This window comes from Streptomyces amakusaensis (assembly GCF_039532665.1).
In the GTDB taxonomy this organism is placed as follows: domain Bacteria; phylum Actinomycetota; class Actinomycetes; order Streptomycetales; family Streptomycetaceae; genus Streptomyces; species Streptomyces amakusaensis.
Window position 1 is genome coordinate 57672 of the sequence record NZ_BAAASB010000012.1, and the last position, 56621, is coordinate 114292.

Annotated in this window: 49 protein-coding genes and 1 pseudogene (1 of these 50 only partly in view); 30 read left to right on the forward strand and 20 right to left on the reverse strand. The window is 71.8% G+C overall.

Features of this window, described 5'->3' with window-relative positions:
• Positions 1-45: 45 nt before the first annotated feature.
• The gene (locus ABD371_RS21655) at positions 46-1413 is read right to left on the reverse strand and encodes an FG-GAP and VCBS repeat-containing protein (protein WP_344479311.1); all 1368 of its coding nucleotides are present in this window, start codon (positions 1411-1413) and stop codon (positions 46-48) included.
• A 355-nt stretch (positions 1414-1768) separates the two neighbouring features.
• Here ABD371_RS21655 and ABD371_RS21660 point away from each other — a divergent pair, with 355 nt between their 5' ends.
• Complete coding sequence (locus ABD371_RS21660; RefSeq protein WP_344479312.1) at positions 1769-2752, forward strand: DMT family transporter; 984 nt, start codon at positions 1769-1771, stop codon at positions 2750-2752.
• 16 nt (positions 2753-2768) lie between these two features.
• On the opposite strand, the gene ABD371_RS21665 is transcribed toward ABD371_RS21660, so the two are convergent.
• From ABD371_RS21665 to ABD371_RS21680, 4 genes are all read right to left on the reverse strand, one after another.
• Positions 2769-3638 (reverse strand): hypothetical protein, encoded by an 870-nt coding sequence (locus ABD371_RS21665; protein ID WP_344479313.1) that lies wholly within the window; start codon positions 3636-3638, stop codon positions 2769-2771.
• On the reverse strand, positions 3635-4612 hold the full coding sequence (locus tag ABD371_RS21670) for a fatty acid desaturase family protein (protein ID WP_344479315.1): 978 nt from the start codon (positions 4610-4612) through the stop codon (positions 3635-3637). The genes ABD371_RS21665 and ABD371_RS21670 overlap by 4 nt, the downstream gene beginning before the upstream one ends.
• Positions 4612-5730: an amidinotransferase gene (locus ABD371_RS21675; RefSeq protein ID WP_268247189.1), complete on the reverse strand. Its 1119-nt coding sequence runs from the start codon at positions 5728-5730 to the stop codon at positions 4612-4614. The genes ABD371_RS21670 and ABD371_RS21675 overlap by 1 nt, the downstream gene beginning before the upstream one ends.
• 243 nt (positions 5731-5973) lie before the next feature.
• Positions 5974-7863, reverse strand: coding sequence for an ABC transporter ATP-binding protein (locus tag ABD371_RS21680; protein WP_344479318.1), 1890 nt, complete (start codon positions 7861-7863; stop codon positions 5974-5976).
• 210 nt (positions 7864-8073) lie between these two features.
• Here ABD371_RS21680 and ABD371_RS21685 point away from each other — a divergent pair, with 210 nt between their 5' ends.
• Both ABD371_RS21685 and ABD371_RS21690 read left to right on the forward strand, forming a co-directional pair.
• On the forward strand, positions 8074-8595 hold the full coding sequence (locus ABD371_RS21685) for an RICIN domain-containing protein (RefSeq protein ID WP_344479319.1): 522 nt from the start codon (positions 8074-8076) through the stop codon (positions 8593-8595).
• 394 nt (positions 8596-8989) lie between these two features.
• Positions 8990-10183: a N(5)-(carboxyethyl)ornithine synthase gene (locus ABD371_RS21690; protein ID WP_344479321.1), complete on the forward strand. Its 1194-nt coding sequence runs from the start codon at positions 8990-8992 to the stop codon at positions 10181-10183.
• Positions 10184-10433: 250 nt separating this feature from the next.
• On the opposite strand, the pseudogene ABD371_RS21695 reads toward ABD371_RS21690, so the two are convergent.
• Positions 10434-10751: pseudogene (locus ABD371_RS21695) on the reverse strand (transposase); the annotation flags it as partial.
• 176 nt (positions 10752-10927) lie between these two features.
• Here ABD371_RS21695 and ABD371_RS21700 point away from each other — a divergent pair.
• The 7 genes from ABD371_RS21700 to ABD371_RS21730 all read left to right on the forward strand — a co-directional run bounded on the left by ABD371_RS21700 (position 10928) and on the right by ABD371_RS21730 (position 19409).
• Positions 10928-11884 (forward strand): D-2-hydroxyacid dehydrogenase family protein, encoded by a 957-nt coding sequence (locus ABD371_RS21700; RefSeq protein ID WP_344479638.1) that lies wholly within the window; start codon positions 10928-10930, stop codon positions 11882-11884.
• Between the two features lie 362 nt (positions 11885-12246).
• Positions 12247-13938 carry an FAD-binding oxidoreductase gene (locus ABD371_RS21705; protein WP_344479322.1) on the forward strand — a complete coding sequence of 564 codons (1692 nt, stop codon included), beginning with the start codon at positions 12247-12249 and terminating at the stop codon, positions 13936-13938.
• Positions 13939-14227: 289 nt separating this feature from the next.
• Positions 14228-15136, forward strand: a complete 909-nt coding sequence (locus ABD371_RS21710) for a peptidoglycan-binding protein (RefSeq protein WP_344479325.1) — start codon at positions 14228-14230, stop codon at positions 15134-15136.
• 88 nt (positions 15137-15224) lie between these two features.
• A complete protein-coding gene (locus ABD371_RS21715; protein WP_344479326.1) occupies positions 15225-15731 on the forward strand; it encodes an FBP domain-containing protein in 507 nt (168 codons plus the stop codon).
• Between the two features lie 141 nt (positions 15732-15872).
• Positions 15873-16787 (forward strand): zinc metalloprotease HtpX, encoded by a 915-nt coding sequence (gene htpX, locus ABD371_RS21720; protein WP_344479328.1) that lies wholly within the window; start codon positions 15873-15875, stop codon positions 16785-16787.
• A gap of 10 nt (positions 16788-16797) precedes the next feature.
• Positions 16798-17394, forward strand: coding sequence for a PspA-associated protein PspAB (pspAB, locus tag ABD371_RS21725; protein ID WP_344479329.1), 597 nt, complete (start codon positions 16798-16800; stop codon positions 17392-17394).
• A 278-nt stretch (positions 17395-17672) separates the two neighbouring features.
• A complete protein-coding gene (locus ABD371_RS21730) occupies positions 17673-19409 on the forward strand; it encodes a lysyl oxidase family protein (RefSeq protein ID WP_344479331.1) in 1737 nt (578 codons plus the stop codon).
• A gap of 78 nt (positions 19410-19487) precedes the next feature.
• Here the strand turns inward: ABD371_RS21730 and ABD371_RS21735 are convergent, their stop codons facing one another.
• A complete protein-coding gene (locus ABD371_RS21735) occupies positions 19488-20813 on the reverse strand; it encodes a lysine N(6)-hydroxylase/L-ornithine N(5)-oxygenase family protein (protein WP_344479333.1) in 1326 nt (441 codons plus the stop codon).
• Between the two features lie 76 nt (positions 20814-20889).
• Between ABD371_RS21735 and ABD371_RS21740 the strand changes: the two genes are divergently transcribed.
• Complete coding sequence (locus ABD371_RS21740) at positions 20890-21837, forward strand: methionyl-tRNA formyltransferase (protein ID WP_344479335.1); 948 nt, start codon at positions 20890-20892, stop codon at positions 21835-21837.
• On the opposite strand, the gene ABD371_RS21745 is transcribed toward ABD371_RS21740, so the two are convergent.
• A complete protein-coding gene (locus ABD371_RS21745) occupies positions 21821-22462 on the reverse strand; it encodes a hypothetical protein (RefSeq protein ID WP_344479337.1) in 642 nt (213 codons plus the stop codon). The two genes, ABD371_RS21740 and ABD371_RS21745, sit on opposite strands and share 17 nt — an antisense overlap.
• A 209-nt stretch (positions 22463-22671) precedes the next feature.
• On the opposite strand from ABD371_RS21745, the gene ABD371_RS21750 reads away from it, so the two are divergent.
• Positions 22672-24231 carry an amidohydrolase gene (locus ABD371_RS21750; RefSeq protein ID WP_344479339.1) on the forward strand — a complete coding sequence of 520 codons (1560 nt, stop codon included), beginning with the start codon at positions 22672-22674 and terminating at the stop codon, positions 24229-24231.
• A gap of 37 nt (positions 24232-24268) precedes the next feature.
• Here the strand turns inward: ABD371_RS21750 and ABD371_RS21755 are convergent, their stop codons facing one another.
• On the reverse strand, positions 24269-24703 hold the full coding sequence (locus ABD371_RS21755) for an ATP-binding protein (protein WP_344479341.1): 435 nt from the start codon (positions 24701-24703) through the stop codon (positions 24269-24271).
• A gap of 253 nt (positions 24704-24956) precedes the next feature.
• On the opposite strand from ABD371_RS21755, the gene ABD371_RS21760 reads away from it, so the two are divergent.
• Both ABD371_RS21760 and ABD371_RS21765 read left to right on the forward strand, forming a co-directional pair.
• Complete coding sequence (locus ABD371_RS21760; RefSeq protein WP_190122925.1) at positions 24957-25235, forward strand: DUF397 domain-containing protein; 279 nt, start codon at positions 24957-24959, stop codon at positions 25233-25235.
• Between the two features lie 74 nt (positions 25236-25309).
• Positions 25310-26212, forward strand: a complete 903-nt coding sequence (locus tag ABD371_RS21765; RefSeq protein ID WP_344479343.1) for a helix-turn-helix domain-containing protein — start codon at positions 25310-25312, stop codon at positions 26210-26212.
• Between the two features lie 70 nt (positions 26213-26282).
• Here the strand turns inward: ABD371_RS21765 and ABD371_RS21770 are convergent, their stop codons facing one another.
• Entirely contained in the window at positions 26283-27095 is an 813-nt protein-coding gene (locus ABD371_RS21770; protein ID WP_344479345.1) for an SAM-dependent methyltransferase, read from the reverse strand.
• 348 nt (positions 27096-27443) lie between these two features.
• Here ABD371_RS21770 and ABD371_RS21775 point away from each other — a divergent pair, with 348 nt between their 5' ends.
• From ABD371_RS21775 to ABD371_RS21795, 5 genes are all read left to right on the forward strand, one after another.
• Positions 27444-28493 (forward strand): iron-siderophore ABC transporter substrate-binding protein, encoded by a 1050-nt coding sequence (locus ABD371_RS21775; RefSeq protein ID WP_344479346.1) that lies wholly within the window; start codon positions 27444-27446, stop codon positions 28491-28493.
• A gap of 25 nt (positions 28494-28518) precedes the next feature.
• The gene (locus tag ABD371_RS21780; protein WP_344479348.1) at positions 28519-29550 is read left to right on the forward strand and encodes a FecCD family ABC transporter permease; all 1032 of its coding nucleotides are present in this window, start codon (positions 28519-28521) and stop codon (positions 29548-29550) included.
• Positions 29547-30608, forward strand: coding sequence for a FecCD family ABC transporter permease (locus ABD371_RS21785; protein WP_344479350.1), 1062 nt, complete (start codon positions 29547-29549; stop codon positions 30606-30608). The genes ABD371_RS21780 and ABD371_RS21785 overlap by 4 nt, the downstream gene beginning before the upstream one ends.
• 340 nt (positions 30609-30948) lie before the next feature.
• Positions 30949-32121, forward strand: coding sequence for a Cmx/CmrA family chloramphenicol efflux MFS transporter (locus ABD371_RS21790; RefSeq protein ID WP_344479353.1), 1173 nt, complete (start codon positions 30949-30951; stop codon positions 32119-32121).
• A gap of 92 nt (positions 32122-32213) precedes the next feature.
• Complete coding sequence (locus ABD371_RS21795; protein ID WP_344479354.1) at positions 32214-33080, forward strand: alpha/beta hydrolase family protein; 867 nt, start codon at positions 32214-32216, stop codon at positions 33078-33080.
• Between the two features lie 25 nt (positions 33081-33105).
• Here ABD371_RS21795 and ABD371_RS21800 read toward each other — a convergent pair whose 3' ends face one another.
• Complete coding sequence (locus tag ABD371_RS21800) at positions 33106-33945, reverse strand: nitroreductase/quinone reductase family protein (RefSeq protein ID WP_344479357.1); 840 nt, start codon at positions 33943-33945, stop codon at positions 33106-33108.
• A gap of 599 nt (positions 33946-34544) precedes the next feature.
• Positions 34545-35738, reverse strand: coding sequence for a thiolase family protein (locus ABD371_RS21805; RefSeq protein WP_344479359.1), 1194 nt, complete (start codon positions 35736-35738; stop codon positions 34545-34547).
• A gap of 362 nt (positions 35739-36100) precedes the next feature.
• On the opposite strand from ABD371_RS21805, the gene ABD371_RS21810 reads away from it, so the two are divergent.
• From ABD371_RS21810 to ABD371_RS21840, 7 genes are all read left to right on the forward strand, one after another.
• Complete coding sequence (locus tag ABD371_RS21810; RefSeq protein WP_344479361.1) at positions 36101-36712, forward strand: helix-turn-helix transcriptional regulator; 612 nt, start codon at positions 36101-36103, stop codon at positions 36710-36712.
• A gap of 116 nt (positions 36713-36828) precedes the next feature.
• Positions 36829-38475, forward strand: a complete 1647-nt coding sequence (locus ABD371_RS21815) for an ABC transporter substrate-binding protein (RefSeq protein WP_344479363.1) — start codon at positions 36829-36831, stop codon at positions 38473-38475.
• Positions 38472-39419 (forward strand): ABC transporter permease, encoded by a 948-nt coding sequence (locus ABD371_RS21820; protein ID WP_344479365.1) that lies wholly within the window; start codon positions 38472-38474, stop codon positions 39417-39419. The genes ABD371_RS21815 and ABD371_RS21820 overlap by 4 nt, the downstream gene beginning before the upstream one ends.
• The gene (locus ABD371_RS21825; protein ID WP_344479367.1) at positions 39416-40276 is read left to right on the forward strand and encodes an ABC transporter permease; all 861 of its coding nucleotides are present in this window, start codon (positions 39416-39418) and stop codon (positions 40274-40276) included. Before ABD371_RS21820 ends, ABD371_RS21825 begins: the two co-directional genes overlap by 4 nt.
• Positions 40273-42009 (forward strand): dipeptide ABC transporter ATP-binding protein, encoded by a 1737-nt coding sequence (locus tag ABD371_RS21830; protein WP_344479369.1) that lies wholly within the window; start codon positions 40273-40275, stop codon positions 42007-42009. The genes ABD371_RS21825 and ABD371_RS21830 overlap by 4 nt, the downstream gene beginning before the upstream one ends.
• Positions 41991-42638, forward strand: a complete 648-nt coding sequence (locus ABD371_RS21835) for a nitroreductase family protein (RefSeq protein WP_344479371.1) — start codon at positions 41991-41993, stop codon at positions 42636-42638. The genes ABD371_RS21830 and ABD371_RS21835 overlap by 19 nt, the downstream gene beginning before the upstream one ends.
• A gap of 82 nt (positions 42639-42720) precedes the next feature.
• Positions 42721-43038, forward strand: a complete 318-nt coding sequence (locus ABD371_RS21840) for an ArsR/SmtB family transcription factor (RefSeq protein ID WP_190122938.1) — start codon at positions 42721-42723, stop codon at positions 43036-43038.
• 22 nt (positions 43039-43060) lie between these two features.
• Here ABD371_RS21840 and asnB read toward each other — a convergent pair whose 3' ends face one another.
• Genes asnB through ABD371_RS21855 form a run of 3 tightly spaced genes read right to left on the reverse strand, consistent with a single transcriptional unit; the run spans position 43061 to position 47987 of the window.
• Entirely contained in the window at positions 43061-44902 is a 1842-nt protein-coding gene (gene asnB, locus ABD371_RS21845) for an asparagine synthase (glutamine-hydrolyzing) (protein ID WP_344479373.1), read from the reverse strand.
• Positions 44903-44914: 12 nt separating this feature from the next.
• The gene (locus ABD371_RS21850; RefSeq protein WP_344479375.1) at positions 44915-46360 is read right to left on the reverse strand and encodes a phenylacetate--CoA ligase family protein; all 1446 of its coding nucleotides are present in this window, start codon (positions 46358-46360) and stop codon (positions 44915-44917) included.
• Positions 46344-47987, reverse strand: a complete 1644-nt coding sequence (locus tag ABD371_RS21855) for an HAL/PAL/TAL family ammonia-lyase (RefSeq protein ID WP_344479377.1) — start codon at positions 47985-47987, stop codon at positions 46344-46346. Before ABD371_RS21855 ends, ABD371_RS21850 begins: the two co-directional genes overlap by 17 nt.
• A gap of 266 nt (positions 47988-48253) precedes the next feature.
• Here ABD371_RS21855 and ABD371_RS21860 point away from each other — a divergent pair, with 266 nt between their 5' ends.
• Positions 48254-48649, forward strand: coding sequence for a hypothetical protein (locus ABD371_RS21860; RefSeq protein ID WP_344479379.1), 396 nt, complete (start codon positions 48254-48256; stop codon positions 48647-48649).
• Between the two features lie 64 nt (positions 48650-48713).
• On the opposite strand, the gene ABD371_RS21865 is transcribed toward ABD371_RS21860, so the two are convergent.
• Together ABD371_RS21865 and ABD371_RS21870 are read right to left on the reverse strand one after the other, a co-directional pair.
• Complete coding sequence (locus ABD371_RS21865; protein WP_344479381.1) at positions 48714-49808, reverse strand: GDSL-type esterase/lipase family protein; 1095 nt, start codon at positions 49806-49808, stop codon at positions 48714-48716.
• Positions 49805-51277 carry an MFS transporter gene (locus tag ABD371_RS21870; protein WP_344479383.1) on the reverse strand — a complete coding sequence of 491 codons (1473 nt, stop codon included), beginning with the start codon at positions 51275-51277 and terminating at the stop codon, positions 49805-49807. The genes ABD371_RS21865 and ABD371_RS21870 overlap by 4 nt, the downstream gene beginning before the upstream one ends.
• Before the next feature lie 201 nt (positions 51278-51478).
• On the opposite strand from ABD371_RS21870, the gene ABD371_RS21875 reads away from it, so the two are divergent.
• Both ABD371_RS21875 and ABD371_RS21880 read left to right on the forward strand, forming a co-directional pair.
• A complete protein-coding gene (locus ABD371_RS21875) occupies positions 51479-52678 on the forward strand; it encodes an acyltransferase family protein (protein ID WP_344479385.1) in 1200 nt (399 codons plus the stop codon).
• Complete coding sequence (locus tag ABD371_RS21880) at positions 52675-53958, forward strand: cytochrome P450 (protein ID WP_344479387.1); 1284 nt, start codon at positions 52675-52677, stop codon at positions 53956-53958. The genes ABD371_RS21875 and ABD371_RS21880 overlap by 4 nt, the downstream gene beginning before the upstream one ends.
• 108 nt (positions 53959-54066) lie before the next feature.
• Here ABD371_RS21880 and ABD371_RS21885 read toward each other — a convergent pair whose 3' ends face one another.
• Together ABD371_RS21885 and ABD371_RS21890 are read right to left on the reverse strand one after the other, a co-directional pair.
• A complete protein-coding gene (locus ABD371_RS21885; protein WP_344479389.1) occupies positions 54067-54906 on the reverse strand; it encodes a methyltransferase domain-containing protein in 840 nt (279 codons plus the stop codon).
• An 82-nt stretch (positions 54907-54988) separates the two neighbouring features.
• The gene (locus ABD371_RS21890; RefSeq protein WP_344479391.1) at positions 54989-55819 is read right to left on the reverse strand and encodes a cyclase family protein; all 831 of its coding nucleotides are present in this window, start codon (positions 55817-55819) and stop codon (positions 54989-54991) included.
• A 123-nt stretch (positions 55820-55942) separates the two neighbouring features.
• On the opposite strand from ABD371_RS21890, the gene ABD371_RS21895 reads away from it, so the two are divergent.
• Positions 55943-56437 (forward strand): MarR family winged helix-turn-helix transcriptional regulator, encoded by a 495-nt coding sequence (locus tag ABD371_RS21895; protein ID WP_190122945.1) that lies wholly within the window; start codon positions 55943-55945, stop codon positions 56435-56437.
• Between the two features lie 15 nt (positions 56438-56452).
• Here the strand turns inward: ABD371_RS21895 and ABD371_RS21900 are convergent, their stop codons facing one another.
• Positions 56453-56621, reverse strand: partial view of a serine hydrolase domain-containing protein gene (locus ABD371_RS21900; protein ID WP_344479393.1) — the 3' end only. The gene runs 1067 nt beyond the window's last position; the window shows 169 of its 1236 coding nt (coding positions 1068-1236); its start codon lies off the right edge, out of view; it ends in the stop codon at positions 56453-56455.

Sequence of the window (56621 nt, forward strand, 5' to 3'; positions counted from 1 at the left end):
GGTGTTCGGCGGGCCACGGCGCTCGGGAGGTTCACCGTACGGGGGTCACTGGGGGAAGGAGGCCCGCAGCGGGATCTCGCGGGCGGAACGGGTGGTGATGCCGCCGGAGCCGCCGGAGAGCAGGACGCTCTTCTTGCCGCTGTCGGAGATCAGCAGATCGGCGTCGCCGTCGCGGTCGAGGTCGCGCAGACGCACGTCCTGGCCGAATCGGGCGTCCTTCGCGGCGCTGCCGGGCACGCCCGAGGTCTGGCGGGTGAACCACTGGGAGCCGGTGCCGGTGAGGCCCTTCTTCCCGCCGCGCAGGATGTGCACGCCGCCGGCCGAGGCGGCGGCGCCGACCTTCTCGCCGGGGACGCTGACGGCGAGGTCCGGGTAGCCGTCGCGGTTGGTGTCGCCCGCCGAGACCTTCAGGCCGAAGTGGTCGCCCGGGGTGACGCCGGTGGCGACGCCCTCGGTGGCCTGGCTGAGGTGGCGCGTGGAGACGGGGCCGTTCGCGCCGCCGCGCAGCACGGCGAGGGAGCCCGCGTCGCCGTCGCGGCGGAGGTCGCCGACGGCGAGGTCGCCGTAGCCGTCCTTGTCGAAGTCGGCGATGACCCCGTCGGCGTCGTAGAAGTCGGAGTCGTGGTTGTAGGTGGTCAGGGCGCCGGGCGTGATCGTGGAGCCGCCGCGGAGGAACCAGGCGGCCTGGGTGTGGTCGTTGACGAAGCCGTCGCCGAGCACATACAGATCGGTGGCCTTGTCCTTGTTGACCTTTCCGGCGACGAGCTTGGTCGGCTCGATGAAGTCGTGCCCGTTCGAGGGCGAGTGCCGGGTGATCTTCCCGGTGCCGCCGGACTTGGAGAACCCGCCCCGGTAGATGTAGGTGGTGATGTTGTCGGCGACCGCCAGGTCGGCCTTGCCGTCGCCGGTGAAGTCGCCTGCGGCGAGGGAGGTGCCGAGCCGCTCGGGGGTGTAGCCCTTGAGGACGGGGATGCGGCCGGCGGCGGAGCCGAGGCCGGACTTGGAGCCCCACACGATGGTGACCGCGCCCTGCTCGGAGGCGTTGCCCACTCGCTCGGTGCGGTCGCCCACGGCGAGGTCGGCGTATCCGTCGCTGTTGAAGTCGGCGGAGGTGAGCGTCGCGCCGAAGGCGTCGCGGTATCCGTCGGTGTTGCCGGCCTTGCCGGGGATGCCGGGGCTGTCCTGGGTGAACTTCTTGGTCTTGGTGCCGGGGCCCTTGGCGGTCCCGTAGGTGACGGTGAACGAGCCCCACGTGCCGGTGGCGAAGTCCCGGTGGCCGTCGCCGTTGTAGTCGTCGACGTGTTTGGCGGGGGCGGCGGCCACCGCTCCCGTCGACACATGGAGCAGGCCGCCGGTCATCGCGGCGGCGGCTGCCGTCGCGATGACGAGACGGAGGTTCTTCCGCATGGACATGCGCGTCTCCTGCTGCGTACGGGGCCCGGCGGCGCGGGCCCGCGATGGTCTGGTCGCCCGTCCGGGCAGGGCCGCGTGGGGGTGGCGGGCCGGGGCGGCCGGCGCGGTTTCGCGCCGGCCCGGCCGGGGTGGTGCCGTGGCTTTCAGGGACGGATACAGGGAAGACACACCGGGGGCGGCAACAGTTGTACGGAATTCAGAATTTCTCTCGAACGATTTCGGGCGGGGCCGGAGGGGGACACGGTGGCCGAGATGTTCACTGTGCGGCGGTGGCTCCGGGCGTAGGGTGATGCGCCGGTCGGCCGTGCCCGGGGACGGGAGGCCATGACCACTCGCTCCGTCGGGAGAACGCACTGTGCCACGCGAAACCGTAGAGATCTCCCCCCTCCCCTCCGGCGGGGAGCGCGCCGTGCGGCGCGGTCTGCTGTTCCTGGCGGTCGCGGGCGCGACCTGGGGAACCACCGGGGCCGCCGTCGATGTCGTCTACCGCTCCAGCGACCTGGGTCCGGTCGCCGTCTCCTTCTGGCGCTACGTCGGCGGTCTGGCGCTGCTGCTCGGCGCGGTCGCGCTGCGCCCGGCCCGCGCGATGCCCGGCGGGGTACGGCGGAAGGGGCACGGGCGGCGGAGGTCTGCGCTGCTGCTGGGGACCGGCCTCGGGCTGGCCGTGTTCCAGACCGCGTACTTCGGGGCGGTGAAGGAGACCGGACTCGCCGTCGGCACCATCGTCACGCTGGGGGCCGGGCCGGTGTTCACGGCCGTCGGCGGCCGGCTGTTCCTGGCCGAGCGGATCGGGCGGGCCGGGGCGGTGGCGGTCTGCGGGGCGCTGGGCGGTCTCGCGGTGCTGGTGCTGGGCAATCAGAAGGGGGCGGTCGATCCCCTGGGGGTGGGGTTCGCGCTGCTGTCCGCCGCCGGGTACGCGGTGGCCACCCTGCTGGCCCGGTGGACCGGGCGGCACGGCGGCGGTGAGGACCCGTACACCCTGACGATGTGGTCGTTCGGGATCGGCGCGGCGGTGCTGCTGCCCCTCGCCTGGGCGGAGGGGATCCTGCCGCACTCCGGCGAGCCGGGGCGGGTGCTGCTGCTCATGCTGTACATCGCGGCCGTCACCACCGCGCTCGCCTATCCCCTGTATTTCGCCGGGGTGGCGGCGGTGCGGGCGGCGACGGCCTCGGTGGTGATGCTGATCGAGCCGGTGAGCGCGGCGCTGCTCGCGGTGACGCTGCTGGACGAGCGGCTCACGGCGGCGACGGTGGCGGGCACCGCGCTGCTGCTGTCGGCGGTGGCGGGCCTCGCCGTGGCGGAGTCCCGGGTGGCCCGGGCGGCCCCGGTCCCGCCCTGAGCGGCGGGACCGGGCGTCAGGTCCACCAGATCAGTTCGCCCCGGTCGTTCAGGGCGGTGAAACAGGTCAGCAGCAGCCGTCGGCCGGGGCCGGTGGAGCCGCCGCCGGGGTCGCCGCCCAGTACGGCGTGGGCGAGGTTTCCGTTGATCACGCACAGGTCACCGGTCCGGACCGGGACGATCAGGGCGGGATGCTCCTCCAGCAGCTCCGGCGGATAGGGGAAGCCGCTGTGGGAGAGGCCGAGCCGGGCGCGGGAGCGGTCGTCGGGCTCGACGTTCCACAGTTTGATCTGCCCCGTCCCGGCGGGCACCTGGGGGTAGACGTTGACCGCCATCACCCGGCGCAGCCGCTGGATCTCGAATCCGCGCTGCGAGGGGTCGCCGAGCTGGGCGAGATCGTCGTGGGGCATCAGCTGGAAGGGGCCGGTCCTGTTCCAGCAGACAGCCTTGGAGTCGCCCGCCGCACGGCCGCCGTGCCGGGCGGCGCGGGCCCCCCGTACCCCGCCCGGTCCGGTGAGCGCCGCGCGGAACGCGGAGACCGGGTCGGCGGTTCCCCGGTAGAGGTCGCGTACGGCCTCGGCGGAGTCGGCCGCCTCGGTCAGATAGGCGTCGGTGGTCTTCTCGATGTGGGACGCGCCGACGAGATATCCCTCGACGCCGTCCTCGCCCTCCCCGTACCGGGGGTTCCGGCCGGTGGAGGCCCAGAAGTTCGCCACGATCCGGCGGCAGTCCCCGGCGGGGACGAAGCCGCTGAGCAGACAGGCGGCCAGCTCGCCCCGGAGCACCTTCAGCACGGCGGGGACGTCGGGCTCGCCGCCGGTGGTGCGGTGGACCCGGAAGCCGCCGGGCGGCAGGGCCCTGCCGGTGATCCGCGCCCCGCCCGTCACGGGGTGCCTCCGGCGCTCGTGCCCCGGTGGTGGAGGCGTGGCCGGCGGCGGTGCAGGAAGCCGAGCACGGCGGGTACGGGGCTGACGATCCGGGGCCGGGATTCCAGCAGCGCCCGGTGGCGTTCCCGTACGGCGGGCAGGCCCGACCAGTGGGTCGCGGGGCTGAGGTGGTGTTCCTGGTGGTAGCCGTCGTTGAAGGCGAGCAGGTTGTACAGCCGTCCGTAGTGGCTGACGGAGTCGGCGGCGCGGTCGGCGGGGTCGGCCCCGTAGTGCCGGTAGTAGTTCTGGACGTTGACCACCGTCAGCGCGGTGAAGAAGGCGGGGAGGTAGCAGAAGAGGGTCCACTGCCAGGAGACCGCCGCGAACAGGGCGAGCGAGAGACAGTGGGCGGCGCGGTCCGCGCGGACCTGGCGCAGCTCCCTCGTACGGCGCGGCTCCCTGCGGGAGACCAGGGGGAGCAACGCGGTCTCCCGCTCCCCCACCCGCCAGAGCCGGGTCGTGTACAGCGTTTCCCGGGCCCGGTCCGCGAGCGAGTCCAGTGCCCCGCCGAGCGCGTAGGAGAGGAGGGGGGTGTGCTCGCCGTCGACGCCGTCGCGGTAGGTGGAGGAGGTGTCGCGGGTGGTGCCGTCGGGTCCCTTGGCGTCGTTGTTGAACCGGTGGTGGTTGCGGACATGGGTGAGGTGGTAGGCCTGCACCGACTGGCCGATATTGGCTGAATTGAGCACTGATACGAGGGCGTTGAGCCGGTGGGAGGTGAACCAGGGCGCATGGGTGAACAGATGGGAGACGACGATGATGTTGTACGCCGTCATCGCGGTCAGCAGGACGAAGGCGGCCGGCCTCCCGGCGGCGTGGGCGGTGTCCCAGCCCGCGGCGAGCAGGATCGTGACGGCGAACTGCGCCACGCTGAACGCCAGCAGGAGGGCGTCCCTGGGGGTGTGTCTCCACAAAGGCGCTCTCGGTGTGCCCGGCATCAGAAGTACGCCTCCAGCGTGCCGCGCCGGCGCACGTCCAGGGTGGCGCAGTGGAACGAGCCGCCGAAGCTGTTGAAGTTGCGGAAGTCGCAGGGGATCGGGGAGAAGCCGAACTTCTTCAGGGCTGTGATCATCGGTTCGTCCTGGCGCTCCACGATCACGCGTTCCTCGTCCAGCATCAGGATGTTCATGTTGATCCATTTGCTGGTCATGTACAGCGGATGGGTGTCGGGGATCACCGGCCGGGGGGCGGGCATGACGTCCCAGCCGTCGAAGAGCCTGGGCACCTCGGGCACCCGGTCGGGGTGGATGAGCAGCTTCCCCGGGGCCATCGGGACGAGGGTCGCGTCGATGTGCATGGGGTGCGCGTCGCGGAACTCGAAGACATGGACGCGGTAGGCGTCGCCGAGGTGCCGGCGGAGCCACTCGATGCCGAATTCATTGGTGACATTGCTCTTCTGGGCGATGATGTCGCGCCCGCAGCGGGTGAAGTCGGCGGCGTCGAAGGTCGGTTCGAACTCGGTGACGACGAGCCGCTGCGGCCCGTCCTCGCCGGGGTCGGTCCACTCCTGGTCGTACTGGACGTCCTTCAGTTCCGGTTTGGGGCCGGCGCTCCACTTGGCCCCGCCCCGGAAGTACTCCTTGAGCAGCGGCCGGTAGGCGAGGGACTCGAAGTAGCGTGAGCGCCAGGCCATCGGGCACTCGATGATGTCGTCGCCGATGACGAGCAGCGCGTCCCGGGGCATCGCCGCGTACATGCCGGTGCTGGTCCAGTCCCAGGTGCTGTAGGGCTCGCGCTGGGGCAGCGGCTCGGGGCGGCGCACCGTCACGCCCTCGCTCCGCAGGATGCGGACGAATCCTTCGAGTTCGCGCTGTGCGGCGGCGACGCGCTCCGGCGGGAAGGGGCTGCCCGCGTGGCGGCGGAAGGTCTCGTGCTGGTCCGGCGGGAGCACCGGGGGGAGGGCCGGGTGCCAGGGCGGGAAGCTCGCGCCGTCGACGATGCCGACGATCACCTCTTCCAGGGGGTCCCATTCGGTGTAGGAGCACACGGGGCTCTTGGACCGGGGGGCCGGGAGGGTGCCGCCGGGAGTGTCGGCGGCGGGTGCGTCGGTTCTCACAACCGGTCTCCTCGCGCTGCGGTCGTCGGGGGTCCGGACCGTCGCGGGGGAAACGCCGCCCTGGATCGAACGGCCCCCCGGCCCGGATGTCGGGAGAACGTGCCCATCCGGTGGTGTGCCAATCGGCGGACGGGCGGAGTGTCCGCGATTTGGCCCGAAAGACTGCCCCGACGGGCAGCCGCGAACGCCCGGGCGGGCCCCGGGCGTGTGCCGGGGCCCGCTCTCGTGCGCGGGGAGCGCGGTTCAGGCGGGGACACCGGCCCGCTCCGCCTCCGGACGCTCGAACTGGGTGCGGTACAGCTCCTCGTACCGGCCCCCGGCGGCGAGCAGTTCGGTGTGGGTTCCGCGTTCGACGACCCTGCCCTCCTCGATGACGAGGATGAGGTCGGCGGCCCGTACGGTCGACAGCCGGTGGGCGATGACCACGGCGGTCCGGCCCTCCAGCGCCTCGCCCAGCGCTTCCTGGACCTCCGACTCGGAGGTGGAGTCGAGGTGGGCGGTCGCCTCGTCGAGGATGACGACCCGCTGGCGGGCCAGGAGCAGCCGGGCGATGGTGAGCCGCTGCCGTTCGCCGCCGGAGAGCCGGTAGCCGCGCTCGCCGACGACGGTGTCGAGGCCTTCGGGCAGTTCGGCGATCAGAGTGTCGAGGCGGGAGCGGCGCAGTGCGTCCCAGAGGTCTTCCTCGGTGGCCTCGGGCCTGGCGAGCAGCAGATTGGCGCGGACCGACTCATGGAAGAGGTGGCCGTCCTGGGTGACCATGCCGAGGGTCTCGCGGATCGAGTCGGCGCTCAGGTCGCGGACGTCGACGCCGCCCAGCCGTACCGAGCCCGCGTCGGCGTCGTAGAGCCGGGGCAGGAGCTGCGCGATGGTGGACTTGCCCGCGCCGGAGGAGCCGACGAGGGCGACCATCCGGCCGGGCTCGGCCCGGAAGGAGATGCCGTCGAGTACGGTCGCGCCGCCTCGCGAGTCGAGGGCCGCGACGTCTTCGAGGGAGGCGAGGGAGACCTTGTCGGCGGTGGGGTAGGCGAAGGAGACTCCGTCGAACTCCACGGAGACCGGTCCGTCCGGTACGCGCCGGGCGTCCGGCTTCTCGGCGATCAGCGGCTTCAGGTCGAGGATCTCGAAGACCCGCTCGAAGCTCACCAGCGCGCTCATCACCTCGACGCGGGCGCCGGCCAGCGCGGTCAGCGGGGCGTAGAGGCGGGTGAGGAGCAGGGCGAGGGCGACGACGGCTCCGGCTTCGAGGCCGCCGTTCCGGGCGAAGTGGCCGCCGAGTCCGTAGACCAGGGCGAGCGCCAGCGCCGAGACGAGGGTGAGCGCGGTGATGAAGGCGGACTGCGCCATGGCGGTGCGGACGCCGATGTCACGCACCCGGCGGGCGCGGGCGGCGAATTCGGCGGACTCGTCGGCGGGCCGCCCGAAGAGCTTGACGAGGGTCGCGCCGGGGGCGGAGAAGCGCTCGGTCATCTGGGTGCCCATGGCGGCGTCGTGGCGGGCCGCCTCGCGCTGCATCGCGGCCATGCGGGATCCCATCCGGCGGGCGGGGACGACGAACACGGGCAGCAGGGCGAGGGCGAGGAGGGTGATCTGCCAGGAGATGCCGAGCATCACGACGAGGGTGAGCAGCAGGGTGACGAGGTTGGAGACCACGCCGGAGAGGGTGTTGCTGAAGGCCCGCTGGGCTCCGAGCACGTCGTTGTTGAGCCTGCTGACGAGCGCTCCGGTGCGGGTGCGGGTGAAGAAGGCGACCGGCATGCGCTGGACATGGTCGAAGACCGAGGTGCGGAGATCGAGGATCAGCCCCTCGCCGAGCGTCGCGGACAGCCAGCGGGTGAGCAGCCCGAGGGCCGCCTCGGCGACGGCGATGACGGCGATCAGCAGCGCGAGCCGGGTGACGGTGCCGGGGTCCCCGCCCCGGACGATCTCGTCGACGATCTTGCCCGCGAGTACCGGGGTGGCGACCGCGAGCAGCGCGGTGACGGTGCTGAGCAGCAGAAAGCGGTTGAGCTGCCGGCGGTGCGGGCGGGCGAAGGAGGCGATCCGGCGCAGCGTGGCCCGGGAGAAGGGCCGCCGGTCCTGCTGGGCGTTCATCGCGCTGTGCAGCGACGACCACGCGGTGACTTCCATGTCCATGAGAGTGCCTCCCGAGAGTGTGTGAACAGAACGCTAAAACCCCAACCAAACTTGAGGTCAAGGACGGAAGAGAGGGCTCTCCCCGCCCTCCCCCGTCAAGAAGTCGCCCTCAGCCATGAACCGGTGCTTTCGGACGGTTCGTCTGGTGAACGAGTGATCGGGGGTGCGGGAGGGGCAGGATCCGCCCACTCGACCAACCAGGGAGCGGACATGAACCTTCGCGGCATGAACCACCTCAAGGCACTGGCGGCGACCGCACTCCTCGTCGCGGCGGCGTCGGCCCCCGCGGCCACGGCGGCGGAGGCCGACCGCCCGGGCCCCCGGAACACCCCGCAGATCTGGGTCAACCAGAACTCGGGCAAGTGTCTGGAGATCTACGGCAGCGGCACGGCCGACGGCGTGGGCGCCTTCCAGTGGGACTGCAACGGCGGATCCAACCAGCTGTGGCTGAACACCAAGGGCGGCGCTCCGACCGAGATCAGAAACGTCAACTCCAACAAGTGCATAGAGGTCCGCGGCGGCGGCCTGGGCAACGGGGTCGGCGTCGCGCAGCGGGAGTGCAGCGGGGTCGACTGGCAGAAGTGGCGCATCAACCCCAACGGCGACGGCACCTGGACCATCACCAACCACCACTCGGGCAAGTGCCTGGAGATCTACGGGGGAGGGAAGGGGAACGGGGTGGGCGCCTTCCAGTGGGACTGCAACGGGAAGGGCCATCAGAAGTGGTGGTAGCTCTCCGGCGGCGCCCCTGGGGAGTGTCTTCAAAGTAGCGTCGTCCGCCCGAGTGGGGGTCCCCTCACTCACTCATCCACCGTGTGGCGACCCGCTCGTCCGGTGCCCACCGGATCGGCAACCCCACCATTCACTTCGACGACCTGGACCTGACCGGCGCGCGTACGCCCCCGTGGCCGCCTACGGTCAGTCCAAGTCGGAGCCCGCGCCGAACCCGGCGTCCCCGAGGGAATGGCTTCAAGCTCAGATGAGCGGTCGGCGTTCCGCGGCCGGTATCGGGAGTACCGTGGCGGTACCGAGCGCACCTCGCACGCCGTCATCCGCTTCGGCGTCGCCCTCGGGGAACGGCAATGCCGGAGCGCATCGCGTCCGGCCGGAAATGAGCCGCCCCAACATGAGCCTGATGAGTCTCGGAGTGATCGCCTCCTCTCGCAAGGAGAACGAGTTCCGGTTGCCGCTGCACCCGCACCATCTCGGCCGGATCGCCCCGGACGTACGCGAGAGAATCTTCCTCGAACAGGGCTACGGCCAACGCTTCGGCGTCGCGGACGATGCGCTGCGACCACTCGTGGGCGGCCTGCGCTCCCGCGAGCGGCTCCTCGCCGAGTGCGACATCCTGGTGCTGCCGAAACCGATGCACGACGACATCGCCGAGCTGCGCGAGGGCCAGGTGCTGTGGGGATGGCCGCACTGCGTGCAGGATGAGAAGACGACCCAGATCGGCATCGACCGACGGCTGACCCTGATCGCCTGGGAGGCCATGAACCACTGGACCTCCACGGGTGCCTTTAGCGTCCATGTGTTCCACAAGAACAACGAGCTCGCCGGCTACTGCTCGGTGCTGCAGGCCCTCCAGCTCGGCGGACTGACCGGCAGCTACGGCCGCCGGCTGCGCGCGGTGGTCATCAGCTTCGGCGCCACGGCGCGCGGAGCGGTCACAGGCCTGGGCGCCATGGGGGTGTCCGATGTCACGGTGCTCACCCAGCGCGCCGCCGCGGCGGTGGCCTCGCCGATGCCCTCGGTCGTGATGGGCCACTTCGCGGAGCGGGAGGACGACCCCACCCGCCTCCAGGCCTTCGCCGCGGGCGGTTCCATGCCGTTGGTGGAATACCTCGCCGGATTCGACATCATCGTCAACTGCGTACTCCAGGACACCGATGCGCCGCTGATGTTCGCCACCAATGAGGATCTCGCGCTCTTCCGGCCGGGAACCTTCTTCATCGACGTCGCCTGCGACGAGGGCATGGGCTTCGAATGGGCCCGCCCGACCACCTTCGGCGAGCCCATGTTCCCGGTCGGACAGGGCTGCCACTACTACGCGGTGGATCACAGCCCGTCTCATCTGTGGAACTCCGCCACCTGGGAGAACAGTGAGGCGCTCCTTCCCTATCTGCGCACGGTCATGAGCGGCCCCGAGGCTTGGGACAGCGACGTCACGATCCGCAAGGCCATCGAGATCCGCGACGGCGTCGTCCAGAATCCCAAGATCCTCTCCTTCCAGCACCGGTCGGCTGCCTACCCTCACCCTTCCGAGGCCCCGGCGAATCCGCTCGGCCGGGCGACCGAAGCGGCGCTCCCGCTGTCGTAGCCGTCATTCCGGCCGTGTCGCCTCCGTGGAGGCGCGGAGGAGCGGGATCGGCCACTGTTCGACACGGCCCGCGGCCCGGAGCGACCCGGCGCCTCCACCCCGCACACAGCGCGACGGCCCGCCGGGCGAGTCCCGGCGGGCCGTCGCGCTGTGTGCGGATCGGTCCGGCACGCCAGGGGTGCCCGACGTGTGAGCCGGGCGCCCCTGGCATGCCGGCTCACATGTCGGGCCTGGGTTCTGTCGTCAAATGTCACGCCCGCATCAGAAGTGATGCGAGGGTGACGACTGCTTCGTAGGACTGGGCGGTCTTGTCGTAGCGGGGGGCGATGCCACGCCACTGCTTCAAGCGGTTGAAGCACCGTTCCACCACATTGCGGCGCTTGCAGACCTCGCAGTCGAAGGCCGGCGGGCGGCCTCCGTGGCTGCCTCGCCTGGCCCGGTTGCCGGCCTGGTCAGCCCGCTCGGGGACCGTGTGCGGGATGCCGCGGTGGCGGAGCCGGGCGCGGATCGCTCTTGAGCTGTAGCCCTTGTCGCCCAGGACGTGATCGGGCCGGGTACGGGGTCGTCCCGGGTGGCGCCGTCCTCCCGTAGTGGGGGTCCCCCCGGGCCGAGGGCCCAGGGGGAGTGCGTGCCCGGGGGGACCCCCAGCGGCAGCTGGGGGAGGCACGGCGGACAGACGAAACCCGAAGACACGAACTAGGCTCCCCGCCATCCGAGTGATCGTGGAGGGCCGCCGCCGTGCCGATGCTGAACTGTGCCGTACTGGACGACTACCAGGGCGTCGCCCGTGACCTGGCCGACTGGGGAAGGCTGGGGCCCGGGGTGGAGGTGTCCTTCCTCTCCGGCCACTTCGGGTCCGAGGACGCGCTCGTCGACGCCGTCGGCCACTGCGAGATCGTGGTGGCGATGCGGGAGCGCACCCCCTTCCCGGCCGAACTCTTCGCCCGGCTGCCCCGGCTGCGCCTGCTGATCACCTCCGGGATGCGCAACGCCGCCATCGACCTGGCGGCGGCGGCACGCCACGGGGTCACCGTCTGCGGGACCGCCAGCAGCCCCGAGCCGCCGGCCGAGCTGACCTGGGCGCTGATCCTGGGGCTCGCGCGCCATCTGGTGACCGAGAACAGCGCGCTGCGCGCGGGCGGCCCCTGGCAGCAGACCCTGGGGACCGATCTCCACGGCCGGCGGCTCGGGCTGCTGGGCCTGGGGAAGATCGGCCGCCAGATGGCCAGGATCGGCGGGGCCTTCGGGATGGAGGTCGCGGCGTGGAGCTCCAGTCTCACCCCGGAGCGGGCCGCCGAATCCGGGGCGATCGCCCTGGGGTCGAAGGAGGAGCTGCTGGAGAGCAGCGACTTCGTCTCCGTGCATCTGGTGCTCGGCCCCCGGACCCGAGGGCTCATCGGGGAGGCGGAACTGCGGCGGATGCGTCCGACCGCGTATCTGGTCAACACCTCACGGGCGGCGATCGTCGATCAGGACGCGCTGCTCAGGGCCCTGCGCGAGGGATGGATCGCGGGGGCGGGGGCCGATGTCTTCGAGACCGAGCCGCTGGCCCCGGCGGACCCGCTGCGCTCGGCGCCCAACTTCCTCGGCCTGCCGCATCTGGGGTATGTGACCCGGCGCAATTACGAGGGCTACTTCGGGCAGGCGGTCGAGGACATCGAGGCGTACCTCGCCGGGGATCCGGTACGCGTCCTGGGGTGACCTGATCCATCAACCCGGCGGGGCCGCTCGCGCCCCGCCCGAACCACACACACCTGGCCGTCGGCCCGGGTGCGCCCGTCGGGGCGCACCCGGGCCGACGGCGTTTCACCATGTGCAAACACCATGGAAATTGATCCGGTTGACCTGCGACACGCCTATATCGGCATTGCTTTGACAAACGGACTAGTTGCGCATGGTGCAACCAAAGGTAATTTCAACGGCAGTTCGGACAGTTTTATCGATCCAGGTATTGCGTCACCCCAGTCACACCTGTCTACTCTTATTACGATCGATGATCGATCAGCTTTTCTCCGCCTTCTTCAGCTTTCTTTGCGAAGAGACCCATTTAGGGGAGTGTGGCCATGAGCAAGACGAACCCGGACCGCAACGTCGGACGCAGAAACGTCATCACCGGCGCCGCCGCCGTCGCCGGAGGAGCGGCCCTGGCGGCGGGCCTTCCCGCGAGCGCCCAGGCGGCCCCCCGGTCCGGCGCGGCGGTCGCGAACAATGTGACGACCGATCTGATCACCGTCACCCCGACCGACAGCCGCTTCCCCGACCTGGTGCGCGGCACCAACCAGCGCTGGTCGGCGACGCCCGAGAAGGTCCACCTGGTCACGACGACCGCCCAGGCCCAGAGAGCCGTACAGGAGGCCGCCAACGCCAACAAGCGGCTCACCGTGCGCAGCGGCGGCCACTGTTACGAGGACTTCGTCTTCAACAGTGAGACCCAGGTCGTGGTCGACATGTCGGGCATGAACCAGGTCTACTTCGACGCCTCCAAGAACGCCTTCGCGATCGAGGCCGGAGCCTCCAACCTCCAGATCTACGAGACCCTCTACAAGCTCTACGGCGTCACCATCCCGGCGGGCTCCTGCTACGCCGTGGGCGCCGGCGGCCACATATCCGGCGGCGGCTACGGCCTGCTCTCCCGGCTGCACGGTCTGACCGTCGACCACCTCTACGGCGTCGAGGTCATCGTGGTGAACGCGAACGGCACCGCCAGGACGGTGGTCGCCACCCGTGACTCCACCGGCCCCGAGAAGGAGCTGTGGTGGGCCCACACGGGCGGGGGCGGCGGTAACTTCGGCCTGATCACCCGCTACTGGATGCGGTCGCCCGGCGCGACCGGCACCGACCCGACCCAGCTGCTGCCCAAGCCGCCGTCGGAGGTCTTCGTGCACTCCACGGGCTTCAAGTGGTCCCAGATGAACTACGCCTCATTCACCCGGCTGGTACAGAACTGGGGCACCTGGCACGAGCAGAACAGCGCGCCGAACTCCCCGTACAGCTCGCTGTTCGGCCTGCTGAAGCTGACGCACATGTCCAACGGTCAGATCGGCCTGACCACCCAGATGGACGCCAATGTCCCGAACGCCCAGGGGCTGCTCAACGACTACCTCGCCGCGATCAGCGCGGGCGTGGGCGTGACTCCCACAGCGGTGACGACGCGGATGGGCGAGCACTCGGCCATGCCGCAGTTCTCCACCCCGCGCAAGCTGCCCTGGTACATCGCCACCGACTGGCTGAGCGGTGCCAACCCCACCCTGCGCGGCAAGTACAAGTCCTCGTACTCCCGCACGGCCTTCACCCCCCACCAGATCGACATGATGTACAAGCACCTCACCCTCGCCGGGTACAGCAACGGCGACGCCCTGGTGCAGGTCGACTCCTACGGCTGCAAGGTCAACGCCGCGCAGCCCGGCGACACCGCCGTACCGCAGCGCGACTCGATCATGAAGCTCCAGTTCCAGACCTACTGGACGGACGCGGCCGACCAGACGCCCCACCTGAAGTGGATCCGCGACTTCTACAAGGAGATGTACGGGCCGACCGGCGGCGTCCCGGTGCCGAACGCCAACAACGACGGCTGCTACGTCAACTACCCCGACAAGGACCTCGGCGACGCGACCCTGAACACCTCGTCGTCCACCTGGGCCGACCTCTACTACAAGGGCAACCACACCCGTCTGCGGCAGGCGAAGGCGACCTGGGACCCGAGCAACTTCTTCCGCCACGCCCAGTCGGTCCGCCTCCCCGGCACCCCCGTCTGACACTCCCTTCCCCACCCCTGACGCGCGCACCCCCGTCCCGCGTCCACCCCGCCCCCCGGGCAGCGGCATCCCGCCGCGCCCGGGGGGCGCGGTGCGTCCGGGGCCATGGAATGAGCCAACTCCCGTTACGGGCGGGCCAGTTGATACACAGACAAAGAGGTGCGGAGGTGATTGTGAATACGTAAGCCGACGCCAAGGAGGAAAGCGGTTCACAGACCCCCCAGACGGGGCATAACGATCAAGGACGGCCCGACGGCCGGCCGAAGATCGGGATGAAGGGGAACCGCCCATGGCGACACCACTCACCGCTGCGAGACTTGTGAAGATCCTCCGTGACGAGGGTCTGCGGGTGGTCGAGCACCGGAGCTGGCGCACACACAACCGGAATCACAAGGGGCCGTGGGGTCCGGCGCACGGGGTGATGATTCACCACACCGTCACCTCGGGCACCGAGAATTCGGTGGAGCTCTGTTACAACGGCCACGCGAGCCTGCCGGGGCCGCTCTGCCACGGGGTCATAGCCAAGGACGGCACGGTTTATCTGGTCGGCCACGGCCGAGCCAACCACGCGGGGCTGGGCGACGGCGATGTGCTGCGCGCCGTGATCGCGGAGGCGGCGCTGCCGGTGGACGACGACGCCGACACCGACGGCAATCGGTACTTCTACGGATTCGAGTGTGTGAATCTCGGCGACGGCCAGGACCCCTGGCCCGCCGCGCAGCTGGAGGCCATCGAGAAGGCCTCGGCGGCCATCTGCCGTGAGCACGGCTGGTCGCAGCGGTCGGTGATCGGTCACAAGGAGTGGCAGCCCGGGAAGATCGATCCCCGGGGGTTCACGATGGACTCGATGCGGGCCCGGATCAAGGAACGGCTGGACGCGGGGAAGCCGACGTCCCCGGAGAAGCCCGCCAAGCCCGCCAAGCCCGCGAAACCCGCGAAACCGGTGGCGAAGTACGAGCCGTTCCCCGGGGCCGCGTTCTTCACGGCGGGGAAGCGGAGCGCGATCATCACGGCGATGGGCAAACGGTTGGTGGCAGAGGGATGCGGTCGTTACCAAGTGGGGCCGGGCCCGTCCTGGAGCGAGGCCGACCGCACGTCGTACGCCGCCTGGCAGCGCAAGCTCGGTTACACGGGCAGTGCCGCCGACGGCGTTCCGGGCAGGAAGAGCTGGGACCGGCTGAAGGTTCCCAACGTCTGATCCGGCCGCTCTCCGGCCGCCGCCCGGGCGGGGGCGGCGGCCGGAAATTCGGATGCCCGGACCGACCGCGCTGTGTACGGTCCACCGAGTGGACCCGCTCACCGAGAAACAGATCCGCTCGTCCTTCGTGAACTGTTCGAAGGGCGAGGCGAAACGGCTCAAGCTGCCCCTCGACTTCGCCGAGCTTCCCTGGCCCGACCTGGACTTCGTCGGCTGGATCGACCCGGGAGCCCCGCTGCGGGCGCATCTGGTCGTCCCCCGGCCCGACGGCCCCACAGGCATCACCCTGCGCGTTCCCGGCACCCGGAACACCAGCGCCGTCAAGTCCAGCCTCTGCGGGATCTGCCTCACCGCGCACGCCTCCTCGGGGGTCGCCCTCATGGTCGCGCCGCTCGCCGGTCCGAGCGGCCGGGAGGGGAACACCGTCGGCATGTACCTCTGCGCGGATCTCGCCTGCTCGCTCTATCTGCGCGGCAAGCGGCAGCCCTGGATGCGGCCCCGGCAGTACGAGGAGTCCCTGAGCCTCGACGAGAAGGTCGCCCGCGCCATGGGCCACCTCGACGGCTTCCTGACGAAGATCACCGCCGGGGCCTGATCACCCTGCGCGCCCACGCCAGGACCTGGAGTGACACTCCGGAGGCCCGGCGGGGGCCCGGCGAACCGCGCGCCGAACAGCGGCGACAAGGGGCACAATCGAAGGTGGGGGGAGCGAAACGCTCTGCCGGAAGGTGATCAGATGGCAGCCCGCCGGACCCGGTCCCGCTACGCCCCGGACCAGGGACTCACCACCCGCATGGTGACCACCATGTTCCTGATCGGGCTGCTCTACGTCGTCTTCGTCGGCGTTCTGCTCGCCCTGCTGCGCGGCGCGTGGCCGATCATCCTGCTGATCTCGGGGGCGCTGTTCGTCGCCCAGTTCTGGTTCAGCGACAAGATCGCCGCGCGCGGCATGGGGGCCCGCGAGGTCACCCCGGAGGAAGCGCCCGAACTCCACGGCGCGGTGGACCGCATCTGCGCCCTCGCGAACATGCCCAAGCCCCGGGTCGCCATCGCGGACAGTGATGTGCCGAACGCGTTCGCCACCGGGCGGAGCCAGAAGACGGCCCTGGTCTGCGCCACCACGGGACTGCTGCGGCGGCTGGAGCCCAAGGAGCTGGAGGGCGTCCTCGCCCATGAGCTGTCCCATGTCGCGCACCGCGACGTGGCGGTCATGACGATCGCCTCCTTCCTCGGCGTGCTCGCCGGGCTGATGACCAGGATCACGCTGTACGGAGGGCTCAGCCGGGCCGGGCGCGACAGCGGCACCGCGATCGCCGTGGCGCTGATCCCGCTGATCAGCGCGGCCGTGTACGCGATCAGCTTCCTGCTGACCCGGCTGCTGTCCCGCTACCGCGAGCTGGCGGCCGACCGGGCCGCCGCGCTGCTGACCGGCCGGCCCTCGGCGCTCGCCTCCGCGCTGACCAAGGTCACCGGGGAGATGGCGGGCATCCCGACCCGCGATCTGCGCAGGGCGGAGCCGTACAACGCCTTCTGGTTCGCGCCCGCGTTCTCCTCCCGGGAGAGCCTGGCCAGGCTGTTCTCCTCCCACCCCACGCTGGAGCAGCGGCTGGAGCAGCTGAGCCGGATCTCGGCCCAGCTGGCTCGTCCGTGACGGCGTCGGCATGGGATTCCTCGATTCGATACTCGGCCGCGGCAAGCCGGCGCGCCCCGATCTCGACCGGCTCTTCGGGCTGCCCGGCGCGGCGGTCGCACTGGAGGCGGGGGCGGGTTTCACCCCCACCGGGGCGGGGTCGGTCTGTTTCGCCGCCGCGGAGGGCGGGGCCTTCGGCCGGATCGAGACGGATGTACGGGAGCTGCTGGACGCCGGGGCGGAGCGCGGCGGCGGCGTTCCGGTCGCCTTCAGCCAGGACGGCTACGGCTACACCTGGGTGCTCGTCCGCCGTCCGGCGGACGACATCGCGTCGCTGGTCAATGATCTGCACGCGGTGAACACGCTGCTCCAGGAGGCGGGGTTCGGGCCGCAGCTGCTGTGTTCCCTGGTCGCCTTCCACGAGACGGCGGGGGATCGCGCGCTGGCGCTGGTCTATCTCTACAAACGCGGCACGTTCTATCCCTTCGCACCGCTTCCCGGGGCGGTGGAGCGGCGGGACAACGCCCTGGAGATCCAGCTCAGGTCGCTTCTGGCGGACGATCTGCGGGTGGAGGCCGATCTCTCGCGCTGGTTTCCGGTGTGGGGCGCGCCGGGACTGACGGACTGATCCGGCTCACACCCTATTCACAGCCATATCACAGATGAAGCCCTCATGAGGGTCATATGCAATTTGATGACCTGTTCCCCTGCCCAAGGATGAATTCCGGCCAAGTATTCAGAACTTGTCCGGCCCCAGACAACCAGCGGAGTTCCCTCTCCCTCTCTTTCGGCACAGGCCACGAGATCACGCGATATCGGCACTGTCGGGCTGATACGTCCGGCCGGCCGCCCGTGCGCCGACGCCCACTCTCCTGCCCTTGAGGCACTCGCATCAGCAGAGGAACGATGAGCAGAACTCCCCGTACCCGTCTCTGGCGTTCAACCCTGGCCGCGTCGGCCGCGCTCGCCGTAACAGCCGGAGTCGTCGCCGCCGCGCCGGACGGCAAGAAGGCCGCGAAGCCCTCGCCGAAGCTCACGCTCGTCACGGCGACCTCGTCGATCACGGTGACCAAGTACCCGGACGACCCCGACTACCCGGAGTACAACGGTGTCCGGCTGGACCTCGGCACCTATGTCACTTCCGAGGGCTCGCCCTTCGAGCTGCGGGTGACGCGCAAGTCGTACAAGGACCCCGTCACCGTCCAGCAGATCGTCCACGACGGCAAGAAGAAGATCACCAAGAACCTGCCGAAGGGTCTGGTCAAGGACTTCCAGGGGCTTCCGGGCTTCCTCGATGTGAGCATCACCGACGCGGCGGGCAAGTCGGTCACCAAGCTCAGCCAGAGCTTCTGCCCGAACAACGCGTCCGGGCGGATCAGCCATGACGCCCCGCTCAAGTCCCGCTTCCCGCAGAGCTGCCCGACCAACCCCTTCACGGTCGGTTCGGTGTGGGGCGTCGAGAAGGGCTGGGCGGTCAACACCCACTCGGGCCACTACAACAGCCCGCGCGTCCAGCTGGCGGCCGGGACCTACACGGCCAAGGTGTCCGTCGCGAAGAAGTACCGCGAGCTCTTCGGCATCACCAGCAAGGCCAAGCCGGTCAAGGTGATAGTGGAGGAGTACAAGGAGGAGCCGGGCGGCCCGCAGGGACGTTCCGCCGCGGTCGGCGCGCACGACCACCACGCGGCCGGCCACGCGGGGCACGGCGCGGCGCAGGCCCCGCCGACCCTGGCCGAGGCGACGGGCGGCACGGGTCCCACGTACAACGTGGGCCACGCTCCCTACCCGCCGGCCCCGCCGGCGCTGCCCTGGGCGCTGAAGAAGAGCGCCCGCACCGTGGCGAACCTGGGCGACCGGGCCGGTCAGACGGACGGTTCGCGCCAGGCGGCCGGCGGGAAGCCCGCCGCCAAGCGCCCGACCGGCAAGCCGAAGGTGCCGAACGTCCCCAAGCCCGACCTGCGCTCGCTGCCCGCCTTCGACATCATCACCACCGACGGCAAGGAGCAGGGCGCACCGGGCAGGGACGAGCTGGCCTTCAGCGCCAATGTGTGGAACGCGGGCCCGGCGAAGCTGATCGTGGAGGGCTTCCGCGCTCCCGGCAAGGAGCTGATGGACGCGTACCAGTACTTCTACGACACCAAGGGCAAGCAGGTCGGCTACACCCCCTCCGGCACCATGGAGTGGGACCCGCGTGAGGGCCACGACCACTGGCACTTCACGGACTTCGCCAGCTACCAGCTGCTGACCGCCGACAAGAAGAAGGCGGTGCGCTCGGGCAAGGAGGCGTTCTGCCTCGCCAACACCGACGCCGTCGACTACACCGTGAAGAACGCCAACTGGCACCCGACCGGCACCGACCTGTCGATGGCCTGCGGCCAGGAGACCGCGATCTCCGTCCAGCAGCAGCTGGACGTGGGCTCGGGCGACACCTACACGCAGGGGACGCCGGACCAGTCCTTCGACATCACCGACGTGCCGAACGGCACCTACTACATCCAGGTGACGGCCAACCCGGAGAACCGCCTGAAGGAGACCAGCACGAGCAACAACTCGGCGCTCCGCAAGGTCGTTCTCGGTGGCGTGAAGGGCGCGCGCACCGTGACCGTTCCCCCGCACCACCTGGTGGACGACTCCCGCCGCTGAATCCGCACCACCGCGTGACACCGGGCCCGGCCGCATCCCAGCGGCCGGGCCCGGTCCTGTGCTGTGCCGACGGCGGGGTCAGACCGCGCCGGACGCCGTCCGGCGGGCGATGAGGGACGCCCTGATCTCCCCCGCGCGCACGGCGGTGTGCGAGAGCAGGGTGGAGGTGATGCCGTGGGTGTGCTCGGTGCCGCCCTGGAGGTAGATGTCGGAGGTGACCCGCGCGACGGTCTCCACCCGGTGGTCACGGCCGACCATCAGCGCGTCCTCGTCGTCGCGCAGGCACAGTTTGCCGAGTTCGCCGAGCCGTTCGCCGATGCCCTGCGGCTGGTAGCCCGTGGCATGGACCAGCAGATCGGCCTCCAGCACCTCCCGCTCCCCCGTCGGCAGGTACTCGATCGTGATGCCGAGGCGGGCGGAGTCCGCCGACACCTCGCGGATACGGGAGACATTGAGCATCCGCAGCCGCTGCCGCCCCTGGACCTTCTCCTGGTACATGGTCCTCGACAGCCCCTCGATCAGATCCATGTCCACCACCGAGTAGTTGGTGGAGCGGTGGTAGTCGAAGAGGGAGCGCTTCACCTCGCGCGGTGCGCCGTAGTAGATGTCGACGGCCTCGGGGTCGAAGATGCGGTTGGCGAAGGGGCTGTCGTCGGCCGGTGTGTAGCCGTACTTGGCGAAGACCGAGCAGATCTCGGCGTCGGGGAAGCTGCGGTGCAGATAGTCGACCGCCTCCGCCGCGCTCTGGCCCGCGCCGAGGACGACCGCGCGGCGCACCGGGACGGCGCGGTCGACGAGTTGGCCGACCCTGGGTATCAGTTCGCTGGTGTGCCAGACCCGGTCGGAGAGCACGGTTCCGGGCGGCAGCCTCGGTTCCATGCCCGTGGCGACGCAGAGGCTGCGGGCCCGGCGGACCACAGGAGCGCCCCCGCCGGCGGGGTCCCGGCTGGTCACGTCGAACCAGCGGATCTCGCCGTCCTCGGCCACCGGCTTCACCGAGACGACCTCCGAGGAGTACTCCACCAGCGTGTTCACCCGGGCGGCGGCCCACTCGAAGTAGTCGTGGAACTCGATGCGGAGCGGGAAGAGCGTCTTCTGATTGAGAAAGTCGACCAGGCGGTCACGCTCCCGCAAGTAGCAGAGAAAACTGAAGTCGCTGGTCGGATCGCGCATGGTGACAAGGTCTTTGAGGAAAGAAACCTGCATGGTTGCGTCGTCGATGAGCATGCCGCGGTGCCATCCGAAACCTGGTTGTTTCTCCAGGAATCCGGCATGGATGCGATCTTCTTGCGAGACCTGCGAGTTGTACTCCTGGATCGCGATCGCCAGGGCCAGATTCGACGGTCCGAAGCCGATCCCCAGAACGTCGTAGATGATGCCCGAACCGCTGTGCAGTGTATTCACCGCGTCATCGCCTCCCTCAGCAGGCATATGTTAGATAAGGTTAGCCTTACCTTGCAATGTCCTGAGGAGGATTCGCATGCGGGTCGTCATGTTCGGCTATCAGACCTGGGGCCACCGTACTTTGCAGGCCCTGCTGGATTCCGAGCACGAAGTGGTCCTTGTCGTGACTCACCCCAAGAGCGACCATGTGTACGAAAAGATCTGGGACGACTCGGTGGCGGACCTCGCCGAGAAGCACGGCGTCCCGGTGCTTCTCCGCAACCGTCCCGGCGACGAGGAAATGCTCCGCGCGCTGGCCGGGGCGAGGCCCGACATCATCGTGGCGAACAACTGGCGCACCTGGCTGCCGCCGGAGATCTTCGATCTCCCCCCGCACGGAACGCTCAATGTGCACGACTCACTGCTCCCGACGTACGCCGGTTTCTCCCCGCTGATCTGGGCGCTGATCAACGGAGAGCCGGAGGTCGGGGTCACGGCGCACCGCATGGACGCCGAACTGGACATGGGCGACGTCGTCTTGCAGCGCTCGGTGCCGGTGGGGCCGAAGGACACCGCGACGGACCTCTTCCACCGGACGGTCGACCTCATCGGCCCGATCGTCCGTGACGCGCTGGACCAGATCGAGGCCGGCACGGCGGTCTGGACACCGCAGGACCGCTCCCGGGCCTCCTTCTTCCACAAACGCGCGATCGAGGACAGCCGGATCGACTGGAACTGGCCGGCCGAGGATCTGGAGCGGCTGGTGCGCGCGCAGTCGGACCCGTACCCCAACGCCTTCACCCACCACCGGGGGGAGCGCGTGAGGATCGTCTCCGCCGCGGTCTCGCGGAAGTCGTACGGCGGCACCCCCGGGCGGATCTTCATCCGGGAGGACGACGGGATCGTCATCGTGGCCGGCGCGGACGCCAGGTCGGGGAAGCGCCCCGGACTGGTGATCAGGCGACTGCGGACGGAGGACGGGACCGAGCACGCGGCCACCGACTACTTCCGGACCATGGGCGGTTATCTCACCGGCCGCCCCTGACAACCCCCGGCCGCTCCCCCTCCGGCCCGCGCCGGGCCGGGACGGACGGGGAGACGGCTCCGTCCTCCATCCTCACCAGCCGGTAGCGCTGCTCGTACTTCGCCCCCCGGCGCCGGTCGGCCTTCTTCGGGCGGGCCCGCCGGGCGGCGGCCACCAGGGCCGCGATCTCGGGGCTCTCCCGGCGCAGCCGGTACAGGGCCCGTCCGGACATGCCGACCAGAGCTGCGGCGGGGGCGTGCAGCGCGCCGCCGCGCAGGGCGGAGAGCAGCACCCGCAGGGCGGCCGGGTTGAGCGCGTCGGCCGGGCGGGCGACGTCGTCCGTGCGGGCCATCTCCCGCGCGGCGGTCATCGCCGCCGCGAAGGCGTCGTCCCCGCGCTGCCAGTTGAGCAGCAGACGCTCGGAGACGCCCGCGGCCATGGCGCAGGCGGCCGGGTTCAGTCCGAGCGCCGCCGCCCGCAGCGCGTCGGCGCGGCGCGCCGCGTTCTCCTCGCGCAGATCCGGCTTTCCGCCGCGCAGGGCCCCGCGCAGGGACCGGTCGATGTCCTCATTCGCGTCGAGGCCCGCGATCACTTCGTCGGCCCACAGGTCCAGCCGGCTCAGGGGGGCCTCCAGCCGCTCATCCACTCGTACACCTTCTTAGGTTAGCCTCACCTAAGTATAGTCATCACTCGGGCGGTGCCGCCTCCCCGGGGCAAAACTCCTGGATCTCTGACGCGTTTTCACCTCCCGTGTGTCTCACCTTCCTTGAGAGGCTCCGCGCCCCGGTCCGGTTCCCACCCCGTCGAGCGGTCCGGCCCCGGGCCGTGCCCGGCCCTGTGCGAAGGGATGCGTCCGTGCTCTGCACCAGGATCGTCAACGCCGATGTCGTCACGATGGACCCCGCCCGTCCGCGCGCCCGGGAGCTGGGCATCTGGCGGGGGCTGATCGCGGGTCTCGACGAGGAGGTGTCGGCGCTGCCCGCCCGGCGGGTGCTCGACCTCGACGGCGCGACGGTGCTGCCGGGGTTCATCGACGGCCATGTGCATCTGATGTGGGCCGGGCTGAAGTCGCGCGCCCCGAGCGTCGCGCCGTCCAACCGGGCCGGGGACGTACTGGCCGTGGTGTCGGACGCCGTGGCCGCCGCCGCGCCCGGGGCCTGGGTGGATCTCTCCGGCTACGACCAGCGACCGCTCGGCCGTCATCTGACCGCCGCCGAGCTGGACACGGTCGGCCGGGGCCGCAAGGTGTTCCTCGCGCACATCTCCGGCCACGGATGCGTGGTGAACTCGGCGATCATGGATCTGCTGCCGGCCGGGATCCGTACGGAGGGCTTCCTCGCGGAGGAGTCGATGGGCAGGGCCCGCGCGCTGCGCCCGCCGCACTCGGCGGACGAGCTGGTACGGGCGGTGGAGGACGCGGCCCGGGTGTGCCGCTCCGAGGGGGTGACGGCCTGCGCCGAGGCGGGGGGCGGCAGCGCGCTGTTCGCCCACAGCCCGATCGAGGGCGCGGCCTTCCAGCTCGCCCACGACACGGGCAGGCTGCCGCTGCGGCTCCAGCTCATGGTGGCGGCGGACGCCCTCGCGCCGGTCACGGCCGCGCCCGGGGACACCACCTCGTACGCCATCGGGCTCGGCCTGCGCACGGGCTTCGGCTCCGGACGGCTGTCGCTCGGCGCGCTCAAGGTGTTCACGGACGGCGGCATGATGGCGCGGACGGCCGCGCTGAGCCGTCCCTACGAGGGGACGGACGACGCGGGCCGGCTCCAGCGGACCGCCCGGCCGCTCCGGGACATCATCGTCGAGGGCCATCTCGCGGGATGGCAGCTCGCGGTGCACGCCATCGGCGACCGCGCGGTCGATCTGGCGCTGGACGCCCTGGAGCGGGCCCAGCGGATCCGGCCCCGGCCCGACGCCCGGCACCGGATCGAGCACGCGGGGCTCGTACGCCCGGACCAGCTGCCGCGCTTCGCCGCCGCGGGGGCCATCGCGGTCGTCCAGCCCGCCTTTCTGCGGCATTTCGGCGACGACTACGCGACGATCATGGGCGCGGAGCGGGCGCCCTGGCTCTACCGGGGCAGGGGTTTCCTCGACAGCGGCGTGCGGCTGGTGGGAAGTTCGGACCGGCCCGTGGCCGACGGGGCCCCGCTGCGGGCGATCCAGTTCATGGTGGAGCGGGCCTCGCTGTCGGGCCGGACGATCGGCCCCGCCGAGGGCATCACGGTCGAGGAGGCCCTGCGGGCGTACACGGTGGACGCGGCGTACGCCTGTCGCTGGGAGGAGAGCGCGGGGACCCTGACGGCGGGCAAGCGCGCGGATCTCGTGGTGCTGGGCGACGATCCCCGGCGGGTGAGCACCTCGCGCATCGGGGAGATCGAGGTCGTCCGCACCTTCCTGGAGGGAGAGGAATCCCACTGAGCGGGCCCGGGGTGCGCGGGTGAGGGGTCGGCTCGCGTCAGCGCTTCGACGCGGAGCGGGAGAGCATCGCCCAGACCGTCTTGCCCTTCGGCGGGGTCAGGGACCAGGACCAGCTCTCGCTCAGCGCGCTGATCAGCGCGAGCCCCCGGCCGCCGAGGGCACAGGACTCGGCCTCGCGCGGCAGCGGCGGACGGGAGCTGGGGTCGGCGACCGCGCAGACGACATCGTCCGGGTGGAGGAAGATGCCGAGCCAGAGCGGATAGTCGCCCTGGTCGGACCTCAGCGGGTCCAGCGCGTGCTGGACCGCGTTGGTGACCAGCTCGCTCACCACCAGCGCGGCATCGGGGACGAGGCCGGGCAGCGCCCACCGGTCGAGGGTGGCCGCGACGAAGCGGCGCGCCTGGGGGGCGTTGCGGAGGTTTCCGTCGAGGGCGCAGGCCGCGAAGCCGGCCGGGACAGGGCTGCGCCCCATCCCCCACAACGCCTCGCTCACCTCGGTCGATCCAAGCGGCCAGTCCGTGGGGGAACCCGAACGGCGGAGTTCCGCACCGCCCCTGACGCTCGTGCTCGATGAGGCCGACGCGTAGGTCGTCACTGGTCATGTCCCCCTGGAAGATGCGGACTTCAGCGCTGGGAGAGCCGCCGTGCGACGAGTATGGTCGACTCTCCCGTGAGAATGCAATTGCATCTGGGATTGCAGATGGGATTGCATTCACGGCAGTCTGATGGCGAACGATCACCCGTACGAAGAGCAAGGGGCCACTGAAGTGGAACGTTTCGTCAACGGCATGCGGGCAAGTGCGCTCTCCCCTGCGGCCTGGACAAAGAGCAGTCACAGCAACGCCACAGGAAACTGTGTGGAACTGGCCCAACTGCCCGATGGGAGCGTGGCCATGCGCAACTCGCGCGACCCGCAGGGACCGGCCCTGGTCTACACCCGGGACGAGATAGCCGCGTTTGTGGCCGGTGCACGAAGTGGCGACTTTGATTCCCTTATTGGCTGAAAAGCATTTCAGGGCCGTCGAGTCCGTGCCCGCGGCGGATCCGTGGTGGATACTGACATCTTCCGAGTGTCCGCATGGCAGCAACCGACCCGAGCGAGTCGTTGTTCCTCCGGCCCTTGGGGGCGGTGGAGCAGAACCCGACGGCCCTGAAGCTGATCCTCGGCGGCAAGCTGCGCGAACTGCGCCTCGCCGCCGGTCTGGACCCCGCCGACGTCGACGACCGGCTGGGGTTCTCCCGCTCGAAGACCAGCCGGATCGAGCTGGGCCGCCACGGCTGCAAGCGCGCCGACGCCCTGGCACTGCTGGAGCTGTACGGGGTGGACAGCGAGGACCGCGTCGAGGAGTTCCTGCGGCTGGTGGACCAGTCCCGCCGGCCGGACTGGTGGCGCTCGTTCAGCGATGTGCTCTCCGACTTCTTCACACCGCTGGTGGCCCTGGAGAGCGCGGCGGAGCGCATCCGCGCCTATGAACCCTTCTACGTTCCGGGGCTGTTGCAGACCTCCGCGTACACCCGTGCGGTGATCCAGGCGGGCCCCGGGCAGCTGCTGCCGCACGATGTGATGCGCCGGGTCGAACTGCGCCAGGAGCGGCAGAGCCATCTCGACCAGCCGGACGCGCCATATCTGTGGGCGGTGATCGACGAGTCCGTGCTGATGCGGACGGTGGGCGGCCGGGAGGTCATGCGGGCCCAGCTCGAACATCTGGCGGCGCTGATCGAGCGCCCCCGGATCACGCTCCAGATCGCCCCGCTGGATGTGTCGGCCGCGGTCGGGCTCGGCACAGGAGTGACGTATCTGCGCTTCGCGCTGAGCGATCTGAAGGACGCCGCCTACATCGAGCATCTGACCGATTCGACGTTCACCCAGAAGCCGCAGATCGTGGAGCAGTACCGGAACATGCTCGACCGGCTCGGGGCGTGCGCCCTCACCCCGGCGGAGTCGCGCGAGGTGCTGCACCGGCGGCTCGGCGAGTACTGACACCGGAGACGGCCCGGGGCCCGCACACGGTTCGGTGTGCGGGCCCCGGGCCGTTCCTTCCAGGCCATGATCACCCCAGTCGGGCCACGCCGCCCCACTCGATCCACTCGTCGGTCTGCTGGACCGGCGCGAGATCATTGTCGGGCCGCCAGGTGGACACCTCGACCAGACCGGGCTCCAGGATCGTCAGGCCGGTGAAGTACTCGGTGACCTCGCGCTCCTCGCGCACCCTGCCCCAGTGGCCGCCGGTGGCCTCGGCCATGAAGTCGGTGACGAACTTGCGGATCTCCGGCCGCTCGCTGACCAGCTGGCACACCACGAGGAAGCTGCCCGGGGCCAGCCGCTCCGCGACCCGCTTGATCAGTCCGGCGGGGTCGCTCTCGTCCGGGATGCAGTGCAGTACGGAGACGAAGAGGGCGGCGACGGGCTTGTCGAAGTCGATGAGCCGGACGGTCTCCTCGTGGCCGAAGATCCCGTCGGTGTCGCGCATGTCGGCCTGGATGACGGCGGTGCGGTCGTTCTCGTCCAGCAGCGCGCGGCCGTGCGCCAGCACGATGGGGTCGTTGTCGACATAGACCACCCTGGAGGCGGGGTCGACGGCCTGGGCGACCTGGTGGACATTGTCCTGGGTGGGCAGGCCGGATCCGTGGTCGATGAACTGGCGTATGCCGTACTCGCTGGCCAGCAGCCGCACCACGCGCTGGAGGAAGCGGCGGTTGTTGACCGCCAGGACCTTGGTGCTGGGCACCTGTGTCAGCAGTTCCTCGCAGGCCACACGGTCGGACTCGTAGTTGTCGCTGCCCCCCAGGTAGTAGTCGTACATCCGCGCCACGCTGGGCACCGTCGTGTCGATGGCGTCCGGGCGCCACGACTCGTTCTGCATCCCGCACTCACCCGTTGTCTGTCGAGTAGATCGATAAGAGGAGCTGTAAGACGCCCATGCTAGGGAGAGGGCGGGTCCCGGCATAGGCCGGAAAAGAGAGAACAACCCCAACCGGCCTTCTTTTGAGCCATGTTCGAACAACCGCCGGGGGACGGGGGGCCGAGTGGATCCCGGCCGGGCCGCGCCCCTCCCCCGGGGGCGGTTGAACACCGGGACGGGTATAGCTTAGGCTTACCTAAGTCGATCAGTGCCGCAGCTATCTGCGTCCACACAGCTTAATTTGGGGCGAATGCCCTTTTTGCCTGGCTCAAGGTCGGCGACCTTGCACACCAATCTTGAGGAACGTCCATGCTCGGGTTCACTCGCGCGCGTCGCCGCGCGCTCGCCGTCGCGGCCACCGCCACCGCCGCCGTACTCACCGTCGGCGGCTGCTCCTCCTCCGACGAGGGCGACAAGAAGACGGACGGCGCGGCCGAGAAGAGCGGCGGGGCGTTCCCGGTCTCGATCAAGAGCGCGCTCGGCACCGCGAAGATCCCCGCGCAGCCCAAGCGGGTCGTCACCCTCGGCCAGGGCTCGGCCGAGACCGCGATCGCGCTCGGCCACACCCCGGTGGGCATCGAGAGCTACGAGTGGGGCGCCGACAAGACGGGCTACCTCCCGTGGATCCACGAGGCCGTGACCAAGAAGGGCGAGAAGCTCCCCAAGCAGTTCGCCGGCGGTGAGGAGATCGACGCCGAGGCCATCATGGAGCTGGACCCCGATCTGATCCTGGCCCCCTGGTCCGGCATCACGCAGAAGCAGTACGACGTCCTGAAGGACATCGCCCCGACGGTGGCGTACCCGGACCTGCCGTGGAGCACCAACTGGGACCAGCAGATCGAGATCGTCTCCAAGGCGCTCGGCAAGGCGGACCAGGCCCCGAAGCTGATCGCCGACATCGAGAAGCAGCTCAGCGAGGCCGGCGAGACCCGCCCCAAGTACAAGGACCTGAAGTTCTCGTACATCTACAACACCGGCCCCGGCACCCTCGGCGTGTTCAAGCCCGAGGAGCAGCGGGTCAAGATGGTCTCCTCCCTCGGCCTGACCGTCGACCCGGTGGTGAACGGCTTCAAGGAGACCGAGGGCACCGACTCGGCGCTCATCGGTCTGGAGAACGCCGGGAAGCTCAAGGACAGCGACCTGATCTTCACGTTCTACAGTGACGAGAAGAACCGCGCGGAGATCGAGAAGCAGCCGCTGTACGCGAGCATCCCCGCGGTCAAGAAGGGCGCCGTCGTCGTCGGCGACACCCAGTCCTTCGTGACGGCCTCCTCGATCATCAACCCGCTCACCGTGCCGTGGACGATCGACCGGTACCTGCCGCTGATCGACAAGGCCGTCGCCGCCGCCGGCAAGTAACCGGGGAACGGGACGCGACAGCCAGATGGCAACCGTCACACACGTACCGCCGGGCAGTGCCTCCCACCGGGGCACTGCCCGGCGGGTGTTCGCCATGGTCGCCGGTCTCGCCGTGCTGGTGCTCGCGGTCGCCGCGAGCGTGATGTTCGGCAGTTCGACCACCTCGATCGGCGATGTGGCCGATGTGCTCTCCGGCACCGCCGACGCGGAGATCACCACCATTGTGGAGAGCCGGTACCCCCGGACCGCGCTCGGCGTGCTGGCCGGGCTCTGTCTGGCGGTCGCGGGCACGCTGATGCAGGGCGTGACCCGTAACCATCTCGCCGAACCGGGACTGCTGGGCATCAACGCGGGAGCCTCCGCGAGCATCGTCACCGCGACGGCCTTCTGGGGCGCGACCGGCAGTACGGCCGCCATGTGGTGGGCGCTGCCGGGGGCGCTGGTCGCCGGAGTCGCCGTCCAGGTCATCGGGTCCTCGGGGGCGGGCAGGAGCCAGGTCAGACTGGTCCTCGCGGGGGCGGTGCTGTCCGCCGTGCTCATGGCGTACATCCAGGCGGTGACCCTCACCAAGCCGCAGGTCTTCGACAGCTACCGCTACTGGGTGGTCGGCGCGCTCGGCGGCCGGGACTTCGACGTCCTGCTGTCGATGCTGCCCTTCGCGGGCGCGGGCCTCCTGCTCGCGCTGCTGCTGGGGCACAGTCTCAACGCGCTCGCCCTCGGCGACGCGACGGCGGCCTCGCTCGGGGCGAACCCCTGGGCGGTGCGGGCGGGCGGGCTCTTCGCCGCCACGCTGCTCAGCGCCGCCGCCACGGCGGCCGTCGGCCCGATCGCCTTCGTCGGGCTGGCCGTTCCGCACATCGTGCGGGCGGTCGTCGGAGCCGACTTCCGCCGGCAGATCGTGTTCTCGGCGGTCGCGGGCCCCTCGCTGATGCTCGCGGCGGATGTCGTGGGCCGGGTGGTGATGCGCCCGCAGGAGCTGATGGTCGGGATCGTGACCGCGTTCGTCGGAGCGCCCGCGCTGCTGATCGCCGTACGCAGGATGAGGGGGAACGCATGACCTCGACCCAGGCGGGCAGGGCTGGCGGGCCGAGGGGCTTTCTCGTCCTCGGGCGTGCCGTCGCCGTCCCGGTCCGGCGGGTGTCCGTGTTCACCGCGCTGGCGCTGCTGGCCCTGCTCGTGGCCGGCTCCGTCGCCACGCTGTCGCTGGGGCGGCTGGGCATCCCGGTCGCCGAGCTGGGCGAGGCGCTGACCGGCGGGGCGGAGGGGAAGAACGCGTTCGTGCTGGAGCGGCTGCGCGGCCCCCGGCTGGTGGTGGCCATGGGCACCGGATGCGCCCTCGGGCTCTCGGGAGCGCTGTTCCAGTCCGCCACCCGCAATCCGCTGGGCAGCCCGGATGTGATCGGCCTCGGCGCGGGGGCGGGCGCGGGAGCCGCGCTCGCCGCGCTGATGTTCCCCGGCACGGTGAGCGTGCCGCTCGGCGCGCTGATCGGCGGGGTGCTCGCGATGGCGCTGGTCTACGTCTCCACCGGCACCGGGTTTCGCAACCCGGCCCGGCTGGTGGTCGCCGGCATCGGTGTGGCGGCGATCTGCGCGGCGGTGACGCAGTACGTGGTGTACGCGATGAAGCGCGACAGCGCCGCCGAGCTGACCGCCTATGTCAACGGCAGTCTGGACTCGCGGTCCTGGGAGGACGCGACCACCATCGGGCTGGTCCTGCTGGTCGTCGTGCCGTTCACCGCGCTGGTCGCCCGGCGGCTGAGCGCCGGCGAGATGGGCGACGACATCTCCCAGGGGCTCGGCGCGGACCCGAGGCGCACCAAGACGTACGCCGTCGTCCTCGCCATCGTGCTGTCGGCGGGGGCCGTGAGCGTGGCGGGGCCGATCGCGTTCATCGCGCTCACCGCGCCGCAGATCGCCAAGCGGATCACCCGGGGGTCCGGGCCGCATCTGCTGCTGGCCTCGCTGACCGGCGCGCTGCTCATGGTGGCGGCCGATCTCTGTGCGCAGCAGCTGCCGCTCTTCGACGATCTGCCCGTCGGCATCTACACGATGGCGATCGGCGGCGCCTATCTCGGCTATCTGCTGACCCGGGAGCGGCGCAAGGGAGCGCTCTGAGTCGTGGCTCGGTCCCGAGGGGCCGTTCGCGGAGGGTGTCGTCCCTCCGCGAACGGCCCCTCGGTGGTTCCCGGTGCTTCTCGGGTGCTTCCCGGCGGAGAAGCCGGGAAATCGTGTGGACAGCGCCGAGCGGGCCCGGTTAGCCTGCGGCCATGTCCAGCCCCGAAGCCTCCAGACTGGGGCCACCGGCCGTCCGGTGGCTTCCCGCGCTGTCGCGCTGACCTCCCGCGCCCGCCGATGTCTCCGGGCGTGCCGACGAGTGCCGCCGACTCCACGACGGGTGCCGCCCCACGGCTCACCGCTGCCCCGTCCGTCTTCGTAGTGGCTGTGGAGTCTCGCTGTGCCCTTTGTTCTGTATCTCCTCGGACTGGCGGTATTCGCCCAGGGGACGTCCGAGTTCATGCTGTCCGGCCTGGTCCCGGACATCGCCCGTGATCTGGGGGTGTCCATCCCCGCCGCGGCCTCGCTGACCTCGGCGTTCGCCGTGGGAATGATCGTCGGCGCGCCTTTGATGGCGGTGGTCGGCATGCGCCGGCCCCGGCGGCTCTCGCTGCTCGTCTTCCTGGTCGCCTTTCTGCTCGCCCATGTGGCCGGGGCGCTGACGTCCCATTACGGGGTGCTGCTGGCCACCCGGGTGGTGGCCGCGCTCGCCAACGCCGGGTTCCTGGCGGTGGCGCTGACCACCGCGACGGCGCTGGTCCCCGCGAACGCGAAGGGCCGGGCCACCTCGATCCTGCTCGGCGGCATCACCGTGGCGTGTGTCGCGGGGGTGCCCGCGGGGGCGCTGCTCGGGCAGTTGTGGGGGTGGCGTTCGGCGTTCTGGGCGGTGGCGCTGCTCTCCGCGCCCGCCGTCCTCGCGATCCTGAAGTGGGTTCCGGAGGGTACGGATTCGAGCACCGCCCCCGGTGTGCGCGGGCAGGCGCGGGCGCTGCTCGCCCCGCGCCCGGCGGTGTTCCTGCTGCTGTGCGCGCTGGTGAACGGGGCGACCTTCTGTGCCTTCACCTATCTCGCTCCGCTGCTCACCGAGGTCACCGGGGCCGGCCGGGCGCTGGTCCCGGCCGTGCTGGCGCTTTTCGGCCTGGGCTCGTTCATCGGGGTGACGGTGAGCGGCAGGTTCGCCGACACCCGGCCGGTACTGCTGCTGGTGACCGGCGGGGCGGCGCTGCTCGTCGGCTGGTCGGTGTTCGCTCTGTCGGCGGGGAGCCCGGTGGCGACGGCCGTGCTGGTACTGGTGCTGGGCGCGCTGTCGTTCGCGGTCGGCTCCACGCTGGTGTCGCAGGTATTCTACTCGGCGGCCGGGGCTCCGACGCTGGCCGGGGCGGCCGCCACCGCCGCGTTCAACGTCGGCGCGGCGCTGGGGCCGTGGCTCGGCGGGGTGGCGGCCGGGGCGGGGCCGGGATACCGGGGGCCGCTCTGGGTGAGCGCGCTACTGGTCGCCCTCGCGGTGGTGGTGGCTTCGGTCGCGGCCCTGGGGCGGGTCTTCGGTACGCCGCCGTCGGTGCGCCGGGCCTGAGCACCGGATGATCTCCCTTTAGCGGCAGGTGGGTTCGGGTCGGGGAGCGGATCGCGGGACGGGTGCGGAGGGTGCGCGCTAGCCTGTTTGGCATGTCCGAATCCGAGGTGTACGAGCTTCTCGACCACAGCCGGAGAGGCTGGGAATCGGACGGCCCTCGTCCGGTCCGTACCCATGTGTGGGAGCCGGCCGGGCGTCCCCCGAAACCTCCGGTGGCGCTGCTGTCGCACGGCACCGGAGGCAGCGCGCTCGATCTCGGCTGGCTCGCCGATGCGCTCGCCGGGGCGGGTTTCCTGGTGGCGGCCGTGGACCACCACGGCAATACGTCCACGGGCCGTTCGCTGCCCGAGGGGTTCGCCTTCGTCTGGGAGCGCCCGCGCGATCTCTCCTTCGTACTGGGGTGGCTGGAGCGGGAGCGGCCGATCGGCGCGGCGGGGGTGGCGGGCTTCTCCCTCGGCGGTTACAGCGCCGCCGCCCTGGTGGGCGCGCGGCTCTCGCCGGAGAAGGTCCGCGCCGTGCTCGACGGGGTGGTGCCGGCTCCGCCCCTGCCGGAGTTCCCCGGTCTCATCGACGCCCTGCGCTCCCGGGTGCCGCCCGACGAACTCCGGCGGCGGATCGAGGAGGCCGGTGCCACGGTCGCCGACCCCCGGATCCTCGCGGCGTTCCTCATCTCCCCCGCGATCGGGCAGCTGGTGGACGAGAGCAGCCTCACGGCGGTCGACCGCCCGGTCGCCATCCGCTGGGGCGGCGCCGACGACAACTCCCCGGGTTCGGAGAACGCGCTGCGGTACGGGAGAGGCATACCGGGGGCCGAGGTCAGCTGCCTCGGCGAGACCGTCGGGCACTACGAGTTCGCCGACGACATCGCGGGGGCGGGGCCCGTGCGTGCCCAGGTGGCCGCCGACGCGGTCGCCTTCCTCAACCGCAATCTGAAGCTCTCGGCCGCCGCCCGGCCTTGAGTGCCGGCCGGGCGGCGGCTCGGTGTCATCGGTCGAGCATCGGGATCAAGTGCTCTTCCTCGTAGGCGAGGTGGCGTTCCAGCTCGTCGCCGAGGCGTTCGACCTCGGCGAGAACGGTCGGCGCGTCGCTCTCCGGGCCGGCGGAGAGCGTCTGCCGCAACTCTTCGACCAGGGCGGCGATGGCCAGGTGTTCTTCTGTCAGCCGGGCGATGACCGGGGCGAGTTCGGGGTGGCGTTCGCCCATCATCGGGAACATCATCCGGTCCTCGCCGCTGTGGTGGTTGCCCAGCCCCTGGCAGACGGTGAGGCAGTTGACGCGCAGCTGGGCGCCCAGGACGCCGGGGCCGGAGGCGGCGATCTCCGCACGGATCAGGGCGAGTTCGCGGCGGAATCCGTCGTGGATCAGTTTGACGGCCGCGCCCGTCGAGGACGCTCCGGCCACCTGGGGCGGCCCGGGGATCTCCTGGAGGGCGACCACGGGGATGACGCGTGAGGTCTTCGCCTGGTACTCGGCCCAGCCGGGGTCGGCCTCGGCCGCGCGGGCGAAGGCGCGGTCGCGTTCCTCGCCGCGCAGGACGACGGCCTCCGCCTCGTAGGTGAAGACGCCGCTCTCGACGGTGACCCGGGGGTTGGCCACCAGATTGTGGTACCAGGCGGGATTCCGCGGTGCGCCGGCGGCGGAGGCGATGACGAGGACGCGTTCGCCGCCGTCGGGGAGACAGCCGACGGGGGTGGTGTGCGGGGTGCCCGTCCGCGCCCCGGTGGTGGTCAGCAGCAGCAGGCGGGCTCCCTCGAAGGGGCCGCCGACCTGTCCTGCGTTGGCGCGGAATTCGTCGATGACCGACTGGTTGAAATCGTTGGGCATTCTCTTCTTTCGGGTAGGGGGCGGCTGCCGGAAGGGCGGGGCCGCTTACGGTCGGCGGGCATGCCGAGGAGCCGCGTGTCGGGGGCGCGGCACGGCCCGGCGGGGGCGCGCACCGGCCTCGATGCGGTACGGGTGCCAGGGCCTGTCGTTTGGATCAGGCTGGATCAGTGAGCGGGGTCTGGTGCCGTGCATCTCCCCCGCAGCCTCCGGCGCGGGCGGTGCCCCCAGGCGGAGGATTGAGCCCCTGCGGTGGGGGCACCTCCCGGGCCGAAGGCCCAGGGGGAGTGCGGCACCAGGGCTCGCGAGCCCAGCATGATCCAAACGACAGGCCCCAGGGGAGGGGGTGACGAGGGAGCGCCTGGCGTCGACGGAGCGACACCCCGGCCCGATGGGGCCGTGGCGGGGCGCGACAGGAGCGAAGCACGTCGCGGAAGGTGAGGAGATACAGAGGGGGCGGGGCTCTCACCCGCCTCGGATTCACTCCGAGGCCGGGAACCCAACTCGATTCTGGCCCAAGGCCGACCCGGCAGTCACAGTGCGGGATCCTATCCACACGAACAGCCGTACGGCAATCCCCTTTCCCGGGCGGGGCGCTCGTGTCAGGGGGCTTCGAGGACGAGGGCGAGCCCCTGGCCGACGCCGATGCACAGGGCCGCGACTCCGGTGCCGGAGCCGGCGGCGGCGAGCTGGTGGGCGACGGCTCCGGTGATCCGGGCCCCGGACGCGCCGAGGGGGTGGCCGAGGGCGATCGCGCCGCCCCGGGGGTTGACGAGGGCGGGATCGAGATCCCGCCACTCGCCCAGGCAGGCGAGGGCCTGGGCCGCGAACGCCTCGTTCAGTTCGAGGGTGCGCACCTCGCCGAAGCCGCGGCCGGCCTTCTTCAGGGCCCGCCGGACCGCTTCCACCGGGCCCGCGCCGAAGAGCTGGGGTTCGATGCCGGTGACGGCGGTCGCCCCGACGCGGGCGAGCGGCGGGCGGCCGGTGGCGCGGAGTCCGTCCTCGTCGGTGAGGAGGAGGGCCGCCGCGCCGTCGCTCAGCGGTGAGGAGTTGCCCGCGGTGACGGTGCCGTCGGTGCGGAAGGCGGGTTTGAGGGCGGCGAGCGCCTCGGCGGAGGTGGTGTCGCGGATGGATTCGTCGCGGTCGAGCGCGATGCCGTCGAGGGGGGCCACCTCGGTGTCGTACCGTCCGTCCGCCCAGGCGCGGGCGGCCTTGCGGTGGCTGTCGAGGGCGAAGGCGTCCTGGGCCTCGCGGCCGATGCCGTACCGGTCGGCGACGAGCTCCGCGCCTTCGCCGAGCGCGATCGTCCACTCCTTCGGCATCCGGGGGTTGGTCATCCGCCAGCCGAGGGTGGTGGAGTACATCTGCTGGTGGCCGGCGGGGAGGGCGCGTTCGGGCTTGGGCACCACCCAGGGCGCGCGGCTCATGGATTCGACGCCGCCCGCGACGGCGACGGAGGCGTCGCCGACGGCGATGGCCCGGGCGGCCTGGACGACCGCCTCCATCCCGGAGCCGCAGAGCCGGTTGACGGTCGCGCCGGGGACGCTCACCGGGATCCCGGCGAGCAGCAGGGCCATCCGGGCCACATTGCGGTTCTCCTCCCCCGCGCCGTTGGCGTTGCCGAGGAGGACGTCGTCGATACGGGCCGGATCGAGTTCCGGCGTACGGCGGAGGAGGGCGGTGAGGACATGGGCCGCGAGGTCGTCGGGGCGCACTCCGGAGAGCGCACCGCCGTATCTGCCGACCGGGGTGCGTACGGCGTCCACGACATAGACGTCTCGGAGGCGGTCGGGCATGTCTCTCAGCTCCTCGCTGGGGGCGGCGGCGCGGACTGCCGTCCGGTCGCGGGTCCGTGCCGTCGGGTCCAGGTCCCCACCGTGTGAACAGTCGTTCACACGGGCGGTTCGAGTGTGCGTTTCGGCGGCCGGGCGTGTCAACGGGGGCCGCTGTCGGCGCGGTGCGCGCCGGGGCCTGCGGGAACGCCGGAGATGTGCAGAGCCGACACAATCACGCAACATTTAATCTAGCCAGAGATGATTGACCGACAGACATCTTTTCCGTACCGTCGTGCCCCATGTTGCACTTCGATTCACCGCCACGGGGGCGGAGTGCGATCCGTGTACTGGCCCCCGGCCGACCGTCGTTGCTCATCGCCGGCATGACGGCGCTACTTCAGGAGGACCCGGAGTTCACCATCGTCAACGGCCGCCCGGCCGGCGGCGTCCCGGACCGCCCCGGCCCTCCCGATGTGGTCCTGATCGAGGATCTGACCGGCGTCACCGTCGCCGAGGCAGTCGCCCCCGCCCTGCGGTTCCCCGGGGAGACCCGCGCCACCCGGGCCGTCGTCGTCCTGAAGGGCAGCGGCACCGACCGGGTCTTCGGCTATCTCCGCTCCGGCGTCCGCTCCTTCGTCTGCGTCGACGCCGCGCCGGAGGTCCTGCCGGCCGCGGTGCGGGCCACCGCGCGGGGCGAGGCGTTCCTGAACGACGACACGGCCCGCCGGATCATCGACGTCGCGCTGCCCCACGGACCCGGGGACGTGTCCCCGCGCACCGCGCCCACCACCCCGCTCACCCTCCGCGAGCAGGAGGTCTTCGCCCTGCTCACCGCCGGCCGGTCGAACGCGGAGATCGCCGAGAGCTGCGGTCTGAGCAGCAAGACCGTCAAGTTCCATGTGTCGAACATCCTGCGCAAGCTCGGCATGCGCAATCGCATCCAGGCCGTCGTGCACGCGGCCCGGGCCACCGGCCGGGGCACGGCCGCCGCCTGACCGCCGTCCGCCCCGCACGGGAGCGGCGAGAGCGCCGCTCCCCCGCCGGGCCCCTCCCCCGCCGGGCCGTGCCCCGACGCCGTCTCCCGTCCCGCACCGCCTCCCTGGAGAAGCACATGCTCCCGCGCACAGCCGCCGCCGCAGTCACCGCCACCACCACAGCCCTGGCGATCGCGCTCACCGCCTGCGGCGGAGCCGAGGACCGGGGCGGCGCTTCGGCGACCCCGGTGCGCGGCGGGACCTTCACCTACGCCGCCGCCGTCGGCACCTCCTGCCTGGACCCGCACACCAGCCCGGGGGACATCACCGCCGTCGTCCAGCGCAATGTGTTCGACTCCCTGGTCCACCTCGACGACCAGGGCCGCTTCCACCCCTGGCTCGCCACCTCCTGGAAGATCTCCGACGACGCGCGCAGCTACACCTTCGAACTCCGCGAAGACGTCACCTTCCACGACGGCACCCCGTTCGACGCCGCGGCCCTCAGGGCCAATCTGGAGCACATCAGGGCCCCGGCCACCAAGTCGCTGTACGCCGCCGCCCTGCTCGGCCCGTACCGGGACAGCGAGATCCTCGGCGAGCACCGGATCCGGATCGACTTCACCGAGCCCAGCGTCCCCTTCCTCCAGGCGGCGAGCACCCCGTACCTGGGCATCGCCTCGCCCATCTCCCTCAGCCGCGACAAGGACCGGCTCTGCGCCGGGGGGAAGTACTCCGTGGGCAGCGGCCCGTTCCGCTCGGAGCGGTACGTCAAGAACGACCGGGCGGAGTTCGTCCGCAACGCCGACTACCGGTGGTCCCCCAAGGGCGCCGCCCACCAGGGGCCGCCGCTGGTGGACCGGCTCGTCGTCCGCTTCCTGCCCGAGGACTCCGTCCGCGCGGGCGCGCTGACCAGCGGTCAGGTGGACGCGGCGGCCGTGCCGATCACCTCCGCGCGGGCGGTGCAGCGCGACTCCTCGCTGAAACTGACCAAGCGGCAGGCCCCGGGGGCCGCATACGCCCTGTACCTCAACACCGGCCGGGGTCCGCTGCGCGACGAGCGGGTACGCCGGGCCCTCCAGCGCTCCGTCGACGTCGACGCCCTGATCCGCAGCGTCTACCGGGGCGAGTACGAGCGTGCCTGGAGCCCGCTCAGCCCGGCCACCCCCGGCGGGTACGACGACTCCATCGAGGGCGCGGTACGCCACGACCCCAAGGGGGCGGCCGACCTGCTCGACCGGGCGGGATGGACCGGGCGGGACGGCGAGGGCTACCGCACCAAGGACGGCGAGCGCCTCCGTCTGCGCTGGCCCTACATCGGAGCCCTGATCCGCGACCAGCGCGACGTCCTCGCGGAGGCCGTCCAGGCCGAGCTGAGGAAGAACGGCATCGATCTGGTGCGCGAAGCGGTCGAGACCGGCGCGTACTTCGAGCGGTACGGCACGGGCGACTACGACGTGTGGGACAACGCCTGGGTCCGCGCCGACCCGGCGATCCTCGCCGGTTTCTACCTCTCCACCCAGCGGCCCGCCAAGGGCGGCCAGAACGTCTCCGGCGCGAACGACCCCCGGGTCGACGCCTGGCTGCGGGCGGGCGCGGCCGAGAAGCGCCCGAAGGCCCGGGAGGCCTCGTACGCCAAGGTGGAGCGCTGGGCCGTCGACCGCGGCACCGTACTGCCGCTGTACGTGCCCGTCACCGCGATCGGCACCGGCGAGAAGGCCCGCGGGCTGACCTTCGACGCCAACGCCTGGCCGCAGTTCGCGGGCGTGTGGAAGACCGAGCGGTGAGCCGCCCGCTGCCGCCCGCCGCCCGCCGGCTGCTGCACCGCGCCACCGGGGCCGTACTGGTCCTGTGGGGCGCGGCGAGCCTGGCCTTCCTGGTGCTCCACCTCGCCCCCGGCGACCCGGTGACCACCCTGCTCGGCGCGTCGGCGACGGACTCCACCGCGCTGCGCGCGGAGATCCGGCGGGAGTACCGCCTCGACGATCCGGCGTCCGTCCAGTACGCCGCCTTCCTGGCCCGGCTCGCCACCGGTGAGCTGGGCGACTCCTACCAGCAGCGGCAGCCCGTCTCGGTGATCATCGGCGAACAGCTCGGCCACACCGCCGAACTCGCGCTCGGCGCGCTGGTGCTGCTGGTGGCCGGGGCGCTGCTGACGGCCACCCTCACCGCCGGGCGGGGCCGCCGGGTGCGCGGCCTCGCCTCGGGGGCCGAGCTGATCGCCGTCTCCACCCCCGCCTTCTGGCTCGGCATCGTGCTGCTGACCGTCTTCTCCTTCCGGCTGAACGTGTTCCCGGTGGCCGGGGCGGGCGACTGGCGGTCGCTGGTGCTGCCCGTCGTGACCCTCGCGGTGCCGTTCGGCTCCCTGCTCGCGCAGGTGCTCCGGGAGGGGATGGAGAGCGCGCTGCACCAGCCCTTCGCGCTCACCGCCCGCTCCCGGGGGCTGCGCCCGGCCGCCCTGCGGCTGCGCCACGCGCTGCGGCACGCCGCCGTGCCCGCCGTCACCCTGAGCGGCTGGCTGGCGGGCGGACTGCTGAGCGGGACGGTGCTGGTGGAGACCGTCTTCGCCAGGCCGGGCCTCGGCCGGGTGACGCTGGACGCCGTGTCCGGCCGGGACATCCCGGTGGTCGTCGGCCTGGTGCTGCTCTCCGCCGCCGTCTATCTCGTCGTCAACGCGCTGGCCGATCTGATCTGTCTGTGGGCCGATCCCCGGCTGAGGAGCCCCGGATGAGCGCCCACCCGGCCGGCGGGACCCGTACGGCACACGGACGGACGGCGGACGGGCCGGGAGCCGGGCTGCCGCTGGCGGTGGCCGTCCTGCTCGCCGCCGCGCTCGCCTGCGCCGCCCCCGGGCTGCTGGCGCACGCCTCGCCCACGGCGGCCGATCCGCTCGCCGCGCTGCTGCCGCCGGGCCCGGACCACTGGTTCGGCACCGACCAGCTGGGCCGCGACGTCTACGCGCGGGTGGTGCACGGCGCGCGCCACTCGCTGCTGCTGGGGATCGGCGCGACCGCGCTCGGCGTCCTCGCCGGGCTGTTGGTCGGGCTCCCGTCGGCGCTGCTGGGACGGGTCGCCGACCAGGTGGCCATGCGCGGCACGGACATCGCGCTGGCCCTGCCCGAGCTGCTGCTCGCGCTGCTGGTGATCGCGGTCGTCGGCCCCGGCCCCGGCAACGCGCTGCTGGCCGTCGCCGTCTCCTCGGCACCGGGGTACGCCCGGCTGGTCCGGGGTCAGGCGCGGCTGGTGCGCCGGGCGGAGTACATCACGGCGGCCACCGCGCTGGGGCTGCGCCGCCGGACGGTGGTGCTGCGGCACGTGGTGCCCAATACGCTCGGCCCGCTGGTCGTGCCCGCGACGCTCGGCGTCGGCACGGCGGTCGTCGCCGGATCGGCCCTCAGCTTCCTGGGCATCGGCCCCGAACCGCCCGCGCCCGAGTGGGGGTCGATGCTCTCCCAGGGCCGTGACGCGCTCCAGGACGCCTGGTGGATCGCCGTGTTCCCGGGCGCGGCGATCACCGTGTCGGTCGTCGCCGTCACCGTCGTCGGCCGCCGGCTGCATCTGCGGCTCGAAGGGAGGCGGGAGGCATGACCGCCACCGCGCGCGGCGCTTCGCCCGCCGAGGACCGTACGACAACGACGCCGCCGCCCGCCGCCGCGCTCGCGGTGCGCGGCCTCACCGTCGCCTTCGGCCGCGGCGCGCGCCGCCGTACGGTCGTCCACGAGGTGTCCCTGACCCTCGTCCCCGGGGAGTGCCTGGCCCTGGTGGGCGAGTCGGGCTCCGGGAAGAGCGTCACGGCGCGGGCGCTGGTGGGGCTCGCGGGACCCGGGGCGAGCGTGGAGACCCGGGAGCTGTGGGTCGACGGGCACGAGGCGGGCGGCTACCGGGAGCGGGACTGGCGGCGGGTGCGCGGCCGGTTCGCCGGTCTGGTCTCGCAGGACGCGCTGTCCGCGCTGGACCCGCTGCGCCGGGTGGGCGCGGAGGTCGTCGAACCGCTGCTGGCGCACGGGCTGGCCCGGCGGGCCGAGCTGCCGGGACGGGCCGCGCGGCTGCTCGCCGCCGCCGGGGTGCCGGAGCCGGAACTGCGGGCCCGGCAGTATCCCCACCAGCTCTCCGGCGGGCTGCGGCAGCGCGCCCTGATCGCCTCGGCGACGGCGGCGGGCCCCCGGGTGCTGATCGCCGACGAGCCCACCACCGCGCTCGATGTGACCGTCCAGGCCCAGGTGCTGGCGCTGCTGGAGGAGCTGCGGGACTCCGGTACCGCGCTGCTGCTGATCAGCCACGATCTCGCGGTGGTCGCCCGGCTGGCGGACCGGGTCGCGGTGATGACGGAGGGCCGGGTGGTGGAGTCGGGGCCGACCGCGCGGGTCCTGGGCGCTCCGGAACACCCGTACACCCGGACCCTGATCGCCTCGGTGCCGAGCCCGGACCTTCCCCCGGGCCTCCCCGCCGCAGACGGCCCGCCCGCGCCCGTCGAACCGGCCGTACCGCCGCTGCTGAGCGCCGAGAATCTGGTGAAGCGCTACCGCTCCCCCGACGGGAGCGAGCGGGCGGCCGTCGACGGCGTCGGATTCGCTCTCGCCCCGGGCGAGACGCTGGGCGTGGTGGGCGGGTCTGGCTCCGGGAAGAGCACGCTGGCACGGCTGGCGATGGGGCTGCTGACGCCCGACGAGGGCGAGGTGCTGCTCGACGGCGGGCCCTGGAGCGCGCTGGACGAGCGGCTGCGGCGACCGCTGCGCCGGGACGTCCAGCTGGTCCACCAGGATCCGCTGGCCGCCTTCGACCCCCGGTTCACCGTACGGCGGATCCTCGGCGAGGCGCTGGCGGTGGCCGGGACCGCCCGGGGGCTGCGGCGCGAGCGCTCGGCCGGACTGCTGGAGCAGGTCGGGCTGGACCCCGGGCTGCTGGAGCGGCGGCCGGCCCGGCTCTCGGGCGGGCAGCGGCAGCGGGTGGCGATCGCCCGTGCGCTGGCCGCCTCGCCGCGGCTGCTGGTCTGCGACGAACCGGTCTCGGCGCTCGATGTGACCGTGCAGGCCCAGGTGCTGGCGCTGCTGGCCCGGCTGCGGGCCGAACTGGGCCTGGCCATGATCTTCATCTCGCACGACCTGGCGGTGATACGGCAGGTCAGCGATCGGGTGCTGGTGATGCACGAGGGCCGGGTCGTCGAATCGGGCCCGGTCGCCGATGTGCTGGGCGCGCCCCGGCACCCGTACACCCGCCGGCTGCTGGCCTCGGTGCCGCGGCTGCCGGTGCCACCGTCGACGGCGGCGGGAACAGGCCCCGCCGCCCCGGGAACAGGAGATCCATGCCCCCGCTCGACCTGAGCGCCGACGAGGTGCTCACCACCACCCGTGCCGTGCGCAAACGACTCGATCTGACCCGCCCGGTGGAGCGCGGGCTGCTGGAGGAGTGTCTGGAGCTGGCCACCCAGGCTCCCACCGGCCGCAACCGGCAGCGCTGGGACTTCGTGCTGGTGACCGATCCGGGCAAGCGCGCCGCGCTCGCCGGTCTGTACCGGCTCGGGCTGGCCCGGCCCCGTCAGCGCGTGGTGCGCGACGGGATCAACCGGGGCGACCCGGTGCGCGGGGCGCGGATCACGGACAGCGCGCAGTACCTCTTCGACCATCTGCACGAGGTGCCGGTGCTGCTGATTCCCTGCATCGGGGTCCAGGGCCGGCACGAGAACGACTCGCACGTCGGACAGGCCAACACCTGGGGCTCGGTGCTGCCGGCCGTGTGGCAGTTCATGCTCGCCGCCCGGTCCCGGGGGCTCGGCACCGCGTGGACCACTCCCCATCTGCACTATGAGCGCGAGGCGGCGGAGCTGCTGGGCATCCCCTACGAGACGGTCCTCCAGACGGCGCTGATCCCGGTGGCCCACACGATCGGCACGGACTTCCGGCCCGGCCCCCGGGTGGGCGCGGAGCGGATCGCCCACTGGGACTCCTGGTAGCGGCGTCCGTCCGGGGTGGGGAGGTTGCCCATACTTCGATGATGTGCAAATCTACGAACCAGCTGAGAGGAGAGCCGGTCGTATGCGCACGCTCACCCATCCCGGACGGTCCGACATCGAACTCACCGCCGTCTTCCACGCGTTGAGCGATCCGACCCGGCTCGCGATCGTCCGCGGGCTGGTGGGGATCGAGGAGCGGTCCTGCGGAGCCCTCGGCATCCCCCTCTCCAAGTCGACGCTCTCCCACCATCTGAAGGTGCTCCGGGACGCGGGGGTCACCCACACCCGGATCGAGGGGACCCACCGCTACATGTCGCTGCGCCGCGAGGACCTCGACGCCCGCTTCCCCGGGCTGCTCGATGTGGCGCTGGCCGACGACCCCGCCCGTACCGGCGGCTGAACAGCGGCCGGCCGGGGGCGGTTCACAGCACCACCCGGACTCCGTACTCGGTCAGCCAGTCGTTGAGCTGGAGGGCGCGCGGCAGGATCGGCGGCGGGGTGAAGTCACCGTTGACCCACTGCCGGCCCCGCACCATGGCGCGCAGGGCGTCCGCGTCGAGGAGTTCCATCGCGGGTGCGCCGGGGTCGCTGATCATGTCGGACACCGCCTCGCGCACGGACCGCAGATACTCGGGGCTCTGGCCGACGGGGAAGCCGCTCTTCGGGCGGTGGACGACCGCCGCGGGCAGCACGTCCTCGACCGCGGCGCGGAGCAGCCCCTTCTCCCGGCCGCCGAGGCTCTTGAGCCGCCAGGGGACGTTCCACACGTACTCGATCAGCCGGTGGTCGCAGTAGGGGACGCGGACCTCCAGTCCGTGGACCATGCTCATCCGGTCCTTGCGGTCGAGGAGGAAGGGGAGGAAGCGGGTGTGCTGGAGGTAGTAGACCTCGCGCATCCTGCGGTCGGTCCCGCTCTCGCCGTCGAGGCGGGGCACTTCGCCGAGCGCCTCCCGGTAGCGCCGTTCGAGCCGTTCATGGAGGTCGAGACGGCCGCGCAGCGCGGGCGAGAGCACGGCATTGCGGTCGCGGACCCCCGCCGACCAGGGGAATCCGCCGGAGGGCCGTTCCGCCTCCTGGGCGAACCACGGATAGCCGCCGAAGGCGTCGTCGGCGCCCTCCCCGGAGAGCGCGACGGTCAGATGTCCGCGTACCTCGCGGAAGAGCAGATGGAGTGAGACATCCAGGTCGCCCACGCCCGGGTAGTCCCTGGCCCTCAGGGCGACGCCGGACTCGGCGAGCAGGGCGGTGGGCTCGACCAGTACCTCCTGGTGCTTGGTGCCGACGTGGTCGACGACGGCTCGTACATAGGGAGCGTCGCGGGAGACGTGCAGGGCGTCGGCGGCGAAGTCGTCCTCGCCGCCCGCGAAGTCGACGGAGTAGGTGGCCAGCGGGCCGCCCCCGCCGGCGGTCAGGGCTGCCGCGCCGAGCGCGGTGATGGCGCTGGAGTCGATGCCGCCGGAGAGCAGGGCCCCCAGCGGCACATCGGCGAGGGTCTGTTCGGCGACGATCCCCTCCAGCAGGGAGCGGACGGTGGCGACGGTGGTTTCGGGGTCGTCCTGATGGGGTGCGCTGACCAGCCGCCAGTAGCGGTACGAGGTGCTCCCGCCGCGCCCGAAGCTGAGCAGATGGCCCGGGCGGACCTCGCGCAGGGTGCGGTAGACGGCGTCGCCGGGGCGTTTGGCGGCGACGGTGAAGACGTCGGTGAGCCCCTCGGCGTCGACCTCGGGCTCGACCAGGCCGCTGGCGAAGAGCGCCTTGGGTTCGGAGCCGAAGACGACTCCGCTGTCGTGCTCGGCGTAGTAGAGGGGTTTGACGCCGAGCGGATCGCGGCCGAGGTGGAGGGTCTGCCGCTCGATGTCCCACAGGGCGTACGCGAACATCCCGGCGAAGCGGGTGACGGCCTCGGGCCCCCACTGGCGGTGGGCGGCGAGGAGGACCTCGGTGTCGGACGCGGTACGGAAGCGGTGTCCCCTGGCGCGGAGTTCGGCGCGCAGCTCCCGGTGGTTGTGGATCTCCCCGCTGAAGGAGACGACCAGGAGCGGGCGGCCGTCGTCCTCGCCGAGCGCGGCCATCGGCTGGGCTCCGCCCCCGGGGTCGGTGACGGCGAGCCTGCGGTGTCCGAGGCCGATACGGGGCGCGGTCCACACACCCGCGTCGTCCGGGCCCCGGCGGGCGAGGGTTTGGGCCATCGCGGTGACGGTGGCGGTGGCGGTCCCGCGGGTCAGATCGCGTTCCCAGTCGAGCCACCCTGCTATGCCGCACATACGGGCATCTCCTCAGCTGTCGGTGGTGGAGGGGGCGTAGGCGGCGAGGGTCTCCTCGACGACGCCCCGGATGGGGGCGGGCAGCCGGTCCCAGTTGCGTTCGTCGCCGAGGTCGAGCACCCGGGAGAGCTTCCAGCCGAGGTACTGGCCGAGCGAGGCGAGCGGCGGGAGCTTCTCCACCGGGCGCAGCGCCAGTTCACGGCCGGGGAAGAGGGCGGCGAGGCGGGCGGTGACCGCCTCGGTCCAGTGCCGGTCGGCCGGGCCCGTGGTGGTGACCAGGCAGAGGATCGTACGGTCGCGGACGACCAGCATGTAGTTGAGGATCAGAGGGGCATCGGGTGTCCGGGGGCCGTCGGCCCAGAGCGCGGACTCCACGTCGTTCTGCCGGATGCCGCTGCCTTCCAGGGTGATGAGGTCCTGGGAGCGGCCGAGGGTCCGCAGCAGAGGGGTGGCGACTCCGCAGGGGCAGTCGGCTCCGGCGATCTCGACGAGGTCGCCGGTGCGGTAGCGGAGGAGGGGCCGGGCGAGGACGTCCAGGGTGGTGACGATGAGTTCGCCCCGGTCGGGGCGGCCGTCGACGGGGCGTGCTCCGGTGTCGTCGGCGATCTCCAGGGCGTAGCTCTGGGTCTGGAGGTGGAGGCCCCGGTGTTCGCAGGTGACGGCGGTGGTGCCGGTCTCGGACGAGCCGTAGGCGGCGACATGGGCCCTGGCCCCGGTGAGGCGTTCGAGGTGGCGGACGAAGGCGGGGCCGGTCTGTTCGGCCATCAGGAGGAGGGTGTCGAAGGCGGGGGGCGGTTCGCCGTTGCGGTGGGCGAACTGGATCATTTCCAGCAGCCGGGAGGGCGGGCCGACGAAGACGTTGACCTTCAGTTCGCGGATGAGTCTGAGTACGCGGGTGTAGTCGCCGGTGATGTTGTCGACCCAGGGCCGGAGCGACATCACTTGAAGGTATTCGAGGACTTTCTCGAATTGGTAGGCGGCGGGGGCGAAGGGCGCGTTGATGAGGATGAGGGCGCGGTCGGCCGGGGAGAGGATACGGGCCCACAGTTCGCCTATGTTGATGGTGTTGGCGACGAGATCGTCCAGGGCCTTGGGGGCGGCGACGGGGTTTCCGGTGGTGCCGGAGGACTCGTAGTAGTGCAGGAATTCGGAGAGTTCTCTGGTGAAGGCCTGGTGTCCGCTGTCGCTGAGGGCCGTCTTGGGGAGGAGGGGCAGCCGGGCGAGGATGTCGCCGATGGCCCGTTCGGGTGCGGTCCGTTCGGCCAGGGCGAGGAGTTCGGGTCGGAGGGTGTCCTCGTAGAGGGCGGACCGGGTGGCGGCCCGGAGGGTGGCGGTGAATTTCCGTCCCCGGTGGGCCTGGTCGGTGGAGCCGGCGTGGGTCTTGCGGACGAGGGCGGTGTGGTCGCGGATCACCTCGGCCAGCTCCCGACCGGCCTCGGTGTCACGGAGCAGCAGCATCGGTGTCCCTCTCGGCCGGGGAGCCCGCCGCGCGGGCGAGGCTTCCGTCGGAAATGAGGCGGGCGACGGCCGCGATGTCGTGGTCCATCCGGCGGTCGCGGTCGGTGAAGGGCACATGGGAGCGGATCAGCGCGTGGACGCTCCGGGTGCGCGGGGCGGCCCGGTCCGGTCCGCGCAGATCGAGGGCCTGGGCCCCGGCGATGAGGGCGATGGCGGCGACCTGGCCGGTGAGTTCGCCGACGGTCCTGGCGTCCCGGGCGGCGGCGGTGGCCATGCTGACCTTGTCCTGGTTGTGCGCCTCGGTGGAGCGGGAGAAGAGGGTGGCGGGCAGGGCGGTCTTGAGGGCTTCGGCGGTCACGGCGGACGCGGCGATCTGCATGCCCTTGAAGCCGTGGTGGAGTCCGGTCTCCCGGGCGAGCGCGGACGGTACGAGGTTGGCGGGGAGCCCGCCGCTGAACTTGGGGTCGACGATCAGGGCGAGCTGGCGGTCGAGGAGGTCGGCGACGTTGGCGGTGGCGGTCTTGAGGCTGTCCATGGCCTGGCCGACATGGCCCGCGTAGAAGTTCCCGCCGTGGTGGGGGCGGCCCTCGGCGGTGTCGAAGAGGGGGTTGTCGGTGGAGGCGTTGACCTCGGTGGTGAGCCAGGGGCCGATCCAGGCGAGAGTGTCGCGCAGGACTCCGACGACCTGGGGCGCGCAGCGCACCGAGTAGTGGTCCTGGATGCGGCGGTCCAGTTCGCGGTGGTCGCCGCCCTCCAGCGCGCCGATGGCGTCGAGGATCTTCTCGTACGTGGTGGAGAGGCGGGATCCGGCGAGGAGGCGGCGCAGCTCGGCGGCGGTGGCGAGCTGTCCCGGGTGGGGTTTGGCGCGGTGGAGGAAGGCGTCGAAGTGGGAGGCGTTGCCGAGGAGGGCTTCGCTGACGAAGGCGGTGGCGATCTCTGCGGCGGTCGCGAGCCGGCCGGCGTCGTGCGCGGCGAGCACGGCGAAGGCGGTGGTGAACGCGGTGCCGTTGATGAGGGCGAGGCCTTCTTTGGCCTCCAGGGTGACCGGGGTGATGCCGGCCTCGCGGTGGGCCTCGGCGACGGGGAGGACGCGTTTACCGACCTCGGCCTCGCCCTCGCCGATGAGGGCGGCGGCGATGTAGCAGAGCGGTACGAGGTCGCCGCTCGCGCCGAGGGAGCCGCGTTCGGGGACGAGGGGGAGGATGTCCGCGTCGAGGTGGTCCAGCAGCCGTTCGATCACCTGGGGGCGGATGCCGGAGTTGCCCCGGGCGAGGCAGTTGGCGCGGATGAGCAGGGTGGCGCGGACCACGTCGGCGGGGGCGTTGGGGCCGACGCCGTTGAGGTGGTAGCGGATCAGATGGTGCTGGAGCCGCGCGGCGCGTTCGGGGCTGATCTGCTGGGTGACGCTGTCGCCGAAGCCGGTGGTGACTCCGTAGATCGGCTTCCGTTCGGCCGTGAGGCGCTCACGCAGTCGCGCGCTGTTTTGGGCGGCGGCGGCAGCGGCGGGGTGGAGTACGGCCCGGGCCGTGGGCTCGTGCGGGGCGGGACGGGCCAGGCGCACCACGTCGCGCAGGGTCAGCGATTTCCCGTCGAGTTCGACGCGGGCAGGAGTGGTCCATGTGTTCACCTTCGGGACTCCAAAGGAATGAGGACATTGCCTGTGCGCCTCAATCCTTTTCCATCGGAAGCCGATTTTCTTCTGCCGGTGGACCTGGTTGTTCCAGGTCTTGGGGCCTGGAACAACCAGGTCCACCGGAGTGGCGGAGGCCTGTCCACATTCCCGTGACGATCCCGAAACACGATTTTCTCGAACGGGACCGTTGATGGCGGGAGTTGAGCGGACGTACGCTCGCCCGGACCGGAATTGGCCCGGAAAGGAGAAGCAGGTCGCTCGTGTCCGAATCCGATGAGATCCGTGATGATGTCCACAAGGCTCTTGACGCTTTTCTCGACGCCCTCAACAGCCGGTCCGTGCCCGACTGGGCGCGGACGCTGCACTATCCGCATCTGCGGGTCAGCGACGGCGAGGTCACCGTCTGGGAGACCGAGGAGGAGTATGCCGAGCGCTCGGAGCCCGAGGTGGCGCGGCTGCTCGCGAGCGGCTGGGACCGCAGCGGCTGGGAGAGCGTGGAGCTGATCCAGCGTTCCGCCGATCAGGTCCACGCGCAAGTGCGGTTCGCCCGTTACGACCGGGAGGGAGTGTCGCTGGGGTCGTTCGAGTCGCTGTATGTGCTGACCCGGCGGGAGGGGCGCTGGGGGGTGCTGGCGAGGATCGCCTTCGCGGTCTGAACGGCCCTCGCCCACGCGCCCGGCGGCCCCGCCGGCCGGCCTCACCGGCGGGGCCGTGGGCCGGTCAGCCCCGGCGGGGCGGCGGGATCGCGTCGAGCGCCGCGCCGATGCGTTCGGCGAGGACGTGCTCGCCGGACGCGGAGGGGTGGAGCCCGTCGGCGTAGAGCGCGGGGGCCTCGGCGACCGGGGCGAGTTCGAGCCCGTCCACCAGGTGCAGATCGCGGTCGCCCAGCCGCTGGAGCACGCGTACCGCCTCCGCCGTGATCTCGCGGGTGTCCTGCAGGGTCAGCCCGGCGCTGTTGACGCTCCGCTCGCGGTCGGGCGAGGAGAGCGGGGTGATGACGGCGACGGGCGTGCCCGGGTGGCCCTCGCGGACGGTGTCGAGGAAGCCGCAGACCGCCGGGCCCCAGCTCCGGGCGGTGAACGCGCCCCGGATGTAGACGTTGATGCCCAGTTCGAGGCTGATCAGCTCCGCCGGGGCGTCCCTGATCGTGCGGGCGAGGGCCGGGTCGAGATACGCCTCTCCCGCGAGGCCCAGGTTCCGCAGCCGCCAGCCCCGCTCCGCCGCGACCAGCGCGGGCCAGGTCTCGGAGGGGCCGGCGGCGAACATGCAGTGGGTCAGGGAGCTGCCGTACGCCACCCAGCGGGGCCCGGTGCGGTCCGCCGCCGTCAGCGAGCGGTGGCCGCCGAAGGAGACCGCGCCCAGCCGGGTGACGCCCAGGTGCGGCAGCCACACCTCGACCTCGGCGGGCCGGCCTCCCGCCGCCGGGGGCGGCAGCGGGAAGGAGACCCGGTGTCCGCCGGGGCCGCCGGCCCAGCGGTGGACGAGGACGCCGTCGGCCCTGATGTCCAGCGGTGCGCCGCCGGGTTCGGTCTCCACCTCCAGGGTGATCTCGGTGGCGTCGGTGCGGACGGCGAACCGGATCCCGGCGGCGGTCCGGGCGACCCGGGTCAGGGCCGGTGACATCGCGGTGGCCAGCCGCTCCGGGGGGACGCGCAGCGGCAGCGGGCCGCCGGGGCCCGCGCTCCAGCCGCTGACGCCGTCCCAGGAGAGCCGCGGATCGCCGGGGGCGAGGCGCTCCGGAGCCGGTCCGGTCCGGGTGCCGGTGGCCGTGTCCGCCCTCTCGTGCGGCGGCCGGGCGCGGGTGGGGCCGGTCATGCGCGCCCGCTCTCCAGCGGTGTGTCACGGCCCGCCGTGTCCGGCTCGCCGACGGCGGCGTCCTGGCCCCGGGATGTCGCCGGGCCGAGGCCCAGCGCGGCGGCCAGCGCTCCGACGAGGGAGAAGAGACCGACGGCGAGGAAGGCGTAGTGGTACGAGTCGAGTTCACCGGCGGTGCCGGCGGAGGCCAGCACCGCGGCGGCGACCGCGACGCCGAGACCGCCGCCGAGCTGGAGCGCCGACTGGATCAGGGAGGTCGCCAGGCCCTGCTGGGCGTCGGCGACCCCGCCGACCCCCGCGATGTTGAAGCTGGGGAAGCTCAGGCCGTTGCCGACGCCGTGGATGACGAGGGCTGGCAGCAGCACCGCCGCGTAGCCGCTGTTCTCCCCGGCGCGCAGGAAGAGCAGGATGCCGAGCCCCTGGAGCAGCAGCCCGAGGACGGCGGGCAGGCGCAGCCCCCAGCGGTCGATGACGCGCGGGGTGATGTTCACGGTGAGGAGGATCGCGGCGGCCATCGGCACGATCGCGAGCCCGGCCCCGAGCGCGTTGTAGCCCAGCACCTGCTGGAGGTAGAGCAGGGCGACGAACTGCCAGCCGATGGTGGCGCAGGCCCAGGTCAGCCCGACGACATTGGCCGTGGACAGGGTGCGGGAGCGGAAGATGGAGAGCTGGACCAGCGGTTCGCGGCGGCGGCTCTCGACGAGGACGAAGCCGATGAGCAGCAGCACGGAGGCGACCAGGGAAAGCACGGTCGCGGGCGAGCCCCAGCCCACCTCGGGGGCGCGGGTGAGCGCGAAGACCAGCAGCAGCGCGCCGCCGGTCGCGGTGAGCGCCCCGAGGGCGTCGAAGCCCGGGCGGTCGCCGGTGCGGGGCCGGTCGGGGGCGACCGCGTACCGGACAGTGGCGAAGACCAGGGCGGCGATGACGAACGGGACGAGGAAGGTGAGCCGCCAGCTCAGCTCGGTGAGCACACCGGAGAGGACGAGGCCCGCCGCGTAACCGCTCGCGCCGGTCAGCGAGAAGATGCCGACCGCGCGGTTGCGCTCGGGGCCCTCCTTGAAGGTGGTGGTGATGATCGACAGGGCGGCGGGGGCGATGAACGCCGCCGCGATCCCCTTGACGACCCGGCTGACGATCAGCAGGGTCCCGTCCGAGACGAATACGCCGGCCAGGCTGGCCACGGCGAAGACCGCGGTGGCCCAGAAGAACATCCGGCGTCTGCCGAAGAGGTCGGCGGCCCGGCCGCCGAGCAGCAGAAAGCCTCCGTACGCCACCGCGTAGCCGGAGATGAGCCACTGGAGCTCCTCGCCGCTCAGCCCCAGATCGTCCTTCAGCTCGGGCAGGGCCACGCCCATCAGCGAGACGTCCATGGAGTCCAGGAACAGCTGCGCGCAGAGCACCAGGAGGGCGAGTCCCTTACGGGCGCCCGGAGTTCGCCCCGAGCGCGGGGCCGATCGTGGATCCGACATCGTTCGCCGCCATTCGATCCGTCAGACATCCGTCTGCTCACCAGTGATGTGCCCTGAAAGTAGCAGCGAAATCATCTGGCAGCAAACAATCTTGCGGTAAACACAAAGCCTCCGGCCTTGCGGAGGGGCCACCCCGGCCCTACTCTTCGATTGTTTTCGAACAATAAAAGTTGACCGGTTCCCACGTCCGGGAGCACACCCATGCCTCTGTCCGAAAACCGGCCGCGCCTGCCCTCCCTCACCGGGCTGCGCTTCATCGCCGTCCTCCCCGTCTTCGCCTTCCACGCCTCCCTCGAATCGCCGTTCGCCGACCGCGGCCTCGACGCGGCGTACGCGGGGCTGGTGGCGAACGCGGGGTGGCTGGGCGTCAGCTTCTTCTTCGTCCTGAGCGGATTCGTCCTCACCTGGTCCGCCCGCCCCGGGGACACGGCGGTCCGCTTCTGGCGCCGCCGGGCGGCGAAGGTCTACCCCCTGCACCTGCTCACCTGGGCCGCCGCGCTGGCCCTCCTCGCCTGGGCGGGCACTCCGGCGACCGCCGGCCAGGCCGTCCCCAATCTGCTGCTCGTCCACACCTGGGTGCCCGACCGGGCCGTCTTCTCCAGCCTCAACGACGTGAGCTGGTCGCTCTCCTGCGAGGTGTTCTTCTATCTCGCCTTCCCCCTCCTCATCGGCGCGGTACGGCGGATCCCGCCCGGACGGCTCCGGCTCTGGACGGCCGGCACGACCCTGGCCGTACCCGCGCTGCCCCTCCTCTCCGAGCTGCTGCCGGCCGGCGAGGCGCTGCCCTTCGGCTCCGGATCCGTCGCGCAGTTCTGGCTGGTGTACGTCCTCCCGGTGGGCCGGGCCCTGGAGTTCGGCCTCGGCATCCTGCTGGCCCGGACGGTCCTCGCCGGCCGCGCCGCCCTCCCCGGCGGCGTCCCCGCCGCGCTGGTCCTGCTCGCCGCCGGGTACGCGCTCTCGCTGCGGCTGCCCTTCCTGTACGGGCTGACCAGCGCCACCGTCGTACCGATCGGACTGCTCGTGGCGGCGGTCGCCCGCCGGGACTCCGAGGGCCGGGGCTCCTTCCTGGCCCGCCCGGCCCTGGTCCGCCCGGGCGAGTGGTCGTTCGCCTTCTACCTCGTCCACCGGCTGCTGCTCCAGCACGGCCACCGGCTGCTCGGCGAGGGCCGGACCTGGTCCGCCCCCGCCGCCGCCGGGCTGCTGGCGGCGGCCCTCGCCCTCGCCCTGCTGATCTCCTGGGCGCTGCACACCCTGGTCGAGCGGCCCGCGATGCGGCTGCTGGCGGGGTCCCGCGCCCCCGCGCCGCCCGGGCCGCCGGAGCGGCTGACCGGCACCACCCCCGCGCAGGCCCGGGCGGCCGTCCGGGCCGTCCCCGACACCGGAGAGGCAGCCACCCGATGACAGACCCGACCCCGAGCCCGACCTCTACCTCTACCTCTGCCCCTGCCCCTGCCCCTGCCCCTGCCCCTGCCCCTGCCCCGAGCCCGACTCTGCCGCAGTACCCCTTCCCCGTCGGCCCGTTCGCCGAGCCCCCCGAGGAGTACGCCGCGCTGCGCGCCCAGTGCCCCATAAGCCGTGTCCGGCTGCCCAGCGGGGACAGCGCGCTGCTGGTCACCGGGTACGACGAGGTGGTGGCCGCCATGGCGGACCGCAGACTCTCCCGGGCCGCGCTGCGCGAGCCGGGCGCGGTGCGCACGGTGAAGGGCGAGGACTTCTCCGACAACCCGTACAACCTCCTCAACCAGGAGGGCGCGGAGCACGCCCGGCTGCGCCGGCTGATCGCCCCCGCCTTCACCCCGCGCAAGGCGGAGAAGTGGCGGGCCAGGGTCGAGGAGATCGCCCATGAGCTGATCGACCGGCTGGAGGCCGGGCCGCGCCCCGCCGACCTCCACCACGACTTCGCCGCCGTACTGCCCGTCTGGGTGATCTGCGAGATGGTCGGGGCCCCCGTCGAGGACCGGGACCGGCTGCACCGCTGGACCGAGGCCCTCGTCAGCATCACCGCCCACTCCCCCGAGGAACGGCTGGCCGCCCGCGAGGAGTCGGCCGCCTATGTCGCCGGACTCATCGCCGAGCGGCGGAGGAACCCGAGCGACGACCTGCTCAGCACCCTGATCGCCGCCCGCGACGACGACAACGACCGGCTCGGCGAGCGCGAGCTGGTCTGGCTCGGCATCAATCTGCTGGTGGCCGGGCACGACACCACCGTCGGAGCCGTGGTGCGCTCGCTCTACCAGCTGCTGCGCCACCCCGGGCAGTGGCGGCTGCTGACCGAGGACCCGGAGCTGGTGACCGCCGCCACCGAGGAACTGCTGCGCTACGCACCGCCGTCGGAGATCGGTTTCCTGCGGATCGCGACCGAGGAGCTGGAGATCGCCGGCACCCGGATCGCCCCCGGCGAGGGCGTCATCCCGGTGATGCACGCCGCCGGCCGCGACACCCGCCATGTCGGCCGGCCCGAGGAGCTGGACATCACCCGCTCCGACGCGGTGCATGTGGCGTTCGGCCACGGCACCCACTACTGCCCCGGCGCGGGGGTGGCCCGGATGGAGCTGCAGGTGGCGTTCGGCGTGCTGGCGCGGCGGCTGCCCACGCTGCGGCTCGCCGTGCCTCCCGAGGAGGTGCGATGGCTCGGCGGACTGCTCACCCTGCGGCCGGAGAGCCTGCCCGTCACCTGGTGACCCGGCCCTCCTCCCCCGTACCTCCCATGTCGCCCGTACCCCGCCGCTGAGCGCGCGGAAGAGCGCCGTACCAGCCCCGACCGGCCGGTACGGCGCTCTTCCGCGCGCTCAGACCGGGCCGTCCTTGACGCCCCAGGCCGTGAACACGGCCAGCGACAGATCGTGGAAGGCCGGGTCGGTCAGCTCCGCGTAGGCCGCCTCGAAGTCCTCGTCCGAGGCGAGGCCGGCGGCGACCACCGCCGCCCTGGACTGCTCCAGGGTCAGCCGCCACCACAGGGCCTCGTCGTCGCCGCCCGTGATCCGCTGGAGGCGGGCGTCATGGCCGATGCCGGTCAGCCCCTTGCCCTCGAACGGCACCGGGAGGGCGCGCGCCCACTCCGTGTCCGTGCCCACCGCGCTCTCCAGATTCTCGCGGAAGGCCCGCATCACCTTGCGGTACGCAGGGTGCGGGGAGTCCTTGACCGGGAAGAACGCGGGCTCCTCCACGACCAGCACCCCGCCGGGGGCGAGCCACTGGGCCATCCGGGCCAGCGCCTTCTCCGGGTCGGGCAGATGGATCACCACATACCGGGCGTGGATGAAGTCGAAGGAACCCGGCGGGAAGTCCTCGGTGTAGACGTCGTGGCGCAGCACCCGCACCCCGTCGTCGGCGAGTTCGTCGAGAAAGGCCGTGTCCAGATCGGTGACGGTCACCCGGGCCCCGCGCCCGGCGAGCCAGCGGGCGACCGAGCCGCCGCCCCCGCCGACCTCCAGCACCCGGTGCCCCTCCCTCAGCCCGAGGCCCTCGAAGCGGGCCCGGGTGTGGTGGTCGAGTACGGACTCCAGCAGCTTCAGCCGCTCCCGCTCGGTGGAGACGGCGTGGCTGAAGACGCCGTCCCGGTAGCGCTCCCGCTTCCACTCCCCGCGGTCGTCGGTCGCGGCGGCGTCTGCGGTGGGGGATGTGCTCATGAGCCGGCCTCCCTGGCCTCGGACGGTACGAACGGGCGAGCGTGTACGGGGTGCGGGGTACGGGGGCGCACGGGTGCGCGGGTCACAGGAACGCCAGCACCCGGGCGGGTCCGCCGGTCCCCCCGGTGTGGCGGGGGGCTCCGACGACGACGACGGCCCCGGCGTCGGGGACGGTGTCCAGCCCCGCCAGGCACTCGATGCCGTACTTCCCGGCGGGCAGCAGCACCCGGTGCGTATAGGGGTCGGCGGGGCGCGAACCGGGGTCCAGGCTGGGCGAGTCGACGCCCACGCCCACCACCGAGCGCTCCTCGACGAGAAAGGCGGCGGCCTCCACCGAGATCCCGGGGAAGCGGTAGATGCCGTCCTTCTCGTCGAAGTTGAGGAAGGCTCCCGGGGTGTCGATACGGGCGGCCCAGCCGCTGTCCACGGCGAGCACGGCCCGGTCGGGTATCCGGCCGTTGCGGCTCTCCCAGCGGAGCAGGTCGTCCACGGTCAGCTCGGTGACATGGTCACGGGCCGCGCGCTCGGCGACCCGGACGACCGCGAGCGGCGCGATCAGCGATTCCGCCGGGATCCGCTCGACGGAGAGGCCGTCGTCGTCGAAGTGGCGGGGGGCGTCGACATGAGTGCCGATGTGTTCGTTGTAGGTGAGTTCCAGGGCGTTGTACTCGTGTTCGGCGATGTTCGCCAGCGGCTTGATCTCCATCGGGCGCACATAGAGGTCGAACACGGGCCAGTCGGGGCCGACGACATGGGTGAGGTCACGGACCGTGCCGCCGGGGATCCGCACCCGCGTGCCGCCGTGCGGCGCTGTCTCCGCCGTCTTCGTTGTCTCGGCCGGGGCGGCCGGGACGGCCGGACCGCGCTCCGGCCGCGACGGACCCGAAGCGGCGACGGTCTGTGGGTTGCACATGGAGAACCTTCCGTTCCGTCGGCTTCCGGGAACCGACGTTAGACTGAGGAAAAACGTTCTGGAGAGAGACGATCTGGACAAGCCGGGTGATCCGCCGTCCATGACCCCGTACGAGGAGCAGCCATGACCGTCACCCAGCCTTCCCGCCGTACCTCGCCCAGCAGGCAGCAGACGGGGTCCGGGCGGGAGCAGTATTTCTCCAAACTGGCCCAGGAACGACCGGATATCGCGCTGTGCCGGGCGACCACGCTGGTGGCGCGGGCGATCGACGAGGAGCTGTCCGGCCATCGGCTCACGGTGGCGCAGCATCTGGTGCTGAAGATGCTGAAGGACGTGGGCCCCAGCTCCCAGCAGGAGCTGAGTGAGCAGCTGCGCATCGACCGCAGTGTGATGGTGGGCTGTATCGACGGCCTGGAGGATTCGGGGCTGGTCCGGCGGGAGCGGCACCCCCGGGACCGCCGGGCGTACGCGGTGACGCTGACCGCGGAGGCCGGCCCGGCGCTGGACGAGGCGGAGAGCGGGGTGCCGGCCCTGCTGGACCGCGCGTTCGAGGCGCTGACGCCCGCCGAGCGCAGGACCCTGACCCGGCTGGTGGGCAAGATCCTCGACGTGGGCTAGGGAGTGCCTCGCGGATCAGTCGACGAGCGCCTGATTGACGAGCTGCCTCAGCCGTCCGTGCAGCGGATGGGCGCTGGAGGGCATCAGCTGGGTGAAGAAGAGCACGGTGAGCTTCTCCACCGGGTCGACCCAGAAGACCGTTCCGGCCGCGCTGTGCCATCCGTACTCCCCCTGGCTCGCGAGG

Excerpts from the sequence above, each read along its gene's own strand:
- ABD371_RS21800 (WP_344479357.1), bottom strand. The coding sequence starts at position 33,945 with ATGCCCAACGATTTCAACCAGTCGGTCATCGACGAATTCCGCGCCAAC.
- ABD371_RS21805 (WP_344479359.1), bottom strand. The coding sequence starts at position 35,738 with ATGCCCGACCGCCTCCGAGACGTCTATGTCGTGGACGCCGTACGCACC.
- ABD371_RS21825 (WP_344479367.1), top strand. The coding sequence starts at position 39,416 with ATGAGCGCCCACCCGGCCGGCGGGACCCGTACGGCACACGGACGGACG.
- ABD371_RS21730 (WP_344479331.1), top strand. The coding sequence starts at position 17,673 with ATGAGCAGAACTCCCCGTACCCGTCTCTGGCGTTCAACCCTGGCCGCG.
- ABD371_RS21885 (WP_344479389.1), bottom strand. The coding sequence starts at position 54,906 with ATGAGCACATCCCCCACCGCAGACGCCGCCGCGACCGACGACCGCGGG.
- ABD371_RS21875 (WP_344479385.1), top strand. The coding sequence starts at position 51,479 with ATGCCTCTGTCCGAAAACCGGCCGCGCCTGCCCTCCCTCACCGGGCTG.
- ABD371_RS21815 (WP_344479363.1), top strand. The coding sequence starts at position 36,829 with ATGCTCCCGCGCACAGCCGCCGCCGCAGTCACCGCCACCACCACAGCC.
- ABD371_RS21760 (WP_190122925.1), top strand. The coding sequence starts at position 24,957 with ATGGCGAACGATCACCCGTACGAAGAGCAAGGGGCCACTGAAGTGGAA.
- ABD371_RS21690 (WP_344479321.1), top strand. The coding sequence starts at position 8,990 with ATGAGCCTGATGAGTCTCGGAGTGATCGCCTCCTCTCGCAAGGAGAAC.
- ABD371_RS21850 (WP_344479375.1), bottom strand. The coding sequence starts at position 46,360 with ATGCTGCTGCTCCGTGACACCGAGGCCGGTCGGGAGCTGGCCGAGGTG.
- ABD371_RS21895 (WP_190122945.1), top strand. The coding sequence starts at position 55,943 with ATGACCGTCACCCAGCCTTCCCGCCGTACCTCGCCCAGCAGGCAGCAG.
- ABD371_RS21780 (WP_344479348.1), top strand. The coding sequence starts at position 28,519 with ATGGCAACCGTCACACACGTACCGCCGGGCAGTGCCTCCCACCGGGGC.
- ABD371_RS21775 (WP_344479346.1), top strand. The coding sequence starts at position 27,444 with ATGCTCGGGTTCACTCGCGCGCGTCGCCGCGCGCTCGCCGTCGCGGCC.
- ABD371_RS21840 (WP_190122938.1), top strand. The coding sequence starts at position 42,721 with ATGCGCACGCTCACCCATCCCGGACGGTCCGACATCGAACTCACCGCC.
- ABD371_RS21710 (WP_344479325.1), top strand. The coding sequence starts at position 14,228 with ATGGCGACACCACTCACCGCTGCGAGACTTGTGAAGATCCTCCGTGAC.
- ABD371_RS21755 (WP_344479341.1), bottom strand. The coding sequence starts at position 24,703 with ATGGGGCGCAGCCCTGTCCCGGCCGGCTTCGCGGCCTGCGCCCTCGAC.
- ABD371_RS21835 (WP_344479371.1), top strand. The coding sequence starts at position 41,991 with ATGCCCCCGCTCGACCTGAGCGCCGACGAGGTGCTCACCACCACCCGT.
- ABD371_RS21870 (WP_344479383.1), bottom strand. The coding sequence starts at position 51,277 with ATGTCGGATCCACGATCGGCCCCGCGCTCGGGGCGAACTCCGGGCGCC.
- ABD371_RS21785 (WP_344479350.1), top strand. The coding sequence starts at position 29,547 with ATGACCTCGACCCAGGCGGGCAGGGCTGGCGGGCCGAGGGGCTTTCTC.
- htpX (WP_344479328.1), top strand. The coding sequence starts at position 15,873 with ATGGCAGCCCGCCGGACCCGGTCCCGCTACGCCCCGGACCAGGGACTC.
- ABD371_RS21810 (WP_344479361.1), top strand. The coding sequence starts at position 36,101 with ATGACGGCGCTACTTCAGGAGGACCCGGAGTTCACCATCGTCAACGGC.
- asnB (WP_344479373.1), bottom strand. The coding sequence starts at position 44,902 with ATGTGCGGCATAGCAGGGTGGCTCGACTGGGAACGCGATCTGACCCGC.
- ABD371_RS21655 (WP_344479311.1), bottom strand. The coding sequence starts at position 1,413 with ATGTCCATGCGGAAGAACCTCCGTCTCGTCATCGCGACGGCAGCCGCC.
- pspAB (WP_344479329.1), top strand. The coding sequence starts at position 16,798 with ATGGGATTCCTCGATTCGATACTCGGCCGCGGCAAGCCGGCGCGCCCC.
- ABD371_RS21890 (WP_344479391.1), bottom strand. The coding sequence starts at position 55,819 with ATGTGCAACCCACAGACCGTCGCCGCTTCGGGTCCGTCGCGGCCGGAG.
- ABD371_RS21705 (WP_344479322.1), top strand. The coding sequence starts at position 12,247 with ATGAGCAAGACGAACCCGGACCGCAACGTCGGACGCAGAAACGTCATC.
- ABD371_RS21700 (WP_344479638.1), top strand. The coding sequence starts at position 10,928 with ATGCTGAACTGTGCCGTACTGGACGACTACCAGGGCGTCGCCCGTGAC.
- ABD371_RS21740 (WP_344479335.1), top strand. The coding sequence starts at position 20,890 with ATGCGGGTCGTCATGTTCGGCTATCAGACCTGGGGCCACCGTACTTTG.
- ABD371_RS21680 (WP_344479318.1), bottom strand. The coding sequence starts at position 7,863 with ATGGACATGGAAGTCACCGCGTGGTCGTCGCTGCACAGCGCGATGAAC.
- ABD371_RS21795 (WP_344479354.1), top strand. The coding sequence starts at position 32,214 with ATGTCCGAATCCGAGGTGTACGAGCTTCTCGACCACAGCCGGAGAGGC.
- ABD371_RS21670 (WP_344479315.1), bottom strand. The coding sequence starts at position 4,612 with ATGCCGGGCACACCGAGAGCGCCTTTGTGGAGACACACCCCCAGGGAC.
- ABD371_RS21685 (WP_344479319.1), top strand. The coding sequence starts at position 8,074 with ATGAACCTTCGCGGCATGAACCACCTCAAGGCACTGGCGGCGACCGCA.
- ABD371_RS21765 (WP_344479343.1), top strand. The coding sequence starts at position 25,310 with ATGGCAGCAACCGACCCGAGCGAGTCGTTGTTCCTCCGGCCCTTGGGG.
- ABD371_RS21880 (WP_344479387.1), top strand. The coding sequence starts at position 52,675 with ATGACAGACCCGACCCCGAGCCCGACCTCTACCTCTACCTCTGCCCCT.
- ABD371_RS21830 (WP_344479369.1), top strand. The coding sequence starts at position 40,273 with ATGACCGCCACCGCGCGCGGCGCTTCGCCCGCCGAGGACCGTACGACA.
- ABD371_RS21865 (WP_344479381.1), bottom strand. The coding sequence starts at position 49,808 with ATGACCGGCCCCACCCGCGCCCGGCCGCCGCACGAGAGGGCGGACACG.
- ABD371_RS21770 (WP_344479345.1), bottom strand. The coding sequence starts at position 27,095 with ATGCAGAACGAGTCGTGGCGCCCGGACGCCATCGACACGACGGTGCCC.